This window comes from Streptomyces solicamelliae, from assembly GCF_045348655.1.
In the GTDB taxonomy this organism is placed as follows: Bacteria; Actinomycetota; Actinomycetes; order Streptomycetales; family Streptomycetaceae; genus Streptomyces; species Streptomyces solicamelliae.
Genome location: NZ_CP160404.1, coordinates 2,217,224 through 2,274,255, shown reverse-complemented (window position 1 = coordinate 2,274,255; position 57,032 = coordinate 2,217,224). Strand labels below are relative to the sequence as shown.

Sequence of the window (57,032 nt, the reverse complement as noted above, 5' to 3'; positions counted from 1 at the left end):
GGACCGCTATCTGATGACGGTCATCGCGACGGCGTCGAACCCGCAGTTCTCGGTCAGCCGCATCGACATCGACCGCGGCGGGCCGACGTACACCATCGACACCCTGCGGGATCTGCGCTCGCTCAACACCGACGCGGACCTGTTCTTCATCACCGGCGCGGACGCACTCTCCCAGATCCTCACCTGGCGGGACGCGGAGGAGCTGTTCGGGCTCGCCCACTTCATCGGCGTCACCCGTCCGGGCCACGACCTGACCGACGACGGCCTGCCGAAGGGCGGTGTCTCGCTGGTCGAGGTGCCGGCCCTCGCGATCTCGTCCACGGACTGCAGGGCGAGGGTCGCGCAGGGGGATCCGGTCTGGTATTTGGTGCCGGACGGTGTGGTGCGCTACATCGACAAGCGCCAGTTGTACCGCGGCGAGTGAGCCTCGGAGAGGGGCACCGGTGAACGATCAGCAGAGTCCGTACGACCCGTACTACCCGCAGCAGCCGCAGATCATCGGCTACGACGCGTACGGGCAGCCGGTGTACCAGCAGCCGCAGCAGTCGCAGCAGCAGAGCCAGGGGTACGACTACGACCCGTACGCCCAGCAGCCTCAGCAGTCCCAGCAGACGCAGGGCTACGGCTACGACCCCTACGCCCAGCAGCCGTACGACCCGTACGCCGACGGCCGGGCCCCGAGCCCGCAGCAGCGTCCGCAGCCGCAGGCCCCGCAGCAGTACGAGACCTACGGCCAGCCGTACCCGCCGCAGCAGCCCCAGCAGCCTCCTCAGCAGCCGCAGCAGCCCCCTCAGCCCCAGCGGCCCCCGCGGCCGCCCCAGGCCCCGGTCGCGGCGCCCGCCGGGGTCCCCGGCCAGCGCCGGCCCGGCCCCGGGGCCCCCGGCGGCGACGACCGCGACTACCGCACCGAGCAGTTCTCGTTCATCGACGAACCGGACGAGGACTCCGAGGACGTCATCGACTGGCTCAAGTTCACCGAGAGCCGCTCGGAGCGCCGCGAGGAGGCCCGCCGCCGCGGCAAGCGCCGCCTCGTCGCGCTGGTCGTCGTCCTCGCCCTGGTCGCCGTCGGCGGCGTCGGCTACCTGTGGTCGGCCGGCATGATCCCCGGTTTCGGTGACTCCGCCGAGCAGCAGCAGAACACCGCCACCGGACCGCAGAAGCGGGACGTGATCGTCGTCCACCTGCACAACACCAAGAAGGGCGGCACCTCCACCGCCCTGCTCGTCGACAACGTCACCACCAAGCAGGGCACCACCGTGCTGCTGCCCAACGAGCTCTCCGTCGCCGACGACGAGGGCTCGGCGACCACCCTCGGCAAGTCCGTCGAGGACGACGGCTCCACCGGCACCCGCGACGCCCTGGGCAACCTGCTCGGCACCAAGATCACCGGCACCTGGCGGCTGGACACCCCGTACCTGGAGAACCTGGTCGAACTGGTCGGCAACGTCGACCTGACCACCGACGCCGACGTGCCCGCCGAGAAGAAGGGCGAGGCGCCGCTGGTCAAGCGCGGCGAGAACCAGACCCTGAACGGCCGCGCGGCCGTCGCCTACGCCACGTTCCGCGGACCCGGCGAGGCCGAGGCCAAGCAGCTCCAGCGCTTCGGCCAGGTCATGCAGGGTGTGCTCCGCAAGATCTCGTCCGATCCGAAGAGCGCCACGATCACCGTCCAGACGCTCGCCCAGATCCTCGACCCCTCCCTTCCCGAGAAGGACCTCGGCGCCTCGCTCGCCAAGCTCGCCGAGCGGGCCAAGGGCGGCGACTACAAGACGGCGCTGCTGCCGGTCGGCCAGGACGGCACCCTGAAGGAGTCCGCGAACGGCGGCGTCGTCAAGGACGTGCTGGGCGGCAAGGTCAGCCCGCCGGAGCAGGGCGCCGCGGTCCGTGTCGCCATCCGGAACGGCAGCGGCAACGCCGACGCCACCGAGACGGCCCGGATCGTGCTGATCAACGGCGGCTACGCGTTCGTCGGCGGCGCCAAGGCCGACCGCGAGGCGAAGTCCCAGGTCGTCTACCGGGACGACCTGCAGAAGGCCGCCGCCGGAGAGGTGGCCAAGACCCTCGGCCTGCCGGCCGGTGCGGTCAAGAAGGGCCCCCCCGCCGGGAACGCCGACGTCATGGTCGTCCTGGGCAGGGACTACGAGGCCGAGAACGGGTCCTGAGCCCGGACGAAGACCGTACGGAGCCGCCACGGAGGCTCACCGCCTGGCCCGCCCGGCGCGGTGGGGCCGGTCCGCTCGGACCGGTCCCACCGCACCGTCGTGTAATCGCTTGCCGGGCGGTCCGCCGTCCGTGAGACCCTGGATGTGTTCCCGACCACCGACGAAAGCCTGCTTGTGACCGCCACGGACCGCTCCATCGAGCTCGTCAGCGCCGCCGCCCAGGCGGCGGCCGACCGCCTCGCGCACGACATCATCGCGTACGACGTCAGCGACGTGCTGTCGATCACCGACGCCTTCCTGCTCGCCTCCGCGCCCAACGACCGCCAGGTCAAGTCGATCGTCGACGAGATCGAGGAGCGCCTCCTCAAGGACCTGGGCGCGAAGCCGGTGCGCCGCGAGGGCGACCGCGACGCCCGCTGGATCCTGCTGGACTACGTCGACATCGTCGTCCACGTCCAGCACAGCGAGGAGCGGGTCTTCTACGCCCTCGAGCGGCTGTGGAAGGACTGCCCCGAGCTGCCGCTGCCCGAGGACGCCCTGAAGACCCGCGGCAAGATGGCCGAGCACGCCGCGCTGACCGGTGCCGACGAGACGGACGGTGAGCTGAGCTGAGCACCGCCAAGAGCGGCGCCGGCCGCCGGATCGTCCTCTGGCGCCACGGTCAGACCGCGTGGAACCTGGAGCGCCGCTTCCAGGGCAGCACGGACATCGAGCTGACCGAGACCGGTCTGGCCCAGGCGCGCCGCGCCGCCCGGCTGCTCGCCGCGCTGAAGCCGGACGCCATCGTCGCCTCCGACCTGAAGCGTGCGGCCGCCACGGCCGCCGAGCTGGCCGCCCTCACCGGGCACACCGTCGCCCACGACTCCGCGCTCCGCGAGACGTACGCGGGGGAGTGGCAGGGTCTCACGCACGACGAGATCACCGCCCGGTTCGGCGAGCAGTACGCCGCCTGGAAGCGCGGCGAGCCCGTGCGCCGCGGCGGCGGCGAGCTGGAGACCGAGGTCGCCGACCGCGCCGCCCCGGTGGTGCGGGAGCACGCCGAGAAGCTGCCCGAGGACGGCACGCTCGTCGTGGTCAGCCACGGCGGCACGATCCGGACGACGATCGGCCGGTTCCTCGGTCTGGAGCCCCGCCACTGGGAGAGCCTGGGCGGGCTCTCCAACTGCTGCTGGTCCGTCCTCGGCGAGGGCGCCCGCGGCTGGCGTCTGCTCGAGCACAACGCCGGCACCCTGCCGGAGCCGGTGCTCGGCGACGACGACTGACCCGGATTTCACTTTCCGGCAGGTCGCAGGCTAAAGTTCTTCTTGTTCGCAGCGCGGAGCGCGAAGAACACGAGGGGCTATAGCTCAGTTGGTAGAGCGCCTGCATGGCATGCAGGAGGTCAGGAGTTCAATTCTCCTTAGCTCCACAGTCACCGGATCCCGTCCCCGCAAGGGGGCGGGATCCTGCGTTTCCGGCCCGGTCGTCCGCTTCCGGTCCCGTCGTCGCCTGCCCCGTCAGTCCGTGCAGAGCACGTCCATCCCGCGGCGGCTCTCCTCGTCGTTCGGGGTGTAGGCCACGATCCGGCACTCCGGCATCCCGTTGATGCTCAGCGAGACGGACGTCATGCGCAGCTCGCCCACGGCCTCGTGGCGGAAGGTCTTCACCCGCGCCCCCGGCGGCACCACGTCCCCGCTCGCCCACAGCGCGGCGAACTCCGGGCTCGCCGCCGACAGCCGCCGTACGAACGACTCCCAGGCCGGCTCGCCCACGTGCCGCCCGTACGTGCCGCGCAGCTGGGCCACCATCAGCGGCAGCTCCTGCTCCCGGTGCGCCACCGGGCAGGACGACTCGGGCACCGTGAAGAGCGTCCACAGGACGTTGCGTATGCCGGTCAGCACGTGGTCCGGGCCCATGAAGAGCCTTCGGTAGGCCTCGTTGGTCGCCAGGACGTCGTACCGCCCGTTGTAGACCACCGCCGGATGCGGGTGCAGCGCGTCGAGGACGCCCTGGATCTCCGGGCTCACCGCCTGGGTGCCGTCCTCCGCCGCGGGCGCGTACGCCACCTCGGCCAGGTGGTAGAGGTGCTCGCGCTCCGGAGGGTCCAGCCGCAGGGTGCGCGCCACCGCGTCGAGCACCTGCGGCGAGGCGTTGATCGGTCTGCCCTGCTCCAGCCACGTGTACCAGGTCACGCCCACCCCGGAGAGCTGTGCGACCTCCTCGCGCCGCAGCCCCGGCGTACGCCTGCGCAGGCCCGGCGGGATGCCGGCGTCCTGCGGTGTCACCCGGGCCCGGCGGCTGCGCAGAAAGCTCGCGAGCTCCGGCCGCCGTCGCTGTGTCGGTACCGCCATCGTGGTCACGCCCCCCATGGTCGAGTTGCCGTGCCGCCGTTGCCAGGTGCTGTCACTACCAGTATCGGCGGGCTCTCGTTACCCGTATCCGCTCGCCGTCACGCTGACCGGCATGACGACGACCCTCCACCCACGTCCCACGACAAGTAAAGCCGGAGCCACTGACAGCCGCCCCCGACTGCTGCTCGCCGTCGTGCTCGCTGCCCAGTTCATGGCGCTGCTCGACGTGTTCATCGTCAACGTCGCCGCGCCCACGATCCGCGCCGAACTCGCCTCCTCCGGGGCGGGACTCCAGCTGATCGTCGCCGGCTACACCATCGCGTACGCGGTCCTCCTGATCACCGGCGCCCGGCTCGGCGAGCTGATCGGGCACCGCCGGATGTACCTGGGCGGTCTGGCGCTGTTCACCCTCGCCTCGCTGGCCTGCGGACTGGCCGCGCAGACCGGCCAGTTGATCGCCTTCCGGGTGGTCCAGGGCGCCGGCGCGGCCCTGATGATCCCTCAGGTGCTGAGCCTGATCCAGCGGAACTTCACCGGACCGGGCCGGGTGCGGGCCCTCAGCGCGTACTCCGCGGTGCTCGCCACCGGCGCGGCCGCCGGCCAGGTGCTCGGCGGAGTCCTCGTCAGCGCCGACCTGTTCGGCACGGGCTGGCGGCCGGTCTTCCTGGTGAACGTCCCCCTCGGCCTCGTACTGCTGGCGCTCGGCTCCCGGGTGCTGCCCCGCGACGAGCCCGCCGCCCCCGGCCGCCGCCGCACGCTCGACCTGCCCGGCCTGGTCCTGCTCGCCGCCTCCGTCTCGCTGCTGACCGTGCCGCTGGTCCTCGGCCAGGAGCAGGACTGGCCGCTGTGGTCCTGGCTGTCCCTGGCGGGCTCCGTGGCCGTCTTCGCGGTGTTCTTCGGGCACGAGTCCCGGCTCGCCCGCCGGGGCGGCGCGCCGCTGGTCGCGCCGCGGGTGCTGGGCCACCCCGGGATGGGCCGCGCGGTCCTGCGCATCGCGGTGGCGATGGCCGTCAACGCGGGGTTCCTGTTCACCCTGACCCTGCACATCCAGGGCGGGCTCGGGCACAGCGCGCTGCGCGCCGGGCTCACCTTCGCGCCGACCGCCGTGATCTTCGGTGTGGTCGGACTCACCTGGCGGCGCTGGCCGGACCGGCTGCAGCCGCTGCTGATCCCGTCCGGCTTCGCCCTGGCCGCGCTCGGCATGCTGTCCATGGGCTGGGCGCTGAAGGACGGATCCGACGGCGGCGCGGTGCTGTACGCGGCCTTCGCCGCCGTGGGCGCGGGCCTGGCGCTGGCCTTCAGTCCCGCGCTGACCGGCGCGCTCGCCACCGTACGGCCCGAGGACGCGGCCGACGCCAGCGGACTGCTGGCCACCGTGACGCAGCTGGGTCAGCTCGTCGGGGTCGCCGCCTTCGGGACACTGTTCCTGAACCGGCTGGAGGCTCCGGGGGCGCATGCCTCAGCCGATGCGCTCTGGGTGTGCGCCCTTGCGCTCTGCCTCGCGTCGATCTTGGGCGGATCGGCCGGTCTGGTGCGCCGAGCCCGCTGACCCCCTTGCGTGGCCATGGCAGAATCGGACCGCCGGAGGGGGAAGACGGTCCGGGGCGGGAGGGAATGTGCGATGGCCGCGAGCAGTTCCGAGCAGACTGATGATCTGCTCGCCGCCGCGGAGCCTCGTGCAGACCGTCCCGACAGTACGGACCGACCTGCTCCCCTCCACTGTCCGTCGTGCGGCTCGTCCCACGTCGCACAGGTTCTCGGAGACAACGGCGGAGTGTCCTACGTGTGCACGGCCTGCGGCCACAGCTGGAGCTGAGTGATGGGTGCCCACAGGCGGAAGTGCGACTGGTGCGGCAGCGGCACGCCCATTGTCCGGGACATGGATCCCGTCAACCCCGAGTACCAGTACTGGTGCGAGGAGTGCGCGCGGGCGCTGATCATAAAAGGCGACCCCATCGAGACCTACCGGGAACTCGAGGGGGAGCCGATCTACGGGCGGCTCCTCGACGAGCACTGCACGCTCAAGAGGTTCTACTCGTTCGCCACCGCGTGAGCGCGTAGCCCGCGAGCAGCCCCAGGGCCACCAGGGGGTACACCCCCGACAGCAGCATCTGGCCGGGGTTCTGGTCCAGTTCGGGCCGGCCCGGGTCGTGCGGCACCCACCAGAGCGCGAACGAGGCGAACGCCAGCGCCACCGCTACCACCGGCCGCACCGTGCGCGCCCGGTCGGCCAGCAGCACCAGGAGCGTCACGCACCACACCCAGTGGTGCGACCAGGAGATCGGGCTGATCATCAGCGCCGTCAGCGCGCAGACGACCACGGCCAGGGCCTTGTCGCCGCGCAGCGCCGCCCGCACCGCGAGCGTCATCGCGACCGCGCCCAGGACGGCGGCACTCACGGCCCACCACATGCCCGGGTCGTCGGTGTGCAGCAGCCGGGCCAGCACCCCGCGCAGCGACTGGTTCGCGGTCTCCTCCGCGAAGCCCACCCGGCCGGTCTCGAACAGCGTCCCGGTCCAGAAGCGCTTCGAGTCGTACGGCAGGATCATCGCGCTGACCAGCGTCGTTCCCAGGAACACGCCCGTGGCCGTCAGCGCCTGGCGCAGCCAGTGGTTCCAGCCCGCCTGCCGCAGCCGGAGCAGGCCGACGACGAAGAGCAGCACCGCGAACAGCCCGGGTGTGAGTTTGACCGCCGCGGCCAGACCGATGCCCAGGCCGGCCCACCGGTTGTCCTCGCGCCGGGTCAGGTCCCAGAGCACCGCGACCGCTATCAGCAGGTTGATCTGCCCGTACCGCATCGTCGTCCACACCGGCTCGCACCACACCAGCACGGCCGCCGCCCAGAAGGTCGCCTTCCACTGCGCGGTCCGCGGCCGGTCCGGCGTCACCAGGCGCAGCGAAAGATGGACCAGCGCCACGACGAGCAGCAGGTTCCCCGCCGTGGCCAGGGTCCGCATCAGGGGGACGTCGACCAGGGTGAGCGGGGTGAACAGCAGACCTGCGAACGGGGGGTACGTCATCGCCAGGTTCGCCGACGTGGCGCGCATCGCGTACAGATCGCCACCGGCCCGCACGGTCTCGCCCTCGGCCCGGTAGACCATCAGGTCGAGCATCGTCACGTTCGCGGTGCGCTGCGCCACCCAGAAGGCGACGAACGAGAACAGGCAGGCCGTCGCGGCGGTGGCCAGGGGCCACTGGCGGACGCGGGTTGCGGCGATCACGGACACGGTCACATCGGGCGACCCTACCCGCCGCCCTCCGGCCGCCCTCAGGGCCGCCGGACAATGGATTTGGTGATCCCAGGGGGAGCCGGTTAATGTTCTGTCTGTCGCCGCGAGGGAGACCGCAAGGGAAACCGAGATGGAGACGCAAAACAGCAAGGGGCTATAGCTCAGTTGGTAGAGCGCCTGCATGGCATGCAGGAGGTCAGGAGTTCAATTCTCCTTAGCTCCACAGAAGAAGAAGCGGGCCACCCGGATCGGGTGGCCCGCTTCTGTCAACCCCGGCCGCTGCCCAGTGCCTTGCGGTTCACCGCCGGAAGTGCCGGCATCGCCGGCCGCTCCTGAGGAGCCTGCTCCACCCGCAGCGCCAGCGCCGGGCAACGGCGTACGGCACGCTGCGCACGGCCCCGCAGATGCATCGGCACCGAGGCGTCGGCGAGCGCCGGGAAACCGTCCGGGCCCAGCCGGATCAGCTCCGGCACGATGTCCGCGCACAGCCCGTGGCCCTGGCACAGCGTCCAGTCGACCGCCAGCCGCTCGCCGCTCGGGATCGACTCCTCGGCGTCCTGGTAGCCCGGCGAGGGCAGCGGGAGCACGCCGGTCGTGGGCCGGCCGCAGCCGCCGTCCAGGACGTGCGCGGCCAGATCGTCGGTGAACGCCGACAGCGTCGAGGCGAAGAACCGGGCCGAGCCGTCGGGGTGCTTGCACGCGCCGCGGCCCTTCACGGCCTGGGTCACCTCGCGCAGCGCCTCCAGGGCGGCCGGACCGCCGCCGTTCAGCACGTCCGACAGTCCGCCGGCCGCGGCCGGCAGCCCGAGCCGGCAGGGGCCGCACTGCCCGGCCGTCTCCGCGGCCAGCCAGTTCGCCACCCGCAGCGCCTCGCCCAGCGGGCAGGTCTCCGGACCGATCGGCAGGATCGCGCCCGCGCCCAGGGAGCCGCCGACCGCCGCCATGGACTCACGCGACACCACGGCGTTGTGCACGGCCATGGAGTCGATCCAGTTGCCGTGGTAGCCACCGGTGAGCACGCCCTGCGGCATCGGCGGGGCTCCGGCGAGCTGGAGCACGTAGCGCAGCGGGACGCCGCTGGGGACCTCGACCACCATCGGACGGGCGACGGCCCCGGAGAGCGTCAGCATGACCGTCCCCGGCTCGCTCTCGAGGCCGGTGTTGCCGTAGCGGCGGGCGCCTATCCGGGCGGCCACGGCGAGCTGCGCGTACGTCTCCGCGTTGGACAGCAGCGTCGGCGCGCCGCCGACGCCGGACTCCGCTGCCCGCTCACGGCGCCCCGGCGGCAGGGCCGGGCCGCCGCCCGCCGCGCGGATCACGGCCGACGCCTCGCCGGACACCATCCGCTCCGGGGTGCGCACCACGCGGGCGCGCAGCGACTGGCCGCGCCGGTCGGACAGACCGCGCTCGGCGAGGGCGGCGCGGATCGAGATCTCTGTGGAGTTGCGGGTCACGGCCACGATCAGGGTGCGTGCGCCGAGCGCCTCGGCAGCGAGCAGGGCGCCGTCCAGGATCAGGTGCGGCGCCCGGTTGAGCATGACGGTGTCCTTGCGGCAGGCGGGCTCGCCCTCGCTGCCGTTGATCACCACGACGGGCCGCACACCGCGCCGGATGGCCGACTTCGCCACCGAGCGGAGCTTGCGGCCGAAGGGGAAGCCCGCGCCGCCGCGGCCGCGCAGGGATATGTCGTCCGCGAGCTGGGCGAGCCGCTCGCCGTTCATCGGTTCCAGCGGGCCGTGCACCTTCAGGTGCATGGCCAGGTCGAGCCGTTCCACCAGGTCGAAGCCCTGGGTGAGCTGGGGCAGGCCGACGACGCGGACCTCGGGGACGTCGGGGAGCGGGGCGTTCACGGGCGGTCTCCTGCGGGTGTGGTCCAGGGCTCGCCGGGCGCGGGGCCGCCGAGCGGGCCGGTCACGGTCTCTGCGGGGTTCGCGTAGGCCGGCGGCGGGGGTGAGGGGGCGGGCCAGTAGCCGGGCCTGGGGGCGGGGTCCGTGACGACCGGCAGCTCCTCGGTCATCGGCACCCGCTCGGCGAGCGGGATCTCGGACACCGCGCGGTACGCGGCGGAGAAGCCCCCTACGGGGGACGGGGACGGGGTCGCGGCCGGTGCCGGTGCGGGCGCGGCGGGCGACGGGGCGGCGGGTGAGGGGGCGGTCAGCCGGGGGCGGGTCCGGACGGTCGTGGTGTCGAGCGGCGGCGGCGGGGTGAGCGGGCCCCGGTCGAGGTCGGCGGCGTACGAGGTCGCGTACGCGTCCCTGCCGCCGGCCCCGTACCGCTCCGCGAAGCCCCTCAGGGGGCGGCGGCCGGCCGGCGGGGCGTACGGCTCCGGATCGGGCTCCCGGGGCGCCTCGGGGCGCTCCTCGGCGCGTCCGTCGAGGCGTTCCCCGACTCGGCCGGTCAGCTCCAGGATGCGGTCCGCGATCTGCTGCCGCACGGGGTCGGGCAGCAGCCGCAGGGCCACGACGGCGGCGACGCCGGCGAGGGACATGCAGTACATGACGACCACCCAGGTCGCCGCGGCACGTCCCGCGTACAGGCCGTGGACCAGTGCGAAGCACCAGGCCGGGTACGCCAGCATGTGCAGCGGCCGCCAGCGGGAGGCGACCGCGCCGCGCCCGGCCAGGGCACTGCGCAGCGCCCCGGTCGAGGCCGCGACGACCATCAGCAGGCCGGCGAGCGAGCCGAAGCCGATCAGGCCCGCGGTGCCGGTGAAGCCGAGCCCGAAGGGGATGAACGCGCCGATCGCCGCCACATGGTCCAGGGAGACCTTCACCGTGCCGTGCAGCAGCAGGAAGCAGAGGGAGGCGACGGCGGTGGTGCGGTGGACGGCCTGGGCGATGAGTCGCTGACGGGTGGTGAGGAGCAGTCTGTCGGTGGCTATCAGGCCCCAGGCCACGGACGCGGTGAGCGACAAGAGGGAGAACACACCGGCGCCGAAGTCGAGGAAGGCACGGAATCCGTCGCTGCCGCCGATGGCGAGCAGCGGAAGGATCACCAGCGCCGCGACCGAAAGTCCGCCCTGAACTTGCCGGCGCGTACCGGCATTCAGTGCGGGCGATGAACGGATCTTGCGATGAGGGTTCATGGGGGCGACTCCGAATGGTGCGGACAAGCGGTCCCGTTGCCGCATGCTAAGTCTCGGCATACTGGTGGGTACGAGCTTTGCGCGTTTACATCTCGCGCCCACGCAAACTGACTCTGGGGTTGCCCTGGATAGGGGCGATACGCGGAGTAACCCGGGCGGCCCGGACGCCCGGCCGTCAGCCTCCGTTGCTGCGCGTCGCCCTTCCGTGCCCATGGCGCGGAACATCGGTGCGGCCCGATCGGGCCCTGCGGTACCCTGACGCCATGCGTGCCGACCGCCTTCTGCTTATCGAGCCGCGCTGATCAGTGCCGACGGAAGAGTGATCCGTCGGAATCGGCGCGGCGTCCCCTCCTGTGCGAGGGGCTTTTTCATTTCGCGGCAGTGCAGTTTCGCGGGCAGTGGGCAGAGACGATCGATGGAGCTTCAGGGATCATGAGCGAGATGAATTCGGCTGCCGAGACGGCGGCCCCGCATCGTTACACGGCGGCGACGGCCGCCGACATCGAGGCACGCTGGCAGGACTTCTGGGACGCCGAGGGCACCTACGAGGCGCCCAACCCGACGGGCGACCTGGCCGGGGACGCGGCGGTCGTCGCCCGCCCCAAGAAGTTCATCATGGACATGTTCCCGTACCCCTCCGGTGCGGGCCTGCACGTCGGTCACCCGCTGGGCTACATCGCCACCGACGTCTTCGCACGGCACCAGCGCATGACCGGGCACAACGTGCTGCACACCCTGGGCTTCGACGCCTTCGGCCTGCCGGCGGAGCAGTACGCCGTGCAGACGGGCACGCACCCCCGCGTGTCCACCGAGGCCAACATGGAGAACATGAAGGCGCAGCTGCGCCGCCTGGGCCTGGGCCACGACAAGCGCCGGTCGTTCGCCACGATCGACCCGGGCTACTACAAGTGGACCCAGTGGATCTTCCTGCAGATCTTCAACGCCTGGTACGACGACCAGGCGAAGAAGGCCCGCCCGATCGCCGAGCTGGTCGAGCAGTTCGAGAGCGGCGCCCGTGAGGTCCCCGGCGGCCGGGACTGGGCGACCCTGAACGAGACCGAGCGCGCCGACGTCCTGGGCGAGTACCGCCTGGCGTACACCTCCGACGCCCCGGTCAACTGGTGCCCCGGCCTGGGCACCGTGCTGGCCAACGAGGAGGTCACCGCCGAGGGCCGCTCCGAGCGCGGCAACTACCCCGTCTTCAAGGCGAAGCTGCGCCAGTGGAACATGCGCATCACCGCCTACGCGGACCGCCTGCTGGAGGACCTGGACGCGCTGGACTGGCCCGAGGCCATCAAGCTGCAGCAGCGCAACTGGATCGGCCGCTCCGAGGGCGCCCGCGTCGACTTCGCCGTCGGCGACGACGCCATCACCGTCTTCACCACCCGCCAGGACACCCTGTTCGGCGCGACCTACATGGTGCTGGCCCCCGAGCACGACCTGGTCGAGAAGATCGTCCCGGCCGCCTGGCCCGAGGGCACCCACGAGGTGTGGACCGGTGGGCACGCCACCCCGGCCGAGGCCGTCGCCGCCTACCGCAAGCAGGCCGCCTCCAAGTCCGACGTCGAGCGCCAGGCCGAGGCCAAGGAGAAGACCGGCGTCTTCACCGGCGCGTACGCGACCAACCCGGTCAGCGGCGAGCAGGTCCCGGTCTTCATCGCCGACTACGTCCTGATGGGCTACGGCACCGGCGCGATCATGGCCGTCCCGGCGCACGACTCCCGTGACTTCGCCTTCGCCCGCGCCTTCGAGCTGCCGATGCGCTGCGTCGTCGAGCCGAGCGACGAGCGCGGCACCGACCCGTCGACCTGGGACGACGCCTTCGCCTCGTACGAGGCGAAGCTGGTCAACTCCGCCAACGACGAGATCTCCCTGGACGGCCTGGGCGTCGTCGACGCCAAGGCGAAGATCACCGCCTGGCTGGCCGACCGCGGCATCGGCGAGGGCACCGTCAACTTCCGCCTGCGCGACTGGCTGTTCAGCCGCCAGCGGTACTGGGGCGAGCCCTTCCCGATCGTCTACGACGAGGACGGCGTCGCCCACGCGCTGCCCGAGTCGATGCTGCCGCTGGAACTGCCCGAGGTCGACGACTACTCGCCGCGCACCTTCGACCCGGAGGACGCCGACAGCCGGCCCGAGCCGCCGCTGTCCCGCAACGCCGACTGGGTCAACGTCACCCTGGACCTGGGCGACGGCCCCAAGAAGTACCGCCGCGAGACCAACACCATGCCCAACTGGGCCGGTTCCTGCTGGTACGAGCTGCGCTACCTGGACCCGCACAACTCCGAGCGCCTGGTCGACCCGGAGATCGAGCAGTACTGGATGGGCCCGCGCGAGGGCATGCCGACCGGCGGCGTCGACCTGTACGTCGGCGGCGCCGAGCACGCCGTGCTGCACCTGCTGTACGCGCGCTTCTGGTCCAAGATGCTGTTCGACCTGGGCCACGTCTCGTCGGCCGAGCCGTTCCACAAGCTGTACAACCAGGGCATGATCCAGGCCTTCGTCTACCGGGACGCGCGCGGCATCGCGGTGCCCGCGACCGAGGTCGAGGAGCGCGACGGCGGCTACTACCACCAGGGCGAGAAGGTCAGCCGCGTCCTGGGCAAGATGGGCAAGTCCCTGAAGAACGCCGTCACGCCGGACGAGATCTGCACCGAGTACGGCGCCGACACCCTGCGTCTGTACGAGATGGCGATGGGCCCGCTGGACGTCTCCCGCCCCTGGGACACCCGCGCGGTGGTCGGCCAGTACCGGCTGCTGCAGCGCCTGTGGCGGAACATCGTCGACGAGGCGACCGGCGAGGTCACCGTCGTCGACACCGAGCCGGACGAGGACACGCTGCGCGCCCTGCACAAGGCGATCGACGGTGTCTCCCAGGACATGGCCGGGATGCGCTTCAACACGGCCATCGCCAAGGTGACCGAGCTGAACAACCACCTGACCAAGGTGGGCGGCCCGGTGTCCCGGCCGGTCGCCGAGAGCCTGGTGCTGCTGGTCGCGCCGCTGGCCCCGCACATCGCCGAGGAGCTGTGGCGCAAGCTGGGCCACAGCGAGTCCGTCGTCCACCAGGACTTCCCGGTGGCCGACCCGGCGTACGTCGTGGACGAGACCGTGACCTGCGTCGTCCAGATCAAGGGCAAGGTCAAGGCCCGCCTGGAGGTCTCGCCGTCGATCACCGACGCCGAGCTGGAGACGCTGGCGCTGGCCGAGCCCGCGGTCGTCGCGGCGCTGGGCGGCGCGCCGATCCGCAAGGTGATCGTCCGCGCGCCGAAGCTGGTCAACATCGTCGCCGGCTGACGGGGGCGACCCCTAGGGGCAGGTTCGGGGTTCCGATGGAACCACGGGCCTGCCCCCTCCGTTTACCGTGGAAGAACACAGACGACGCTGCCCGAGGAGCGACGCCCATGGAATTCGCGCTGACGATCATGGCGCTGCTGTTCTTCGCCTTCGTGGTGCTGGGGGTGTACGCGGCGGTGAAGGCCGGCCGAGCCGCCGCCCGCGGCATCGACCGCACCATCGACCAGGCCAAACGCACGGTCGAGGACACCACGCTGCGAGCCCGCAGCCTCGGCCAGGGCGGCGTCGCGGGCGAGCTGGCGCAGCTCAGACTCGCGCTGCGCAATTCGATGCGTGCCACGCAGACGGCGCTGGAGTCCGGCGTGGCGGAGGACGCCTCGCTGCACGAGTCCCTCGCCCTGTTCAAGCGGCTCAGCGGACACGCGCGCGAGCTGGACGACGATCTCAAGAGCCTGGAGCGGGAACCGGACCGCAGCGGGGTGGCGGCGCAGCTGCCGGGTCTGCGGGAGCGGACCGAGCAGATCACGAAGTCGGCGGAGTCGCTGCGGTGGGCGGCCCGGGACCGGGCGCGCAAGTTCGCGGACGACGACCTGGCGACGCTGAGCGCCCAGATCGACATGGAGGCCGGGGCGCTGCGGCACTGGTCGGAGGAGCCGGGATCGGAGCCCCAGCCGGAGCGGACGGCCACGAGACCCGCGTCGGCGTCCGCGTCCACGCCCGGGACGGGCGACGGGGCCGCGACCGGTGACAGGGTCGGGACCGGACGGCGGTCGGCCGCGTGGCCGGAGGCCGACGGCGCCTCGCCGGAGGCGGAGCAGGTGTGGCCCGACGGGGACGAGGCGGACGCCGCCCGGACCGCCGGGTCGGCGGACGAGGCGGGGCGGCCGCGCGAGCTCCCGGCCCCCGACCCGCGGCTCACCACCTACCCGTGGGAGAAGTCGGCCCGCCCCGAGACCACCAACTGACAAGCGATGTACGCCCCTTCGTGCCCGCAAGCGGAGCGGGCGGGACGCGCTGACGCGCCGGCCCGTGGACGGGTGCGGCGTCGGATCGAGGGCCGACGCGGCGTCGGATCGGGGGCCGGGCTGCCGCGAGGCGGCCCCGAGAGGTAACCTCCCGCTCATGTCCCGGCATGTCGCGATCGTCACCGATTCCACGGCCTACCTCCCACCCCAGGCGATGGAGCGGCACGGCATCACTGCGGTCCCGCTGACCGTCGTCATCGGCGACGAGGCGCTGGAGGAGGGCACCGAGATCTCGGCCCGCGCCCTCACCCAGGCGCTGCAGAAGCGGAAGCCGGTGACCACCTCGCGGCCGAGCCCCGAGGACTTCGCCGCCGCGTACCGCGCGGCCGCCGGAGCCGGTGCCACCGGGATCGTCTCGCTGCACCTGTCCGCCGAGGTCTCCGGCACGTACGACGCCGCCGTGCTCGCCGCGAAGGACGCCTCCGTGCCGGTGCGCGTCGTCGACACGGGGATGATGGGCATGGCGCTCGGCTTCTGCGCCCTGGCCGCGGCCGAGGCCGCCGAGGCAGGCGGCACGCCCGACGAGGCGGTGGCCGCGGCGGAGAAGCGGGCCACCGGGACGGCCGCGTACTTCTACGTCGACACCCTCGAGTATCTGCGCCGGGGAGGCAGGATCGGGGCCGCGCAGGCGCTGCTCGGCTCGGCGCTCGCGGTGAAGCCGCTGCTCGAACTGGACGGCGGGCGCATCGAGCTGCGGGAGAAGGTGCGCACCGCGTCGAAGGCGATCGCCCGGCTCGAGGAGCTCGCGGTCGAGCGGGCGGGCACGAGCCCTGTCGACATCGCCGTCCATCATCTCGCCGCGCCCGATCGGGCCGCCGCACTGGCCCAGCGGCTCTGCGAACGCGTGCCCGGCGTCGAGGAACTGCACGTCAGCGAGGTGGGCGCGGTCATCGGCGCGCACACCGGGCCGGGGCTGCTCGCGGTGGTCGTCTCGCCGCGCTAGCGGCTCGCCGTCCCCCACAAGGGTGACGAGTTTTTCCACAACTCACCGGTTTTCCACGGAAATCGAGGCTGCTCAGCGACTTCGGCCGTATGTGCCTACCGTCGCTTGCATGGGACTTCGCACGCATTCCTCGACGACGACCGTGCCGACGACAACGACAACGACAACGACGACAACGCCGACCGGGAACGAGTACGAGTACGCGCGTGAGCGCGAGCGCCCGGAAGTGACGCGGGTGCGGGGGGCGGCGACCAGCGGGCCGGGGCGGGCACGCGGGTCGGACGGCCGGGCGCGGCGGGGCGTCCGCGGCTCGCCGCCGGGGCGGGCGGGGCGACGGTTACGACGGCGCCGTGCGGCGGCTGCGGCGGGAGCGGTCGTACGGGGCCGGGGCGACGCGCTGTTCCGCGCGGGCTCCGTGGAGTGGAGCGAGCCGGAGGCCGTGGTGGCTCCGGAACAGGAGCCGGAGGAGGAGCCGGTACGCGACGCGTCGGCCGGGCGTCGGGACGGACGGGTCGGGCCGGCCGGGCGCCGGGTCGGGCTTCGGGAGCGGTTGCGGGAGGCGCTTCGGGAGCGGCTGCCGTTATGGGTGCAGGTGCGCTGCGGTATCGAGCCGCGGGCGCTGGTGGCGCTCACCGTGGTGCTGGTCGTGGCCGCGGGGCTGGCCGGACGGCACTTTCTGACCGGGCGGCCGGAGGAGGTCCGGGTGCCCGAGGTCGTACGGGCCGTCCCGCCGCCGGGGGCGGGCGGGACGGGCGGCACCGGACCGGTCGCGCCCGCCGGGGCCGGCGGGAGCGCGTCGCCGTCGCTGCGGCCCGCGGCCGTGGTGGTCGATGTGAGCGGCAAGGTGCGGCGGCCCGGGATCCTCAGCCTGCCGGCCGGTTCGCGGGTGGCGGACGCCTTGCGGGCGGCGGGCGGGGTGCGGCCGGGGACGGACGTGACGGGGCTGAACCGGGCGCGCGTCCTGATGGACGGGGAGCAGGTCGTGGTCGGGGTGCCCGGTGTGGCCGGCACGGCAGGAGGGGCGGCGGCCGGTCCGCCGGGCGGCGCCGCGCCGGGGGCGCCGGTCAGCCTCAACTCGGCGACGGCGGAGCAGCTGGACACGCTGCCGGGGGTCGGGCCGGTGCTCGCGCAGCACATCGTGAACTACCGCACGGAGCACGGCGGGTTCCGATCCGTGGCCGAACTGCGCGAGGTGAACGGCATCGGCGCACGGCGGTACGCCGAACTCGAACCGCTGGTCCGGCCGTGAACCGGCAGGACGCGGGCGCGGGTGCGGTCACGGACGCGGCTGCGGACTCGCACGCGAACCCGGACGGGCTCCGGGACGACGGCGGGCCGGGGCCGTGGCAGGAAGGGCCGCCGGATCTGCGGCTCGTGGTACCGGCGCTGGCCGCCTGGGCGGCTGCCGCGCTCGCCCTGGGCGCGGCCGGCGTGCACGTCGAGGTCGCCGTCGCCGTCTGTGTGGGGGGAGCCCTGATGCTCCTCGTCCCGCTGGGGGTGCGGGCATGGCGGCGTCGGCCCGTGCGGGGGCTGCGGGCGACGGCCTGCGCCACGGTGCTGCTGTGCGCGGCGGCCGGTGCGGCTTCGGCGGGGCTGCACGCGGCGGATCTGACACGCGGGCCGCTGCCCGGCCTGGCCAGGGAGCACAGGCGGCTGACCGCCGAGGTGACGGTGACCTCCGATCCGCGCCCGAGCCGGCCGGTGGTGCGGGGCGACCGGGCGTCCTCGGCGGCCGTGGTGCTGGCCGGTGAGGCGCGCCTCGTGGAGGCCCGGGGCGACCCCGCGGTCAGGACTCGGACGCTGGTGCTGGTCGTCGTACGGGCCGGGGAAGCGGACCGGGAATGGCTGCGGCTGCTGCCGTCGACCCGGGTGCGCGTGACGGCGCGGGCCGCACCGCCGATGCGGTCCGGCGATCCGTTCGCGGCCGTGCTCCGGGTCGACGGCACGGGGCCGCCGCGCATCACCGGACCGCCCAGCGGGGCGCAGCGGCTGGCGGGGGAGTTGCGCGCGGGGCTGCGGCGGGCGACGGAGGGGCTGGCCCCGGACGCCCGGGCACTGCTGCCCGGGCTGGTGGTGGGGGACACCTCGCGCATCCCGACGGACCTGCGGGACGCGTTCGAGGCCACCGATCTCACCCACCTGCTGGCCGTGAGCGGCAGCAATCTCACCGTGGTGCTGCTGTTGCTCATCGGGCAGCCGGGCCGGGCCGCGCGGGCCGAACGCGGCGGTCTCGCACCGCGGATCGGGCTGTCACTGCGGACGACCGCGCTGGCCGGCGGGGCGCTCACGCTCGCCTTCGTGGTCGTCTGCCGGCCCGATCCGAGCGTGCTGCGGGCGGCGGCCTGCGGACTGGTCACCCTGCTCGCGATCGGCACGGGCAGACGGCGCACGCTGATCCCCGCGCTCGCGGCGGCGGTGCTGGCGCTCGTGCTGTACGACCCCTGGCTGGCCCGCAGTTACGGATTCCTGCTGTCGGTGCTTGCGACCGGGGCGCTGCTCACGGTCGCGCCGGGGTGGAGCGAGGCGCTGCGCCGGCGCGGGGTGCCCGGCCGGCTCGCGGACGCGCTGGGGGCGGCGCTGGCGGCGCAGGCCGTGTGCGCGCCGGTCGTGGCGGTGTTCGCCGCGCGGGTCAGTCTGGTGGCGATCCCGTGCAACCTGCTGGCCGAGGCGGCGGTGGCGCCCGCGACGGTCCTCGGGTTCGCGGCGCTCGCCCTGGCCCCGGTGGCCCTGCCTCTGGCGGAGGGCCTGGCGTGGGTCGCGGGCTGGCCGGCCGGGTGGATCGCCGGGGTGGCGCGGAGCGGAGCGGCGCTGCCGGGTGCGCAGACGGGGTGGCCCGGTGGGTGGGCCGGTGGCCTGGTGCTGGCCGTGGGTTTCGGGCTGGTGGTGCTCGCGGTGCGCCGGCTGCCGTACCGGCGGTGGTGGTCGACCGGCTGCGTCCTGCTGCTCGTCGCCGCGGTGGTGCGTCCGCCGCCGCTGGCGCGGTGGGTCTCCGGATGGCCGCCGCCGGACTGGGAGTTCGTGATGTGCCAGGTGGGCCAGGGGGACGCGACGGTGCTGGCGGCCGGCGGGGACACAGCGGTCGTGGTGGACGCGGGACCCGACCCGGTCCTCGTGGACCGGTGCCTGCGCGAACTCGGGGTGCGCCGGGTGGCGTTGCTGGTGCTCACACACTTCCACGCGGACCATGTGGCCGGCCTGCCCGGGGTGCTGCGAGGCCGGTCGGTCGGGGCGATCCAGGTGACCGGCCTGGAGGAGCCGCCCGGGCAGGCGGCGTTCGTGAGAAGGACCGCGGCCGCCGCGGGTGTGCCGGTGGTGCCGGCGCTGCCCGGGGAACGGCGGCGCGTGGGCGTACTGGAGTGGGAGGTGCTGTGGCCGGCCGGGGGAGCCGGCGGAGTACGCGCGGGGGTGGCGGACGGGCCCAACGACGCCAGCGTGACCCTGCTGGCGCGGACCGGCAGCGGGCTGACGCTGCTGCTGCTCGGGGACCTCGAACCCCCGGCGCAGCAGGGTCTGCTGCGGGCGCGACCGGACCTTGCGCCGGTGGACGTCCTCAAGGTCGCCCACCACGGCTCGGCCCACCAGGACCCGGACCTGATACGCGCCGTCCGCCCGCGGCTCGCACTGGTGTCGGCGGGCGCGGACAACCCGTACGGTCACCCCTCGCCGCGCACGGTCGGTGCGCTGCAGGACGGTGGCGCGCGGGTGCTGCGCACGGACCGGGACGGGGCGATCGCGGTGGCCGGCGGTCTGCGGGTGTGGAGAGCCTCCCCGGAGGAGAATCGCGATGCCTCCGCGCTGCCGGCCGTCCTACGGTGAGGCGCGGAGGCGGAGGAGAGGGGTGTCGGTGGGGACGTCGGTGGACGTGGAGGACGTCATGAACTTCCTCGTCGAGAACAGGGCGCCGAACGTGGTCCCGGGCTATGTGTCCGAGCAGCTGCTCTCGATGGTGTGGATCATCGAGCCGGAGCACACCACGCGGATCTTCGAGGTGGCCGAGGACTGGCTCGGCTCGGACGACCCGTTCCGGGCGGCCGTCGCCGTGGGCCTGGGGCATGAGACCTACCTCCACGACTCCTGGCACGAACTGGCCGAGCAGGCCGAGGTGCTGAAGGAGCGCTTCCCCTCGATGGCGGGCGACGTGGACGTGTGGCTCGAGAGGTCCCGGCGCTCGTACGAGAGACGGGCGACGGGCTCGTACTTCGAGAGCTGAGCCCCCTCCGGGCGGTCGCCCTAGGGGGCCTCCAGCCAGCCCTCGTACTCCGCGGCGAAGCCGTCGAGGGCCGTGGGGTCGAGGCGGGATTCCGGGTCCTCGACGACCACCAGCCACTGGGCGTCCTCGGCGTCGTCCTCGCCGGCCAGGGCGTCACGGACGAGCTGCGGTTCGTCGGCGACGCCGAAGCGGTCCGCCAGCTCCTCGGCGACCTCCTCCGCGGTGTCGCGGTCGGGGAGGACCAGCACGTGTCTCACATCGCTCACGTGCACATTCTCCGGCATCGGAAGGAGTGTCCGTGGCGCGTGGGATGCTGGAGCGCGATGGCAAACCGAAAGACTTCGACCGACGACCTCCTCGCCCCCGTCACGCTCGCCGTGGGCCAGGAGGAACTGCTCCTCGACCGCGCGGTGCGGGAGGTGGTGGCGGCGGCCCGGGTCGCCGACGCGGACACCGACGTACGCGACCTCACCGCCGACCAGCTGCAGCCGGGGACGCTGGCGGAGCTGACCAGCCCCTCGCTCTTCGCCGAGCGCAAGGTGCTGGTCGTGCGGAACGCGCAGGACCTGTCCGCGGACACGGTCAAGGACGTCAAGGGGTACCTCGACGCGCCCCTGGAGGAGATCACTCTGGTGCTCCTCCACGCCGGCGGCGCCAAGGGCAAGGGCCTGCTGGACGCCGCGCGCAAGGCCGGGGCCCGGGAGGTCGCGTGCCCCAAGACCACGAAGCCGGCCGAGCGGCTGACGTTCGTACGGCAGGAGTTCCGGGCGCTCGGCCGGTCCGCGACGCCGGAGGCGTGCCAGACGCTGGTGGACGCGATCGGCAGTGACCTGCGGGAGCTGGCCTCCGCGGTGTCGCAGCTGACGGCGGACGTCGAGGGGACCATCGACGAGGCGGTCGTCGGGCGGTACTACACGGGCCGTGCGGAGGCCTCGTCGTTCACGGTCGCGGACCGGGCCGTGGAGGGGCGGGCCGCGGAGGCCCTGGAGGCGCTGCGCTGGTCGCTGTCGACGGGCGTCGCGCCCGTCCTGATCACGAGCGCCCTGGCGCAGGGGGTGCGGGCCATCGGCAAGCTCTCCTCCGCGCGGGGCGGCCGGCCGGCGGACCTGGCCCGGGAGCTGGGGATGCCGCCGTGGAAGATCGACCGGGTGCGTCAGCAGATGCGCGGCTGGACCCCCGACGGCGTCGCCCTCGCGCTGCGCGCGGTGGCGGAGGCGGACGCGGGAGTGAAGGGCGGCGGGGACGACCCGGAGTACGCCTTGGAGAAGGCGGTCGTGACGATCGCCCGTGCGGCCCGCATGCGGCGCTGAGGGACTACTCGGGGGCGGGCGTGGGCGCGGGCGTGGGCCGGTGGTCGGCTGCGGCGCCCGCGCCCGTACCGCCGTATCCGTCCCCGCACACGCCGAGGCCCCGCCTCCTGCCCTGGGGAAGGGCGGGGAGGCGGGGCCTCGGCGTGGTGCTTCGTTGTGGGTCGCACACGCGTGGCGAACGCGTCCGCGTGCGATCCGGGGGCCGGTCGGGAGCGGGTGAGAGGGACCGCTGTACCCCTTCCGGCGGTTACATCAGAGCTCAGCCCTGGAGGGCGGCAACCTTGGTGGCCAGCGCCGACTTCTTGTTGGCGGCGGCGTTCTTGTGGATGACGCCCTTCGAGACGGCCTTGTCGAGCTGACGGGACGCCTCGCGGACGGCCGTGGTGGCCTTCTCGACGTCACCGGCGGCAGCAGCCTCACGGGCCTTGCGGATCGCGGTCTTGAGCGAGGACTTGACGGCCTTGTTGCGCAGGCGCGCCTTCTCGTTCGTCTTGTTCCGCTTGATCTGGGACTTGATGTTCGCCACTGAAAGAGCCTTTGCAGGTTCGATGTTTCTTCAGGATGGGTCCCGCAGCTGAGAGGGCATGCGAGACACAGCTGTCCACGGTATCAGGGCGCCCCACGCCCGCCCAAACCGAGCGCCCGCCCGCAGGCGTGGGAGCATAGAGGCTACGTATCGATCCGAATCGTCCCGACGTCGAACCGAGCAGAGACGCCCGGCGCCTCAAGAATCAGGACCCTGCGTGCCCGCGACCCCTACCCACGTGCCCGAGCCGAGCCGTACCGACCCGGCGCTGATCCGCAATTTCTGCATCATCGCGCACATCGACCACGGCAAGTCGACCCTCGCCGACCGGATGCTCCAGCTGACCGGTGTGGTCGAGCAGCGGCAGATGCGCGCTCAGTACCTCGACCGCATGGACATCGAGCGCGAGCGCGGCATCACGATCAAGTCCCAGGCCGTCCGTCTGCCGTGGGCCCCCACCGAGGGGCCCGGCCAGGGCAGTACGCACATCCTGAACATGATCGACACCCCCGGGCACGTCGACTTCACCTACGAGGTGTCCCGCTCCCTCGCGGCCTGTGAGGGCACGGTCCTGCTGGTCGACGCCGCCCAGGGCATCGAGGCGCAGACGCTCGCGAACCTCTACCTGGCGATGGAGAACGACCTCACCATCGTCCCGGTGCTGAACAAGATCGACCTGCCGGCCGCCCAGCCGGAGAAGTTCGCCGAGGAGCTGGCGAACCTCATCGGCTGCCAGCCGGAGGACGTGCTGAAGGTCTCCGCCAAGACCGGCCTCGGCGTCGAGGCGCTCCTGGACCGCGTCGTCCGGGACGTGCCCGCCCCGGTGGGCGTCGCCGACGCACCCGCCCGCGCGATGATCTTCGACTCCGTCTACGACTCGTACCGTGGCGTCGTCACGTACGTCCGCGTGGTGGACGGCCAGCTCAACAAGCGCGAGCGCATCAAGATGATGTCGACCGGCGCCACCCACGAGCTCCTGGAGATCGGCACCAACTCGCCCGAGATGCTGGCGGCCGACGGCCTCGGCGTCGGCGAGGTGGGCTACCTGATCACCGGCGTGAAGGACGTCCGCCAGTCCAAGGTCGGTGACACCATCACCTCGCAGGCGAAGGGCGCCACCGAGGCGCTCGGCGGCTACAAGGACCCCAAGCCGATGGTGTTCTCCGGCCTCTACCCGCTGGACGGCTCGGACTACCCCGAGCTGCGCGACGCCCTCGACAAGCTCCAGCTCAACGACGCCGCCCTGGTGTACGAGCCGGAGACCTCCGCGGCGCTCGGCTTCGGCTTCCGCGTCGGCTTTCTCGGCCTGCTCCACCTGGACGTGATCCGCGAGCGTCTGGAGCGAGAGTTCGGCCTGGACCTCATCGCCACCGCGCCCAACGTGGTCTACCGCGTGATCATGGAGGACGGCTCGGAGCACACGGTCACGAACCCGAGCGAGTTCCCCGAGGGCAAGATCAACGACGTGTTCGAGCCCGTCGTGCGCGCGACGATCCTCGCCCCGAGCGAGTTCATCGGCTCGATCATGGAGCTCTGCCAGACCCGCCGCGGCACCCTGCTCGGCATGGACTACCTTTCCGAGGACCGGGTGGAGATCCGCTACACCCTGCCCCTCGCCGAGATCGTCTTCGACTTCTTCGACCAGCTGAAGTCCAAGACCCGCGGCTACGCCTCGCTCGACTACGAGCCCACCGGCGAGCAGGCGTCCAGCCTGGTCAAGGTGGACATCCTGCTGCACGGCGACAAGGTGGACGCCTTCTCGGCGATCACCCACAAGGACGCCGCGTACGCGTACGGCGTGCGGCTCGTCGCCAAGCTGCGCGAGCTCATCCCGCGGCAGGCCTTCGAGGTGCCCATCCAGGCCGCCATCGGCTCCCGGGTGATCGCCCGAGAGACCATCCGCGCCATCCGCAAGGACGTCCTCGCCAAGTGCTACGGCGGTGACATCTCCCGTAAGCGGAAGCTGCTGGAGAAGCAGAAGGAAGGCAAGAAGCGGATGAAGATGGTCGGCTCGGTGGAGGTCCCGCAGGAGGCCTTCATCGCCGTCCTGTCGAGCGACGACGCGGCCGGCGGCAAGAGCAAGAAGTGAGTAGGAAGTGAGCGGGAAGTGATCCGGCGGGCGACCGTCGGGTTTCGGCCATATAGCTGACGCATGACACGAACGGGCTCCCGCGCGACGGCGCGGGAGCCCGTTCGTGTGCGTGGGCGCGGGTCTCTTCGTTATGAACCGGGTATGAAGCGGCAGGGTGCAGGCTCTTACGCGGCGGTCTTCGGCCAACTAGTCTGAACCCGGCTCGTAGGTTACTCGCCAGTTAAATACGCACCGCCTGAAGGCACCGCCGCCGCCCGGAGGACGTCGTGAGCGACACACAGACCCTGATCGAGAACCGGCCGCCCTCCGTGGCGTCCCTCTTCCTTGAGCGCGTCGCGCAGACTCCCGACGGGGAGGCCTACCGGTATCCGGTGCCCTCTGCCTCGGGCCAGGGTCCGGACGAGTGGAAGTCGCTGACCTGGGGCCAGGCCGCCGAGCGGGTCTTCAACATCGCCGCCGGTCTGATCGATCTGGGCGTCCGCCCGGAGGAGCGCGTCGCGCTCGCCTCCGCCACGCGGGTCGAGTGGATCCTCGCCGACCTGGGCGTGATGTGCGCCGGCGCCGCGACGACGACGGTGTACCCGTCGACCAACGCGGAGGAGTCGTCCTTCATCCTCGCGGACTCCGAGTCCAGGGTGCTGATCGCGGAGGACGCCACGCAGCTGGCCAAGGCGCGCGAGCGCCGCGCCGACCTGCCCGAGCTGCACCACGTGGTCGTCCTGGACGCGGAGGGCATCGAGGAGGGCGCCGAAGGCGACCCGGAGGGCTGGGTCCTGACCCTGGCCGACCTCGAGACGCGCGGTGCGGCGTACCTGGAGAAGCACCCCGAGGTCGTCAAGGAGCGCGTCGCGGAGATCACCGCCGACAAGCTCGCCACGCTGATCTACACCTCCGGCACCACCGGCCGCCCCAAGGGTGTCCGCCTGCCGCACGACAACTGGTCGTACATGGCCAAGGCCATCGCCGCGACCGGCCTCGTCACCAAGGACGACGTCCAGTACCTGTGGCTGCCGCTCGCCCACGTCTTCGGCAAGGTGCTCACCTCCGGCCAGATCGAGGTCGGCCACGTCACCGCCGTCGACGGCCGCATCGACAAGATCATCGTGAACCTTCCGGTGGTCCAGCCGACCTACATGGCCGCCGTGCCCCGCATCTTCGAGAAGGTCTACAACGGCGTCGCGGCCAAGGCCCGCGAGGCCGGCGGGGCCAAGTACAAGATCTTCCAGTGGGCGGCCGGGGTCGCCCGCGAGTACGCCAAGGTCACCCAGGACAACTTCCGCCGCACCGGCACCGCCTCCGCGCCCTTCGCCCTCACCGCGAAGCACAAGGTCGCCGACGCGCTGGTCTACAAGAAGCTCCGCGACGCCTTCGGCGGCCGGCTGCGCGCCGCCGTCTCCGGCTCGGTCGCCCTGGCGCCCGACATCGGCTACTTCTTCTCCGGCGCCGGCATCCACATCCTGGAGGGCTACGGCCTGACGGAGTCCTCCGCCGCGTCCTTCGTCAACCCGGGCGAGGCGTACCGCACCGGCACCGTCGGCAAGCCGCTGCCCGGCACCGAGGTCCGGATCGCCGACGACGGCGAGATCCTGCTGCGCGGCCCCGGCATCATGGAGGGCTACCACGGCCTTCCGGAGAAGACCGCGGAGGTCCTGGAGGCCGACGGCTGGTTCCACACCGGCGACATCGGCGAGCTGTCCGCGGACGGCTACCTGCGGATCACCGACCGCAAGAAGGACCTGTTCAAGACCTCGGGCGGCAAGTACATCGCGCCGACCGAGATCGAGGGCCAGTTCAAGGCGGTCTGCCCGTTCGTCTCGAACATCGTGGTCCTCGGCGCCGACCGCAACTACTGCTCCGCCCTCATCGCCCTCGACGAGCCCGCGATCCAGGGCTGGGCGGCCGAGAACGGCCTGGCCGGCAAGACGTACGCCGAGGTCGTAGGCTCCCCGCAGGTCGAGAAGCTGATCCAGGGCTACATCGAGCGCCTCAACGAGGGCCTGCAGCGCTGGCAGACGATCAAGAAGTTCCGCCTGCTGCCGCGCGACCTCGACGTCGAGCACGGCGAGCTCACGCCGAGCCTGAAGATGAAGCGCCCGGTGGTCGAGCGCACCTACCAGCACCTCATCGACGAGATGTACGCGGGCGCGCGGGAGGCGTGACGGGTCCGGCGTGACGGCTCCGGCCTGACGGAGTCATCCACAGGCTCGGGGCTCACCTCGGGCGGTACGGGACAATGGGCTCATGCCTTCCGTACTGCCCGATGGTGAGCCCATGCCCGACGACGGGACGCTGCCCGCGCGTGCCCTTGAGGGGGCCGGGGAGCGTCCGCTCGGGTTCTATCTGCACGTGCCGTACTGCGCCACGCGGTGCGGCTACTGCGACTTCAACACGTACACCGCGAGCGAGCTGCGCGGCACCGGAGGCGTGCTCGCCTCGCGGGACAACTACGCCGAGCAGGTCGTCGAGGAGGTACGCCTCGCCCGCAAGGTGCTCGGGGACGACCCGCGGCCGGTGCGGACGGTGTTCGTCGGCGGCGGCACGCCGACGCTGCTCGCGGCCGGCGACCTCGTACGGATGCTGGGGGCGATCCGCGACGAGTTCGGGCTCGCGGACGATGCCGAGGTGACGACCGAGGCGAATCCGGAGTCCGTCGATCCGGCTTATCTGGCCGAGCTGCGGGCCGGGGGGTTCAACCGGATCTCGTTCGGCATGCAGAGCGCGCGGCAGCACGTCCTGAAGATCCTCGACCGCACCCACACGCCCGGGCGGCCCGAGGCGTGCGTGGGTGAGGCGCGGGCGGCGGGCTTCGAGCACGTCAACCTCGACCTCATCTACGGCACGCCCGGGGAGTCCGACGAGGACTGGCGGGCGTCGCTGGACGCGGCGATCGGGGCCGGTCCCGACCACGTCAGCGCCTACGCGCTGATCGTCGAGGAGGGCACCCAGCTGGCCCGGCGGATACGTCGCGGCGAGGTGCCGATGACCGACGACGACGTGCACGCGGACCGGTACCTGATGGCCGAGGAGGTGCTGTCGGGGGCGGGCTTCGACTGGTACGAGGTCTCCAACTGGGCGACCTCGGAGGCGGGCCGCTGCCTGCACAACGAGCTGTACTGGCGCGGTGCGGACTGGTGGGGCGCGGGTCCCGGTGCCCACAGCCACGTGGGCGGGGTGCGGTGGTGGAACGTCAAGCACCCGGGGGCGTATGCGGGGGCGCTGGCCGCCGGGAAGTCGCCGGGGGCGGGGCGTGAGGTCCTTGCCGATGAGGATCGGCGGGTGGAGCGGATTCTGTTGGAGCTGAGGCTTCGGGAGGGGTGCCCGCTGAGCCTGCTGCGTCCGGAGGGGCTTGCCGCGGCGCGGCGGGCCTTGGCCGACGGCCTCCTCGCGGCGGAGGCGTTCGCCGCGGGGCGGGCGGTGCTTACGCTGCGGGGGCGGTTGTTGGCGGATGCCGTCGTTCGGGATCTGGTGGACTAGTCCTCCCCAGCCCTCCCCAGCCCGCCCCTTCCCGAACCGGGGCCAGCCCGTGGACCCCGGTGGGCGGGAAGGGGTGGGGCGCTTCGGCCGCGGCTATGGGGCTGTGACGAAGTCGATCAGTTCTTCGACCCTGCCCAGCAGGGACGGTTCCAGGTCCTTGTAGGTCGTTACCCGGGACAGGATGTGCTGCCAGGCCGCGCCGGTGTTGTCCGGCCAGCCCAGGGCTTGGCAGACGCCGGTTTTCCAGTCCTGGCCCCGGGGGATCCTCGGCCAGGAGTCGATGCCGAGGGACGTGGGCTTCACGGCTTCCCAGACGTCCACGTACGGGTGTCCCACCACCAGGACGTGGTCGCCCGTGACCTGCGCCGCCAGGCGGGACTCCTTCGAGCCGGGGACCAGGTGGTCGACCAGGACGCCCAGGCGGGCGTCCGGGCCCGGGGCGAAGTCGGCGACGATCGACGGGAGGTCGTCGACGCCCTCCAGGTACTCCACGACCACGCCCTCGATCCGCAGGTCGTCGCCCCAGACCTTCTCGACCAGCTCCGCGTCGTGCCGGCCCTCCACGTAGATGCGCCCCGCCCGGGCCACCCGCGCCCGCGCGCCGGGCACCGCGACCGAGCCGGACGCCGTACGGGTCGGGCGGACCGGGGCGGCCGACGAGGGGCGGACCAGGGTGACCACCCGGCCCTCCAGGAGGAAGCCCCGCGGGTCCATCGGGAACACGCGGTGCTTGCCGAAGCGGTCCTCCAGCGTGACCGTGCCCGCCTCGCAGCGGATCACCGCCCCGCAGAAGCCCGTGGACACCTCCTCCACCACCAGGTCGGGCTCCGCCGGAACCTCAGGCACCGGGGCGAACCGTTTCCAAGGGGGCGTCAGGTCCGGGTTGTAGCTGCGCATGGGGTTCGGTTCCGTCCTTGGTGGGGCGGCGGTGGTGGGTCTGCCGGGGGGTCCGGGGGTCGTCCCCCGGGAAGGCGCAGTCAAGGGGGTGTCAGGTCCGGGTCGTAGGCGCGCACTTGGGGGACGTTAGGGCACGTCGACGCGTCGTGCCAGTTCATCGCGCTGTGCCCGCACGAACGCCGCGTCCACCACCGCGCCGTGTCCCGGGACGTAGTGCGCGTCCTCCCCGCCCAGGGCCAGCAGGCGGTCCAGGGCGGCGGGCCACTGCGACAGGACCGCGTCCGGGCCCGCCTGCGGCTCGCCCGACTCCTCGACCAGGTCGCCGCAGAACACCACCTCCCGCGCCCCCGGCACCAGCAGCACCAGGTCGTGGCCCGAGTGGGCGGGTCCCACGTTGGCCAGCAGGACCTGCCGGCCGCCCAGGTCCAGCGTCCACTCGCCGGACACCACGTGCTCCGGCGCCACCAGCACGTCCGCCGCCTCCGCCGCCTCGGCCGCGTCGAGCCCCTGCCGGACCGCGTCCGACCGCAGCGCCTCCCGCTCCCGGGCGTTCCGCAGCAGCGTGTCCGTGCCGACCGCCCCGTACACCTGGACCCCGGCGAACGCCGCCGTGCCGAGCACATGATCGAAGTGCGGGTGGCTGAGTGCGATGTGCGTCACTTTCCGGCCGGTCAGCGCCTCCGCCTGGGAGCGCAGCTCCGCGCCCTCCCGCAGCGAGGAACCCGTGTCGTACAGAAGAACCGCCCGATCGCCCAGAACGAGCCCCACAGTGGCGTCCCAGCCCGGCAGCCGCCGCCGTCCGACCCCGTCCGCGAGCCGCTCCCAGCCGTACTCTTCCCAAGCGATGTCCATACCGTGGTCCATACCGTGACGCTATCGGTCCGGGGTACCGCCTCCTTGCCAGGAGCGATGTCCGCCGCCGTACACTGGCCGGGGGATTCCTGGCACTCGGAGAGGGCGAGTGCCAAACACGGAGCAAACCGGAACGACCGGATCGACCCGAACGACAGCTGGAGGTGTGCGCCATGCTCAGCGAACGCAGACTCGAGGTGCTGCGCGCCATCGTCCAGGACTACGTCGGGACGGAGGAGCCGGTCGGCTCGAAGGCGCTCACCGAGCGGCACAACCTGGGCGTCTCCCCGGCCACCGTGCGCAACGACATGGCCGCGCTGGAGGAGGAGGGCTTCATCGCCCAGCCGCACACCAGCGCCGGGCGCATCCCCACCGACAAGGGCTACCGCCTGTTCGTCGACAAGCTGGCGTCCGTCAAGCCGCTGTCGACGCCCGAGCGGCGCGCGATCCACAGCTTCCTCGACAGCGCGGTCGACCTCGACGACGTCGTGGCCCGCACGGTCCGGCTGCTCGCGCAGCTGACCCGGCAGGTCGCGATCGTGCAGTACCCGTCGCTGACCCGTTCGACGGTGCGGCACGTGGAGCTGCTGTCGCTGTCGCCCGCCCGGCTGATGCTCGTGCTGATCACGGACACCGGCCGGGTCGAGCAGCGGATGATCGACTGCCCGGCGCCGTTCGGCGAGACCTCCCTCGCCGATCTGCGGGCCCGGCTGAACAGCCGGGTCGCCGGCAAGCGCTTCGCGGACGTCCCGCGCCTGGTGCAGGACCTCGCGGAGTCGTTCGAGGCGGAGGACCGCGGTACGGTCTCGGCCGTGCTCGCGACGCTCCTGGAGACCCTGGCGGAAGAGCACGAGGAACGGCTGATGATCGGCGGCACCGCCAATCTCACCCGCTTCGGGCACGACTTCCCGCTGGTGATCCGGCCGGTGCTGGAGGCTCTCGAGGAGCAGGTCGTGCTCCTCAAACTGCTCGGCGAGGCCAACGACTCGGGCATGACCGTACGGATCGGGCACGAGAACACCCATGAGGGGCTCACGTCCACATCCGTCGTCACGGTCGGCTACGGTTCGGGCGGCGAGGCCGTCGCAAAACTCGGCGTGGTCGGACCGACCCGCATGGACTACCCCGGAACGATGGGAGCGGTACGCGCAGTGGCACGTTACGTCGGACAGATCCTGGCGGAGTCGTAAGTGGCCACGGACTACTACGCCGTACTCGGCGTACGCCGCGACGCGTCCCAGGACGAGATCAAGAAGGCCTTCCGTCGCCTGGCGCGCGAGCTTCACCCGGACGTGAATCCGGACCCGAAGACGCAGGAGCGCTTCAAGGAGATCAACGCCGCCTACGAGGTTCTCTCGGACCCGCAGAAGAAGCAGGTCTACGACCTCGGCGGCGACCCGCTGTCCGCCTCGGGCGGCGGGGGCGGCGCCGGTGGCTTCGGCGCCGGAGGCTTCGGCAACTTCTCCGACATCATGGACGCGTTCTTCGGCACGGCCTCGCAGCGCGGGCCGCGGTCGCGGACCCGGCGCGGCCAGGACGCGATGATCCGGCTGGAGGTCGAGCTCAACGAGGCGGCCTTCGGCACGACGAAGGACATCCAGGTCGACACGGCGGTCGTGTGCACGACGTGTTCCGGAGAGGGCGCCGCGCCCGGCACCTCCGCGCAGACCTGTGACATGTGTCGCGGCCGCGGTGAGGTCTCGCAGGTCACCCGGTCCTTCCTGGGCCAGGTCATGACCTCGCGGCCGTGCCCGCAGTGCCAGGGCTTCGGGACCGTCGTCCCGACCCCGTGCCCGGAGTGCGCGGGCGACGGGCGGGTGCGTTCCCGCCGGACGCTCACGGTCAAGATCCCGGCCGGTGTCGACAACGGCACGCGGATCCAGCTCGCGGGCGAGGGCGAGGTCGGCCCCGGCGGCGGTCCCGCCGGCGACCTGTACGTGGAGATCCACGAGCTGCCGCACCCGACCTTCCAGCGGCGGGGCGACGACCTGCACTGCACGGTCACCATCCCGATGACGGCGGGAGCCCTCGGCACGAAGGTGCCGCTGGACACCCTCGACGGCCGCGAGGAGGTCGACATCCGCCCGGGTACGCAGTCCGGCCAGTCGATCCCGCTGCACGGCCGCGGCGTCACGCATCTGCGCGGCGGCGGCCGGGGCGACCTGATCGTCCACGTCGAGGTGCAGACCCCGTCGAAGCTGGACCCGGAGCAGGAGCGCCTGCTGCGCGAACTGGCCAAGCTGCGCGGCGAGGAACGGCCGACGGGGCAGTTCCAGCCGGGGCAGCAGGGGTTGTTCTCGCGGCTGAAGGACGCCTTCAACGGTCGGTAGGCGCCTCTGCCGGGGGTCCGGGGGTCGTCCCCGGGGAACGCAGTCGGCCGGGGCAGCAGGGGTTGTTCTCGCGATTGAAGGACGCCTTCAACGGTCGGTAGGTGTCGGAGTTCGTGTGTGACAGAGGGGGTGCCGCCTTGTGCGGCGCCCCCTCTGCCGCATGACACGATGGCCGCATGTCCTCCGCGCTGAACGATCTCTGCCGATATCCCATCGTGCAGGCCCCCATGGCGGGCGGCGGCTCCTGTCCGCAGTTGGCGGGCGCCGTGAGCGAGGCCGGGGGGCTGGGGTTCCTGGCCGCGGGGTACAAGACCGCCGGGAGCATGTACCAGGAGATCAAGCAGCTCCGCGGGCTCACCGGGCAGCCGTTCGGCGTCAACCTGTTCCTGCCGCAGACCGGGCAGACCGCCGACCCCGCCGCCATCGAGGTATACCGGCACCAGCTCGCCGGTGAGGCCGACTGGTACGACACCGCGCTCGGCGACGCCGACAACGGGCGCGACGACGGGTTCGACGGCAAGCTGGCCGTCCTCGTCGACGACCCCGTCCCCGTCGTCTCTTTCACCTTCGGCTGCCCCACCCGCGACACCCTCGACGCCCTCGCGCGCGTCGGCACGTACACCGTCGTCACCGTCACCTCCGCCGAGGAGGCCCGGGCCGCGCAGTGGGCCGGGGCGGACGCGGTCTGCGTCCAGGGCGTGGAGGCCGGCGGACACCAGGGCACGCACAAGGACGAGGCGGGCGCCGACGGCGCGGGCCTCGGGCTGCTCGCCCTCGTCACCCAGGTCCGGGAGAACGTCCAGCTGCCGATCATCGCCGCCGGCGGGCTGATGCGCGGCGCGCAGATAGCGGCCGTGCTCGCCGCCGGCGCGGACGCGGCGCAGCTCGGCACCGCGTTCCTGGTCTGTCCGGAGTCCGGCGCGCATCTGCTGCACAAGCAGGCCCTGACCGACCCGTTGTTCGTCCGGACCGAGCTGACCCGCGCGTTCTCCGGGCGGCCGGCCCGTGGCCTGGTCAACCGGTTCATGCGCGAGCACGGCCCGTACGCCCCCGCCGCGTACCCCGAGATCCACCACCTCACCGCGCCGCTGCGCAAGGCCGCGGCCACCGCCGGGGACCCTCAGGGCATGGCCCTGTGGGCCGGCCAGGGCCATCGGCTGGCCCGCGAGCTGCCCGCCGGGCAGCTCGTCGAGGTGCTGGCCGCCGAACTCGACACCGCACTGTCCGCGCTGGCCCACAGGAGCGCCTCATGACCGCACCCGTCTTCGTCGTCGACGCCGTTCCGCACGTCGGGACCTTCCTCCTCGACGGGCCCGAGGGCCGGCACGCGGTCGCCGTGAAGCGGCTGCGGGCGGGCGAGGAGCTGGTCCTGACCGACGGGCACGGCGCGTACGCGGAGTGCACGGTGGTCGCCGCCGAGGGCAAGGACCAGCTGACGGTCACCGTCGACGTACGGCACGAGGAGCCCGCGCCCGCGCCCCGGATCACCGTCGTCCAGGCGCTGCCGAAGGGTGACCGGGGCGAACTCGCCGTCGAGATCATGACGGAGACCGGTGTCGACGCGATCGTGCCCTGGGCCGCGTCGCGTTGCATCACCCAGTGGAAGGGCGACCGCGGGCTCAAGGCCCTCGGCAAGTGGCGGGCCACCGCCCGCGAGGCCGGGAAGCAGTCGCGCCGGACCCGGTTCCCCCAGGTCGCCGAGCTGATGACGACCAAGCAGGTCGCCGCGCTGCTCGCGGACGCCGACTTCGCGGCCGTGCTGCACGAGGACCGGGAGCACCCGAGCGCCACGCTGGCCACCGCCGCGTTCCCGGCGGAGGGCGAGATCGTGCTGGTCGTCGGGCCCGAAGGGGGCGTCGCGCCGGAGGAGTTGGCGGCCTTCGAGGAGGCGGGTGCCAAGCCGTACCGGCTCGGCCCGAGCGTCCTGCGCACGTCGACGGCGGGGACGGCGGCGGTCGCGCTCGTACTGGGCCGCACGGGACGCTGGTCCTGACCCGAGGCGGAGACCTGCCGGTCCTGACGGGGCGGCGGGCCGCGGGCGGCGGCCGCGGCCGGCCGGGGCCCGGCCGGTGGAGCCTTGCGTGGGTCGTGTCGGTCGGCGTCTTGTGGCGGGGTGCGCGGGGCGCTGGTCTTGACCGGCGGCAGCGTGCGGCCTGTCGGTCCTGACGTGGGGCTGACCGGCCGGGTGTCATCGGCAGGCTCCGTCTGTCGGTGGCCGTCGCCGCCGTGACGGGCGGCCTCCGGTGCGGAATCCCGATGGGCCGTGCGCACCCGCTGGACGGGGTACCCCGTTCCCTCCCTAGGGTGGTGGCATGTCCGACGAGTCATCCGAGTCTCCTCTGATCCACAGCCTGCGTGCCGCCGTGGCGGCCGCGCCCGCCGACGTGCCCCTGCGGCTGCACTTCGCCGAACTGCTGCTGGCCGAGGGGCGGAACGACGAGGCCGTCGCGGAGGCCGCCGTCGCCCTGCAGCACGCGCCGGGCGACCCGGCCGCCCGGGCGCTGATGGTGCGCGCCATGGGGATGCCACCGGCCGCCCCTGCCACCCCCGCGCCCCCGGCGCCGCCCGCCGCCCCCGCACCCCCTGCGGCGCCCGCCGACCCCGAAGTCCCCGCCCCCGCCCCCACCTTCGACTGGGCAGCCGCCGAGCAGCAGGTCGGTGATCTTGTCGGGCCCCGGTTCGCGGACGAGCCGCTCGCCGCCGACGGGGCCGGCAACGATCCCGGGGACGTGTCCGCGTGGGACGTCGACGCGCCCGGGGCCGTACGTCTCGCCGACGTCGGCGGCATGCAGGACGTCAAGGAGCGACTGGAGGCCGCCTTCCTCGCCCCCATGCGCAACCCCGAACTGCGCAAGCTGTACGGCAAGTCGCTCCGCGGCGGCCTGCTCCTGTACGGCCCGCCCGGCTGCGGCAAGACCTTCATCGCCCGCGCCGTCGCCGGCGAACTCGGCGCCAACTTCCTGTCGATCTCCCTCTCGGACATCCTCGACATGTGGATCGGCACCTCCGAGAAGAACGTCCACGACATCTTCCAGACGGCCCGCCGCAAAGCCCCCTGCGTGGTCTTCCTCGACGAGCTGGACGCCTTGGGCGCGAAGCGCTCCCGTACCCACCACAGCGGGCTGCGCAACGTCGTCAACCAGCTGCTCACCGAGCTCGACGGCATCGACAGCGGCGGTAACGAGGGTGTGTTCGTGCTCGCCGCCACCAACGTCCCCTGGGACGTGGACCTCGCGCTGCGCCGCCCCGGCCGCCTCGACCGCACCCTGCTCGTGCTGCCGCCGGACGCGCCCGCCCGCGAGGCGATCCTCCGCTACCACCTGCGCGAGCGGCCCATCGAGTCGGTCGACGTCGGCAAGCTCGTCAAGGTCACGGAGGACTTCTCCGGCGCCGACCTGGCGCACCTGTGCGAGACCGCCGCCGAGGCCGCGCTCCTCGACTCGGCGCGCAGCGGACAGGTCCGCATGATCGGCACCAAGGATCTGATGGACGCGGCGCGGCAGATCCGCCCGTCGACCGACCCCTGGTTCGCCTCGGCACGCAACGTCGCCATGTTCGCCAACGACGGCGGCACGTACGACGACCTCCTCGCGTACCTCAAGAAGAAGCGCAAGCTGTGACCGCCCTGCTGCGCGCCGACGCGCTGTACGACGCGGGGCGGTACGAGGGGGCCGCAGCCCTCGCCGCCCAGCACCTGGCGACCGAACCGGACGACGCGGCCGCCCTCGTGCTCCTCGCCCGCTGCCGGCACCGGCTCGGCAAGGACGCCGACGCGCTGGCCACCGTGGACGAGGCGCTGCGGGCCGCACCGGACTCCCTGACGGCCCTGATGGTGCGTACGGACGTGCTGCTCGCGCTGGAGGCGTACCCCGAGGCCGAGCTGACCGCCCGGCGGGCCGTCGAACTCGCCCCGCAGCACTGGGGCAGCCACTACGCGCTCGGCGCGGCCCTCGACCGGACCGTGGCCGCGGCCGCGCGCCGCCCCGTCGACTGGTCCGGCGCCAGGAACCGCAGGGCCGAGGCGTACGAGGCGGCGCGCCGGGCCGTCGCGCTCGCCCCCGAGGAGGACGCGGCGCACTTCCTCGTCGGGATCACCGCACAGCGCCTCGGCGACCACAGGACCGCGCAGCGGGCGTACGAGACGGCGCTGCGGCTCAACCCGGAGAGCAGCGAGGCGCACAACAACCTCTCGCTGATCCATATGCGCCGCCGGTGGTTCAAACGCGGCGCCTGGACCAAGGCGGCGGTGGGCTTCGTCGAGTCCGCTGCGCTCGACCGGGACGACAAGGAGGCCCGGTACAACCTGGAGACCATGGCATGGGGGACCGCCGCCGGGGCGCGCTGGGTGGCCCTGATCGGCTTCCTCGCCGCCGCGCTCGGCTCCGCGCCGTTGCGCACCGGTGGCTCGGGCGCCGACGCGGTGGTGCCACTGCTGGTCGGCGCGGCGGTGCTCGTCGGGGCCTGGGGCGGCTGGGCGCTGTGGGTGGTGCGCCGGGTGCCGCCGCGGGTGCGGCGGCCGCTGCTGCTGGTGGCGCGGAGCTGCCGGCCGGTGCTGGCGATGGCGGCCGCGGTGGGGCTGTTGGGCCTGTACTCGGTCCTCTCGATGGCGCTGTGGGGGGTGGACTCGGCGTTCGTCGGGGCGCTCGGCTCCCTGCTGTTCTGGGGCATGGTGATCACGTACTGGGTCAGCCGGGGGGCGCTGCGGCGACGCGAGCCGGGGCGGGCGTAGGCCGGGGGGTCCGAACCGGCCGATAGCATGCCGGAGTACTGATCAGTGGATCACTGGATCACTGGACCGCTGATCGTCGTCACTGATCGAGGGAGGCCCGGTCCATGGCCGGAGAGCCGCAGAGCGACTGCCTGTTCTGCAAGATCGTCGGCGGAGAGGTGCCCGCGACCATCGTGCGGGAGACCGAGACCACCGTCGCGTTCCGGGACATCAACCCGCAGGCGCCCACGCACGTCCTGGTCATCCCGCGGGTGCACTACCCCGACGCCGCCGCGCTGGCCGCCGCCGAGCCGCAGATCGCGGCGGACATCCTGCGCGAGGCCCGCGAGGTCGCCGAGCTCGACAAGGTCGACGAGACCGGCTACCGGATCGTGTTCAACACCGGCAGCGGCGCGGGGCAGACCGTGTGGCACGCCCATGCGCACGTGCTGGGCGGCCGCGGTCTGAACTGGCCGCCCGGATAGTCCGGAGCTCCCTTGTCCGTACGCGAATTCGTCGTCCTCGGCACCGCCAGCCAGGTGCCGACGCGGCACCGCAACCACAACGGCTATCTGCTCCGCTGGGACGGCGAGGGCATCCTCTTCGATCCCGGCGAGGGCACGCAGCGGCAGATGCTGCGGGCGGGGGTGGCGGCCCATGACATCGACCGGATCTGTGTCACGCATTTCCACGGGGACCACTCCCTGGGGCTGGCCGGGGTGATCCAGCGGATCAACCTCGACCAGGTGCCGCACCCGGTCACCGCGCACTACCCGGCGAGCGGGCAGCACTTCTTCGAACGGCTGCGGTACGCCACGGCGTACCGGGAGACCGTGCGGCTGACGGAGGCGCCCGTCGCGGCGGACGGGGTGCTCGCGGAGACGCCCGCGTACACACTGGACGCGCGGCGGCTGTCCCACCCCGTGGAGTCCTTCGGCTACCGGCTCGTCGAGCCCGACGGGCGGCGGATGCTGCCCGAGAAGCTCGCCGAGCACGGCATCAAGGGCCCCGACGTGGGCCGGCTCCAGCGCGAGGGCGTGCTCGACGGGGTCACCCTCGACGACGTGAGCGAGGTGCGGCGCGGGCAGCGGTTCGCGTTCGTCATGGACACGCGGCTGTGCGACGGGGTGTACGCGCTCGCGGAGGGGTGCGACCTGCTGGTCATCGAGTCCACGTTCCTCGACGAGGACGTGGCGCTCGCGACCGACCACGGCCATCTGACCGCAGGTCAGGCGGCCGCGGTGGCGCGGGACGGCGGGGTGCGGCACCTCGTGCTCACGCACTTCTCGCAGCGGTACGGCGACCCGGCGGAGTTCGAGCGGCAGGCGCGGGCGGCCGGGTTCGAGGGGGAGTTGACGATCGCGCAGGACCTGGCGCGGGTGCCGGTCCCGAAACGGTAAGAGCGGCGAAGAGCTGCGCAGCACGGCGAACAGCGGCGAGAACGGCGAGGAGCACGCGGAAACGCGGATCGCGGAATCGCGGAAACGTAGGAACGATGAACGACCGGACCACCCCCCGTCCCGTCCCCAAGGCCGAGCTGCACCTCCACATCGAGGGCACGCTCGAACCCGAGCTGGCGTTCGCGCTCGCCGAGCGCAACGGCGTCGAGCTGCCGTACCGCGACACGGAGGAGCTGCGGGCGGCGTACCGCTTCGGCGATCTGCAGTCGTTCCTGGATCTGTACTACGGCCTCATGGCGGTGCTGCGGACCGCGGAGGACTTCACGGAGCTGGCCGACGCGTACCTCGCGCGTGCGGCCGCGCAGGGGGTCCGGCACGCCGAGATCTTCTTCGACCCGCAGGCGCATATGGCGCGGGGCGTGCCGATGGGCACGGTCGTGGAGGGCCTGGCCGCGGCGCTCGACCGGAGCGAGGAGCGGCACGGCGTCTCGACGCGGCTGATCATGTGCTTCCTGCGGGACGAGTCGGCGGAGTCGGCGCTGGAGACGCTGGAGGCGGCGAAGCCGTATCTGCACCGGATCACCGGGGTCGGGCTCGACTCGGCGGAGGTCGGACATCCGCCGGCGAAGTTCCGCGAGGTGTACGAGGCGGCCGCGGCGCTCGGGCTGCGGCGGGTCGCGCACGCGGGCGAGGAGGGGCCGGCGGAGTACGTCCGCGAGGCGCTGGACGTGCTCGGGGTGGAGCGGGTCGACCACGGGCTGCGGTCGATGGAGGACCCGGAGCTGGTGGAGCGGCTGGTGCGGGAGCGGGTGCCGCTGACGTTGTGCCCGCTGTCCAATGTGCGGCTGCGGGCCGTCGACACACTGGCCGACCACCCCCTGCCGGCCATGCTGGCCGCGGGTCTTGTGGTCACGGTCAACTCGGACGACCCGGCGTACTTCGGCGGCTACGTGGGCGACAACTTCGACGCGGTGCGTGCGGAGCTGGGCCTGGACGCCGAGCAGCTGCGCGTCCTGGCGCGGAACTCGTTCGAGGCGTCCTTCCTGGACGACGACGAGGACCGGCGCCGCCGGTACCTGGCAGAGGTGGAGGGGCACGACTTCGGGTAGGACGGGGCAGCAGACGGGGTTCCGCCCCGGCCCTCTCCCACCGCGCCCTGTCCCACCGCGCCCTGTCCCACCCCGCCCGTCACAGACCGCCCGTGCTCGGCTGCGCCAGCGTGTACGCGGGCTGGGACTCGTGGGTCTTCGGGTGGGGGAGGTCCAGTTCGGTCAGAGGCTGCGGGGCGGGAGCGCGGAGGGCCGTCCTGCGGGCTACTGCCGTCAGGGGGACGGCTGTTGCCAGGAGGAGGGCGGCCAGGGTCGCGCCCATCGCCGGGTAGCCCAGAGCTTCGGACAGGGCCGTGCCGACCGCCGGGCCGCAGGCCACGCCCAGGGACGATGCCGCTCCTGCCAGGATCGTCCAGCGGCCGCCCGGGTCCAGGGTCGCGGACAGGGCGATGACGTACGACAGGACCAGCGGGTACATCGCGTTCCACGCCATCTCGCCGGCGGCGAAGGACGGCAGGTCCCTCGCCCCCGCGCTCACCGCCACGCAGGCGGCGATGAGGGCCGTTCCCGCGCCGATCGGCAGCGCCTTGCCCAGGCGTTCGCCCAGGGCTCTCGCCGCCGTCACGCCCGCCAGGCCCGCGCCCAGGGCCGCCGCGAACACCGCGCCGACCGTCACCTCGCTCAGGCCCGCCTGCGTGACCCCGATCCGGCCGCTCACGCCCCACAGGGCGTTCTGGGCCAGGGACCAGAGGACGAGGGTGGCGGTCAGGATCGTGCCGGGGAGAAGGTGGGGGAGGCGTCGGCGGGGGGTGTCTCCCGGGGATTCCGGCTCCTGCCGCCTCGTCGCGGACGACAGACTCCTCGTGCCCGGCCACGCCGCCGCCGCCACCGTCGCGATCGCCGCGAACGCCAGGCCGTGGCCGGTGCCCAGCCGCGGCAGCGTCAGGTACAGCGCGCCCGCCGTCGCCGAGACCGACAGCAGGCCCAGCGCCGAGGCGCGGTGCGGATCGTGGCGGGCGGCGATGCCCGACGCGGCCACCGCCGTCACCGTGCCCGAGCCGAAGCCGCCGAGCACCGCGCCCGCCAGGACCAGTGGGACGAGCCCCGTCGCCGCTGCCGTGCCGTAGCCGCAGATCATCGCCAGCAGGCCCGCCCGCGCCGCTGTGCGCGGCCCGATGCGGTCCACGCGGCCGGCCAGGGCGAAGCCCGCGCAGGCCGAGGCGAGGAGCAGGGCGGAGCCCGCCAGGCCCGCCTGTGTCGGGGTGAGGCCCAGGCCCGTGGCGAGACGTCCGACGACGGTGGGCAGGAGGTACGGGGCGGTGTAGCCGGCCGTGAAAAGGGCGACGAGGGACCGGAGCGGCTGCGGGCGCGACGACATGGGCGTTCCTGGAACAAGGGGCGAGAAGGGGTGGAGCGCCCGGTGTTCCACGGGATCGCGGGACCACTTGTATCAAGCGCTGGAGCGCGGGGTGAAGGTGTTCCGGTCACCCTGTTGGTGTGGTGTGGGTCACTATGGGGTTTGGGGTGGAAGGGTCGGGGTAGACGACTCGGCTTTCGCGTCGCGTCCCGGTCTTCCCGTCGCCCCCTTCAGGCACACTGACCTGATCCGCACCATCACCGGGAGCCTGCCGTGAGCACCAGGGGAGCCGAGAGCGAACGCACCGCCGGGGTCGACCCGTTGGACGCCCTGCGTGGTCCCTCCGACCCGCCCTGCGACGTGTTCCTGACCGGCATGGTCTTCCTGGACATCATCTTCACCGGGCTCGACAGCGCCCCCGTCCGCGGCACCGAGTCCTGGGCCCGCGGCATGGGGTCCAGCCCCGGCGGCGTCGCCAACATGGCCACCGCCCTCGCCCGGCTCGGGCTGCGGACCTCGCTCGCCGCGGCCTTCGGCGACGACCACTACGGCGAGTACTGCTGGGACGCCCTGGAGCAGGGGGAGGGGATCGACCTCTCCCTGTCCCGGACCGTTCCCGGCTGGCATTCCCCCGTCACCGTCTCCATGGCCTACGAGGGCGAGCGGACCATGGTGTCGCACGGGCACGACGCCCCGCCCCTGGCCGGCGCCGCCCCGCCCCCGTACCCGCCGCACGCCCGGGCCGCCGTCGCCTCCCTCGCGCCGGGGCGCAGCGAGGAGTGGATCGCCCGCGCCCACCACTCCGGGGCCCGGATCTTCGCCGACGTCGGCTGGGACGACACCGGCCGCTGGGACCTCGCCTCGCTGCCCGACCTCGCCCACTGCGAGGCGTTCCTGCCGAACGCCGAGGAGGCCATGCGGTACACCCGGTCCGACTGCCCCCGCGCCGCCGCCCGCGCGCTGGCCGACAAGGTGCGGTACGCGGTCGTCACGCTGGGCGCGGAGGGCGCGTACGCCGTCGACGGCGGGAGCGGCGAGACCGCAGAGGTGCCGGCGATCCAGGTGTCCGCGCTCGATCCGACCGGCGCCGGGGACGTCTTCGTGGCCGGGTTCGTCACGGGGACCCTCGCCGGCTGGCCGCTCGCCGACCGGCTCGCCTTCGCCGGGCTGATCGCGGCCCTGTCGGTGCAGGAGTTCGGCGGGTCCTTGTCCGCGCCCGGCTGGGGCGAGGTCGCGGGCTGGTGGCACACCGTCCGGGAGCACGCCGGCCAGGACCCGGCGGCGCTGCGCGACCGGTACGCCTTCCTGGAGCCGCTGCTGCCCGCCGAGGCCCGTCCCTGGCCGCTGCGCCGGGCCGTGCCCACCATCGGCTTCCGGGCCGCCCCCGCCTAGAGGCCTGCCCCCGCCCGCAGCCGGCCCCGCCCGGGAACGGGTCCCCCGCCCAGAGGCCCGCGGAAAACGCTTCGGCCTTGTCAGCGGCAAGTCGTAGGCTTGGTACTCGAGAGGTTGTCGAGCAGCGAGAACCCTGCAACGGGAGGTATGTGCAGGCCACAGTGCCGGCCCATGACTCAGACATCCACAGCCCACGAGGGAGTGCCGGGGCAGGCGCAGGCGCGGTTCACCGTGCCCGCCAAGCACCCGATGGTGACCGTTCTCGGCTCCGGCGACGCCCTGCTCCGCGTGATCGAGAAGGCGTTCCCGGCCGCCGACATACATGTCCGGGGCAACGAGGTCCGGGCGACCGGTGACGCGGCGGAAGTCGCCCTGATCCAGCGCCTGTTCGACGAGATGATGCTGGTGCTCCGCACCGGTCAGCCGATGACGGAGGACGCAGTGGAACGCTCGATCGCCATGCTCAAGGCGAGCGAGGACGGGGGCGGCCCGAGCGAGACGCCCGCCGAGGTCCTCACCCAGAACATCCTCTCCAGCCGCGGGCGCACGATCCGGCCCAAGACCCTGAACCAGAAGCGCTATGTCGACGCCATCGACAAGCACACCATCGTGTTCGGCATCGGCCCCGCCGGCACCGGCAAGACGTACCTGGCCATGGCCAAGGCGGTCCAGGCCCTGCAGTCCAAGCAGGTCACCCGGATCATCCTGACCCGGCCGGCCGTCGAGGCGGGCGAGCGGCTCGGCTTCCTGCCCGGCACGCTCTACGAGAAGATCGACCCGTACCTGCGGCCGCTCTACGACGCGCTGCACGACATGCTCGACCCCGACTCGATCCCCAAGCTGATGGCGAACGGGACGATCGAGGTCGCGCCGCTGGCGTACATGCGAGGCCGGACGCTCAACGACGCGTTCATCATCCTCGACGAGGCGCAGAACACGAACCCCGAGCAGATGAAGATGTTCCTCACCCGTCTCGGCTTCGACTCGAAGATCGTCATCACCGGTGACATCACCCAGGTCGACCTGCCGGGCGGCACGAAGAGCGGTCTGCGCCAGGTGCGGGACATCCTCGACGGCGTCCAGGACGTCCACTTCTCGATGCTCACGTCGCAGGATGTCGTACGGCACAAGCTCGTCGGCCGTATCGTCGACGCGTACGAGAAGTACGACAGCCGGAACGGCTCCGGCGGCTCAAACGGGAAGTAGTCACAGCGCGACATGTCGATCGACGTCAACAACGAGTCCGGAACCGAGGTCGACGAGCAGGCGATCCTCGACATCGCCCGCTACGCGCTGGCACGGATGCGCATCCACCCGCTCTCCGAGCTGTCGGTGATCGTGGTGGACGCCGAGGCGATGGAGCAGCTCCACATCCAGTGGATGGATCTGCCGGGCCCGACGGACGTCATGTCCTTCCCGATGGACGAGCTGCGCCCGCCGGCCAAGGACGACGAGGAGCCCCCGCAGGGGCTCCTCGGCGACATCGTGCTCTGCCCCGAGGTCGCCAAGAAGCAGGGCGAGGACGCCCCGACGCGGCACTCCATGGACGAGGAGCTCCAGCTGCTCACCGTGCACGGAGTGCTGCACCTGCTCGGCTACGACCACGAGGAGCCGGACGAGAAGGCCGAGATGTTCGGCCTGCAGGCGGCGATCGTCGACGGCTGGCGCGCGGACAAGGGCCTGACCGGCCCGTCGCCGGCGCCGACCGTCTCCTGACCCGGGGTCACGGCTCCCCGATGGACGCTTCACTCATCTTCGGCGCGGTCGCCCTGATCGTGGTGGCCTGGCTGGCGGCCTGCGCCGAGGCCGGAATCGCCCGCGTCTCCAGCTTCCGCGCCGCCGAGGCCGTACGGTCCGGCCGACGCGGCGCCGACAAGCTGGCGCAGATCGCCTCCGACCCCACCCGCTACCTCAACGTGGCCCTGCTCGTCCGGGTCGCCTGCGAGATGGCGGCCGGGGTCCTCGTCACGTACGCCTGCCTGGAGGCCTTCGAGGAGACCTGGGAGGCGCTGCTCGTCGCGATCGTGGTGATGGTGCTCGTCTCGTACGTCGCCGTCGGCGTCTCGCCGCGCACGATCGGACGCCAGCACCCGCTGAACACGGCGACGGCCGCCGCCTACGTGCTGCTGCCGCTCGCCAGGGTCATGGGGCCGATCCCGCAGCTGCTGATCCTCATCGGCAACGCGCTCACCCCCGGCAAGGGCTTCCGCAAGGGCCCCTTCGCCTCCGAGGCCGAGCTGCGGGCCATGGTCGACCTGGCCGAGCAGGAGCAGCTGATCGAGGACGAGGAGCGCCGGATGGTGCACTCGGTCTTCGAGCTCGGCGACACGCTGGTGCGCGAGGTGATGGTGCCGCGCACGGACCTGGTCTGCATCGAGCGGTACAAGACGATCCGGCAGGCGCTGACGCTGGCGCTGCGCTCCGGTTTCTCGCGCATCCCGGTGACCGGGGAGAACGAGGACGACATCGTCGGCATCGTGTACCTCAAGGACCTGGTCCGCAAGACGCACATCAACCGCGAGGCCGAGGCGGACGTCGTGTCGACGGCGATGCGTTCGGCGGCGTTCGTGCCCGACACGAAGAACGCCGGCGATCTGCTGCGCGAGATGCAGCAGGAGCGCAACCACGTGGCCGTGGTGATCGACGAGTACGGCGGCACGGCCGGCATCGTCACCATCGAGGACATCCTCGAGGAGATCGTCGGCGAGATCACCGACGAGTACGACCGTGAGCTGCCGCCGGTCCAGGAGCTGGGCGACGACCGCTACCGGGTCACGGCCCGGCTCGACATCGGTGACCTCGGCGAGCTGTACGGCTTCGGCGCGGACGAGTACGACGACGAGGACGTGGAGACGGTCGGCGGGCTGCTCGCCAAGGCGCTCGGGCGCGTCCCGATCGCGGGTGCCTCCGCCGTCGTCGAGCTGCCCGACGCGCGCACGCTGCGGCTGACGGCCGAGTCGCCGGCCGGTCGCCGGAACAAGATCGTGACCGTCCTTGTCGAGCCCGTGGGCGGGACGGAGGGGGAGCCGGCGTGACACCCGAGGAGCTTCGGGGCTTCTGCCTCGATTTCAACGCCGCCACCGAGGAGTTCCCGTTCCGCCCGGAGATCTCCGTCTTCAAGGTGCGGGGCAAGATGTTCGCCCTCAGCCACCTGGACGCGGAGCCGCTGACGGTCAACCTCAAGTGCGATCCGGACGACGCGGTACGGCTCCGGGAGGAGTATCCGGCGGTCGCGCCCGGCTACCACATGAACAAGCGGCACTGGAACACGGTGACCGTCGGCGAGCTGCCGGAGCAGCTGGTCAAGGAGCTGATCGAGGACTCGTACGACATCGTCGTCGCGGGTCTGCCGCGGGCGGAGCGACTGAAGCTCGACCGCCCGTAGGGCGCGCCGCCCGCGCGCCTATGCTCGGGGCATGACACTCAACCGCGAGCACGGCGACCTCGGCGCCGAGGACCTCAAGATCATCACGCTGGCGCGCAGCGCCCGCGCCCGCAACGGGGTGCCGGAGGGCGCGGCGGTCCGCGACGAGACCGGCCGTACGTACGTCGCCGGGACCGTCGCCCTGGAGTCGCTGAAGCTGAGCGCGCTGCAGACCGCGGTGGCCATGGCCGTCGCCAGCGGCGCGCAGTCGCTGGAGGCCGCGGCCGTGGTCTCCAGCGCCGAGGCCGCGTCGGACGAGGACCGTGCCGCGGTGCGCGACCTGGGCGGCCCGGAGACCCCGGTACTGCTGGCCGGCCCGGACGGCGTGCTGCGCGCCGCGGTCACCGCGGGCTGACCGTCACGCGAACCGAGAAGTCCAGCGGGGTCCGGCGGAATGCCGGGCCCCGTTTCGTATACGCCCCCACCTGCGGAAAGGGCGATCTTGCCGGATCCCGATGTCCGATCTTGACAGTATCTGATGGGTCATCAGTCGGTGCATTTCGATTCCATTGACTTCTCTCGCGGCCCGGCCGTCAATGGCGCCCTCTCATCCCAGAGGAGGGGCACACATGGCACTGCTCAGGACCAGGACCCGAAGACGGCGCTGGACCGCCGCCCTCGGCGTCACCGCTCTCGTGCTCGCCGGCGGCGGCACCCTCGCCGCGCCCGCCGGCGCCGCGGCGCTCGCGTCGGCCCCGGTCGACTTCGCGACGCACTGCGTGCCGCCGCCGATCGCCGGCATCCCGCCCATCGACGGCACCACCACCGCCGAGATCACCGTCGACAACCCGACGCCCAAGGTCGGCGACACGGTCACCGTCACCTACAAGGTGACCAAGCCCGCCGCGTCCAACCCCGTCGACCTGGCCCTGCCGGCCGACATCATGACCCCGACCGGCAAGGTGACCCTCGGCGGCGCCCAGTCCGGCGCGGTCACCGTCGCCGGGCCCAAGAAGAACGACCCGGTCCCCGGCAAGGGCGCCTTCCCGCCGTTCTCCATGACCGGCACCTTCACGGTCACCCAGCCCGGCTCGATCACCCTGTCGCCCGGCGACTACAACATCCACACCAGCTACCTCATGGAGCTGGACACCCCCTGTACGGTCACGAACCCGCCCGCACCGGTCTCCGAGACCGTCGTGGCCACGGAGCAGCCCGGCGCCAACGAGCGGAACATCTCCCTCGGCACCGCCTCCGGCGCACCCGGCGACCGGGTCACCGTGACCGGCGCCAAGTTCACCCCGCTCGCCGAGGTCACCGTCACCGGCCGGGCCGGCGCGGCCGCGACCGCCGACACGATGACGGTCACCACCGACAGCGAGGGCGGCTTCGTCGCCCGCCTGACGGTGAACGACAAGGCGACCAGCGGGATCGTGGCGTACGAGGGCGCGGCCTGGGACCCCGAGAAGGGCGCCGGACCCGTCACGTACACCGTCATCGACGACACCCCGCCCCCGCCCGGCAGCCAGAGGATCGACGCGGCGGTCACCGCGGGCGAGCTGTCGATGACCCAGGCCGGCGACACCGTCGCGCTGTCCTCGGTGGACTTCGGCCAGGGCGGCGCGGCCACCGGCGACCTCAGGACGGTCACCGTCAAGGACTTCCGCGGCGGCCCCGCGGGCTGGTCCCTGACCGGCAAGGTCACCGACTTCACCGGACCCGGCGGCGCCATCGGCGCCGGGAAGCTGAGCTGGACCCCGGCCTGCACCACCAAGGCCGGCAGCCCCAGCACCTGCGTCCCGGGCACGGCCGGACCGTTGGGCGGCGGCGGCGCGACCCTCGCGTCGACGCCGAACGGTGCGGTCACCGGCGGCGAGTTCACCGTCGACGCCGGACTCTCCCTGGACGTCCCGGCGTTCACGGCACCCGGCGCGTACTCCGGTCTGCTCACGCTGACCCTCACGTGACCGACGCACACCCAGCGGGCCGGGCGCGCACCCGGTCGGCCCGCCTTCGACCCCGGGAGTCCCGCACCGTGCGCACGCTCTACGCGATCCTCGTCGGCGCCCTCCTCGTCCTCCTCGGCGCGCCGACCGCCCACGCGGCCGAGAACGGCGAATGGGCGGTCTTCCCCGCCGCCTCCGAGCTCGGCAGCCGGCCGTACTTCTACCTCTCCGCCGATGCCGGCGGCACGGTCACCGACCGGGTGACCGTCAGCAACAAGACCGCCGCCCCGCTGACCTTCCGCCTCTACGGCGCCGACGCCTACAACACCGCGCGCGACGGAGGCTTCGCCGTCCGCACCCGCGAGGAGAAGCAGACTGGCGCCGGGGCCTGGATCAGGCTCTCCCACGACCGCGTCACCGTCCCCGCCCGCAGCTGGGTGACCGTGCCCTTCACCCTCGCCGTCCCCGCCGACGCCGAGCCCGGCGACCACCCCGGGGCCGTCGTCGCCCTCGACGAGCGCATCGCCTCCGGCGGCGGCTCCGTCGCGGTCGGCGTGCAGCGCGCCGTCGGCGCCCGCGTGTACCTGCGGGTCAACGGGCCCACCGTCCCCGCGCTCAGCGTCGAGGACGTCACCCTCGACCAGGACCGGCCCGTCGTCCCCGGCACCCGCGAGAGCAGCGCGCTCGTCTCGTACACGCTGCACAACCGTGGCAACGTCACCCTCAACCCGCGGGTCGCGCTGCGTGCCGAGGGCGTCTTCGGGCGGACCCTGCTCGACCGGGACCTCGCGCGGATCCCGGCCGAACTGCTGCCCCGGCAGAAGATCCGGCTCACCGAGCGCTGGACGGACGCGCCCCAGTTCGACTGGGGGCAGGTCACCCTCACGGCCACCGCCAAGGACGTGCGGGAGTCGGCGCACGCGTCGTTCCTGGCGCTGCCGTGGCTGGTCGGCGTCGTGCTGCTCGTCCTCGGCACCGGAGCGGGCGGCTGGGCACTGCTGCGCCGGCGCAGGGCGGCCGCCGGGCACTGAGTACGTCCCGGCCCCGCGCATCGGGGACAATGGCCCCCATGAGCGCTCGCACTCCTGAAACCGAAGCCGTCCACCGGGCCGGCTTCGCCTGCTTCGTCGGCCGCCCCAACGCGGGCAAGTCCACCCTCACGAACGCTCTGGTCGGTCAGAAGGTGGCCATCACCTCGAACCGGCCGCAGACCACCCGGCACACCGTGCGCGGCATCGTGCACCGGCCGGACGCGCAGCTGATCCTGGTCGACACGCCGGGGCTCCACAAGCCGCGCACGCTGCTCGGCGAGCGGCTCAACGACGTCGTGCGCACGACGTGGGCCGAGGTCGACGTGATCGGCTTCTGCCTGCCCGCCGACCAGAAGCTCGGCCCCGGCGACCGGTACATCGCCAAGGAGCTCGCCGGGATCAAGAAGACCCCCAAGGTCGCGATCGTCACCAAGACCGACCTGGTCGACTCCAAGACCCTCGCCGAGCAGCTCATCGCGATCGACCAGCTCGGCAGGGAGCTGGGCATCGAGTGGGCGCAGATCGTGCCGGTCTCGGCCGTCGGCGACAAGCAGGTGCAGCTCGTCGCGGATCTGCTGGTCCCGCTGCTGCCGGAGTCCCCGCCGCTGTACCCGGAGGGCGACCTCACCGACGAGCCCGAGCAGGTCATGGTCGCGGAGCTGATCCGCGAGGCCGCGCTCGAGGGCGTACGGGACGAGCTGCCGCACTCGATCGCCGTGGTCGTCGAGGAGATGCTGCCCCGCGAGGGCCGTCCGGCGGACCGGCCGCTGCTCGACATCCACGCGAACGTCTACATCGAGCGCCCCAGCCAGAAGGGGATCATCATCGGCCCGAAGGGCAGCCGCCTGAAGGAGGTCGGGATGAAGTCCCGCAAGCACATCGAGGCGCTGCTCGGCACCCCGGTCTTCCTCGACCTCCATGTGAAGGTCGCCAAGGACTGGCAGCGCGACCCGAAGCAGCTGCGGAGGCTCGGCTTCTAGCCCGGCGTCGAGAAGGGGTCCCCGAAGCAGCTGCGACGGCCGGGGGGCCGAGGCCCCTGGCCCTCAGGCCCCCTCTTTGAGGATCAGCCGGATCAGCTCGCGCTGGTCGTCCGTGAGGTGGGGGTCCTGGAGGCTCACCGAGCGGCCGTCGACCGTGATCTCGTAGGCGAAGCCGTCCGGGACCACGCGGGGCGGGTTCGCCTCGGCGTGCGGGGTCAGGGCCCGGTGGGCCAGGGCCTCGACGTGCGTGGCGTCGGGCCGGTCCGCGGTGTCGAGCTCGGCGTACCGCTCGATCCCCGCGAACCCGCCCGTCCGACGTACCTGGATGCGCATGGGTTACTGGGTACCCACACCCACCTGGGACCACGCCTTCACCACGGCCTCGTGCTCCTCGCCCAGGCCGTACCGGTCCGCGGCCGCCTTCACCGTGGCCTTCGCGAAGTCCTTGAACTTCGCGTCGGGCTCCAGGACGCCGGCCGTCATCACGTCGTACCAGATCTGCCCGGCCCGCTCCCAGGCGTGGCCGCCCAGCGCGGTGGCCGCCAGGTAGAAGGCGTGGTTCGGGATGCCGGAGTTGATGTGCACCCCGCCGTTGTCGCGGCCGGTGTTCACGTACTCGTCCATCGTCGCCGGCTGCGGGTCCTTGCCGAGGACGTCGTCGTCGTACGCGGTGCCCGGGGCCTTCATCGAGCGCAGCGCCTCGCCCTGCACGTTCTCGTGCAGCAGACCGGCGCCGATCAGCCAGTCCGCCTGGTCGGCGGTCTGCCCGAGGGCGTACTGCTTGACCAGGGAGCCGAAGACGTCCGAGACGGACTCGTTGAGCGCGCCCGGCTGGCCGTAGTAGGTGAGGTTGACGGTGTACTGGGTGAAGCCGTGGGCCAGCTCGTGGCCGATGACGTCGACCGGCAGGGTGAAGTCGAGGAAGATCTCCCCGTCCCCGTCGCCGAACACCATCTGCTGCCCGTCCCAGAAGGCGTTGCCGTAGTCGCGGTCGTAGTGGACGGTCGCGACCAGGGGCAGCCCGGAGCCGTCGATCGAGTCGCGTCCGTACGCGGCGTGGAAGAGTTCGAACGTGGCACCGAGACCGCCGTACGCGCGGTTGACGGTGGCGTCCTGGGTGGCGTCGGCGCCCTCGGCGCGGACCAGCCGGCCCGGCAGCTCGGTGCCGTTCTCCGCGTCGTGCACGCTGCGGTTCGGGCCGCCGGCCTCCGCTCCGGCGGCCACGGACGGAGCGCCCAGGGCGGTGAGCAGGCCACGCGCCTGGCGCAGCGAGGCGTCGGCGACGAGGGTGCGGCGCGCGGCCGCCGAGACCGCCGGGTTCTCGGCCCGGGCGAGCCGGTCGAGCAGATGCGGCGGCACGATCGTGCAGAACACGGGAGGCACGGCGCGCACGGGGTGTGTGGGGTGAAGGGAATCCATGCCGCGAGAGTGGCACTGTGTCACTCCAGTGTCACTACCTGCGACCATGATTGCCGAAATGGAGTGATGAGCCACATTTCAGCCTTGACTCCGGCACTGTCCCGCATACTGAAACGGGACGTCCGCCTCCGCCGGGCCTGGGCTATGGTTCAGCACATCATGCGTTTCGGGCTGCTTCTTCTTAGTTGCCGCGGCGAGGGCCTGTAGTCGTAGGCCGACCCCCTCCCCGCGGGACCTGGTGTTGCGTTCGACAGTCGGCCTCCCCCAAGTGCTCGGCTTCGCTCGAGCAGGGGGGACCCCCACTCCCGCAGCACCCCGAGGAGCCCAACGCAATGTCCCAGTCTCCGTTCGTCAGCCGGCCGACGCCCGTCACCAACGCGACGCACCTGCAGCAGCCGTCCGGGATGCCCGTTCACAAGTACGGGCAGTACGAGGCCGTCGAGATCCCCGACCGCACCTGGCCGGAGCAGCGCATCACCAAGGCGCCCCGCTGGCTCTCCACGGACCTGCGTGACGGCAACCAGGCGCTGATCGACCCCATGAGCCCCGCGCGCAAGCGCGAGATGTTCGATCTGCTGGTCCGGATGGGCTACAAGGAGATCGAGGTCGGCTTCCCGTCCTCCGGCGAGACCGACTTCGCGTTCGTCCGCTCCATCATCGAAGAGGGCGCGATCCCGGACGACGTCACCATCTCCGTACTGACCCAGGCGCGCGAGGACCTGATCGAGCGGACCGTGGAGTCCGTGGTCGGCGCCAAGCGCGCCACCGTCCACCTGTACAACGCCACCGCGCCGACCTTCCGCCGGGTGGTGTTCCGCGGCTCCAAGGACGACATCAAGCAGATCGCCGTCGACGGCACCCGCCTGGTGATGGAGTACGCCGAGAAGCTGCTGGGCCCGGAGACGACCTTCGGCTACCAGTACAGCCCGGAGATCTTCACCGACACCGAGCTGGACTTCGCGCTGGAGGTCTGCGAGGCGGTCTGCGACGTGTGGCAGCCCGGCCCCGGCCGCGAGATCATCCTGAACCTGCCCGCCACCGTGGAGCGTTCGACGCCGTCCACGCACGCGGACCGCTTCGAGTGGATGTCCCGCAACCTGACCCGCCGCGCGCACGTGTGTCTGTCCGTGCACCCGCACAACGACCGCGGCACCGCCGTGGCCGCCGCCGAGCTGGCGATCATGGCCGGCGCGGACCGTATCGAGGGCTGCCTGTTCGGCCAGGGCGAGCGCACCGGCAACGTCGACCTGGTGACCCTGGGCATGAACCTGTTCAGCCAGGGCGTCGACCCGCAGATCGACTTCTCGCAGATCGACGAGATCCGCCGGACCAGCGAGTACTGCAACCAGATGGAGGTCCACCCGCGCCACCCCTACGCGGGCGACCTGGTCTACACGGCCTTCTCCGGCTCCCACCAGGACGCCATCAAGAAGGGCTTCGACGCCATGGAGGCCGACGCGGCCGCCCAGGGCAAGACGGTGGACGACATCGAGTGGGCGGTGCCCTACCTGCCGATCGACCCGAAGGACGTCGGCCGCTCCTACGAGGCCGTCATCCGGGTCAACTCGCAGTCCGGCAAGGGCGGTATCGCGTACGTCCTGAAGAACGACCACAAGCTGGACCTGCCGCGCCGGATGCAGATCGAGTTCTCGCGGATCATCCAGGCCAAGACCGACGCCGAGGGCGGCGAGGTCACGCCGAAGGAGATCTGGACCGTCTTCCAGGACGAGTACCTGCCGAACCCGGACAACGCGTGGGGGCGCATCCAGCTGCGCTCCGGCCAGTCCACCTCCGACACCGACGGCACCGACACCCTGAAGGTGGAGGCGGTCGTGGACGGCGTCGAGACGGTGCTGAGCGGTTCCGGCAACGGTCCGATCTCGGCCTTCTTCGCCGCGCTGCAGGCGATCGGCGTGGACGCCCGCCTGCTGGACTACCAGGAGCACACGATGAGCGAGGGCGCGTCCGCGCAGGCCGCCTCGTACATCGAGTGCGCCATCGACGGCAAGGTCCTGTGGGGCATCGGCATCGACGCCAACACCACGCGCGCCTCGCTGAAGGCCGTGGTCTCGGCGGTGAACCGCTCCGCGCGCTGACGTCCGCTTACGCCGCGCCGGGCGCCCCGGGTCCTTCGTACGAGGGATCCGGGGCGCTGGCGTTTCGCTCCGCTTCGTTCCGTGTTCTCCTCGTGGCGGGTCTCGGCCATCTCGGTGGCGAACTGGTGACGAGGTGCTGACGTCGCATCACGGATGTGGCTAACATCACGCCCACGCGGCAATGTTGCTGAAACACGACGGAGGTGCCGGCGTGCGCTCACTTCGAGATGGTCAGGGGCGAAAAGTGCGCGTCTGCGGCATTCGCACCTCGTGGAACACGGTGGGGGACGGCGAGTTCTTCTGTCCCGAATGCGGCGGTGACCGCAACTACCGCCGCCGTACCGGCCGTCGGCGCTTCGCGGTCCTCGGTGTGCCGCTGCTGCCGCGCGGCTTCGCCGGGCCGGTCGTCGAATGCGCGGCCTGTCAGGGCCACTTCGGCACGGACGTCCTCGACCATCCGACGACCTCCCGCTTCTCCGCGATGCTGCGGGACGCGGTGCACACGGTCGCCCTGGCGGTCCTCGCGGCCGGCGGCACCTCCTCGCGCACGGCCGTGGACACGGCGGTCTCGGCGGTCCGGGCGGCCGGCTTCGACGGCTGTACGGGCGTCCAGCTGACCGACCTCGTCGAGGCGCTGGCCGCCGACACCGGGCGCTTCATCCCGGCGGACTCCAGCGCCTGCGGGGCCGCGCTCGCGATCGAGCTGCACGAGGCGCTGGAGCCGCTCTCCCCGCACCTGGCCCCGGCCGGACGCGAGTCGATCCTGCTGCAGGGCGCGCGGATCGCGCTCGCGGACGGCCCGTACACCGCGTCCGAGCGGGACGTGCTGGCCACGGTCGGCATGGCGCTCTCGCTGGAGTCGGACGACGTGACCCGGCTGATGACGGAGGCGCGCACCCCGCTGTAGGCGGGAGCGGGCGGAAACGACCGGACGCCGGGCAGGTGCCCGGCGTCTGCGGTGTCTCGGTGGTGGTGCTCAGTCGACCTCGTCCAGGAACGTGACCTGGTTCGTTCCCTCGATGACGCCGCCCTGCCGCCAGGCGGCCTCCAGCTGCGGTGACGGGAAGTGCCTGCGGACCTGCTCGACGTCCTCGAAGCGGAACAGGATGACGGCCTCGTCGGGGTCGGCGGTGTTCCGGGTGACGAGGACCGTCTCCAGGCCGAGGCCCTTGCGCTGCTCGGCGAGGGACTCGAACGCCTCGCGCCAGCGGCTGTAGTCGGCGAACTTCTGACGGATCAGTAAATAGGCCATGCGGCGGATGATAGGGGCGGGACGGGACCCCCGACACCCCGCATGCCGGAAACGGCGGGGCCGGGCGTCGTACGTACGACGCCCGGCCCCGCCCCCGCGACTACTGCTGCGGCGTGACCGCGTTGCTGGCGCGGAGCATGTCCTCGCGCTCCACGATCTTCACGCGCTCGCGGCCCTGCGGCTCGCCCAGGGCCTTCTCGGCGGCGTCCAGGGCGTACCAGCCCTCCCATGTCGTGTACGTGAGGCCCTTCTCGGCCAGGAACGCGGGGACCGCGTCCGGCTCCGGCGAGGCGGGCGCGAGCAGCCGGCCGTTCGCGTGGTCGTCGAGCAGGTTCGCCACGGTCTCGTTGGCGTCGCCCTTGGTGTGGCCGATCAGGCCGACCGGGCCGCGGCGGATCCAGCCGGTGACGTACGTGGACGCCATGTGCTCGCCGCTCTCCAGCATCACGCGGCCGCCGGCGTCCGGGACGGTGCCGGTGGCGGTGTCCCAGGGCAGCTTCGGCAGCTCGTCGGAGAGGTAGCCGACGGCGCGGTACACGGCCTGGACGTCCCAGTCGGTGGTCGCGCCTGTGCCCTTCACGTTGCCGGTGCCGTCGAGCTCGGTGCGCTCGGTGCGCAGACCGACGACCTTGCCGTCCTCGCCGAGGATCTCGACGGGGGACTCGAAGAAGTGCAGGAAGAGCTTGTGCGGGCGGTCGCCGACGTCGCGGATCGCCCAGTTCTCCAGGGTCTTGGCGACCATGTCGGTCTGCTTGTTCTTGCGCCGCTCGGCGATCGAGCCCTCGTCGTAGTCGATGTCCTCGGGGTTGACGATGACCTCGATGTTGGGGGAGTGGTCGAGCTCGCGCAGCTCCATCGGCGAGAACTTCGCCTGCGCCGGGCCGCGGCGGCCGAAGACGTGGATCTCCACGGCCTTGTTCGCCTTCAGGCCGTCGTGGACGTTCGCCGGGATCTCGGTCGGCAGCAGCTCGTCGGCCGTCTTGGCGAGGATCCGGGCGATGTCCAGGGCCACGTTGCCGACGCCGAGGACGGCGACCTTCTCGGCCTCCAGCTCCCAGGTGCGCGGCACGTCCGGGTGGCCGTCGTACCAGGACGCGAAGTCGGCCGCGCCGAAGGAGCCGTCCAGCTCGACGCCGGGGATCTTCAGCTCGCGGTCGAACATCGCGCCGGTCGAGAAGACCACCGCGTCGTAGAACGTGCGCAGGTCGTCGAGCTGCACGTCCTTGCCGTAGTCGACGTTGCCGAAGAGCCGCACCTGCGGCTTGTCGAGCACCTGGTGCAGGGCGGTGATGATGCCCTTGATGCGCGGGTGGTCCGGCGCCACGCCGTACCGGATCAGACCGAAGGGGGCCGGCATCCGCTCGAAGATGTCGATCGACACGCCCGGCTCGGCGGCGGCCTCGGACTTCAGCAGCGCATCAGCGGCGTAGATGCCGGCAGGACCGGCACCGACGATCGCGACCCGGAGAGGTCGGGGCATGTCAGGTTCCCTTCGCAAAACGAAATGTCGGAGAGATCACCGACGCTTAGGTCACCCTAATTAATCCGCCGAACGGGTGGGTACCCGCCCCCGGTCTATGACCTCATAAGGCGGACTTATGGGTTCCATAAGTGGATGCGAGGGAGGGGTCGCAGAAACCTAACCCGTGAAGGCGTCGAGCGCGTAGCCGCCGGCGCCGACGAGGCAGGCGATGCCGAAGGCGGCGACGGCCAGGCTCAGGACGCCCTGGACGGCCGTGGCGGCGGCCGGCTGGTGGACGACCGCGCTGCCGGGGTTTCGGGGGTCGTACGAGACCCGGACGGTCGGCTTCGGCTTGCTGCGGACGGGGTGGGTCGCGCCGGTGGAGTCCGTGTAGGCGTACGTGGTCCGGCCGTCGAGGACGACCTCCCGCGCGGTGGCGGCCATCCCGTGGCGCCGGAGGTGCAGGTGCGTCCGGGTCAGGTACAGCCCGACTCCGCCGAACGCGGTCAGCACCGCGCCGAGCGCGCCGAGGAACAGGATCGCGAGGCCGACCGCCACTCCGCCGGCGATCCCCGCGGCCACGGCCGGCGCGAGGAGGGCGAGGCCGAGGCCGGCGGACCACCGCTTGAAGCGGGTGAGGGCCGTGCCCGGCTCCCCGCCCGGCCGCGGCAGGGCGGCGTTCACCGTGTCCGCGAAGACGGTGGCGGCGGCCGCGTCCACGCCCACGACCCGGTAGACCGACGGTTCGACCTCCGCCGGCGCCGTCAGCTCGACGGCGATGCCGCGCTGTTCGGCGTGGACGCGCGCGACGGCGCCGAAGGGTATGCGGAGTTCGCGGTCGGGGTGAGTGAGGACCAGTTCCCGGCCTTCGGCGCGGAGTTCGGCGCCGTCGGTGCCGCGGAGGTGGGGGAGGGGGGACGTGAGGGGCATGCGGGTCAGCCTAGAAGGCGGGCAGCACGAGCTGGTACGTCCCGTAGTCGAGGAGACCCGCGAAGGCGGCGACGACCACACACACGATCACCGTGAGGACCCGGTCGCCCGTCCCGGAGCAGATGATGGCGTATGCGGGGTCGCGCGGGTGGTAGGCGATCCGGACGGTCTTGCCCTTGTTGTGACCGAGGATGCGGCGGGTCACGCCGTCGGTGCTGGTGAAGGCGTGGGCGGTGTCACCGTGGTCCTCCCGGAAGATCTGCCGCCCGTCCACGGTGATGCCGTAGCGGGGCAGGTACCACTCCCGCCACACCATCAGCGCCGTCATCACGGCGAAGTGGGTGAGCCGCACGCCGGCCGCCCCCAGCAGCAGCGTGGCGATGGCCCGGCCCCAGTCCCCGTCGATCAGCCCGACGACGACGGCGAGGACCGCGACGGCGGCGAAGCCGGTGTACATCAGCCACGCGCCCTTGGACGGCATTCCGACCCGTACGTCGTTCTCGTCCGCGTCCTCCTCCTCGTCGTCATCGATGACCAGACTGCGGGTGACGACGAGTGCCGAGCCGTCGGCCGGCTCCCCGTCCGCGGCGCGTTCGGGCAGGGCGGCGTTCACCGCGTCGGCGAAGACGCCTGCGGCGGCCGCGCTGACGTCGGTGACGCGGTACACCGTCGGCTCGGCCCCGACCGGAGCGGTCAGCTCCACCGCGAGTTCGCGCCGCTCGGCGTGGACGCGCGCGATCGCGGTGAGCGGTATGCGCAGCTCGGCGTCCGGGCGCCGGAGCAGCAGCTCCTCGCCGACGGAGCGGAGTTCGGTGCCCTGGTCTCCCCGGAGGACGGGGACGGACGAAGAGATCGACATGCGCGTGATCGTAAGGCGCGAAGT

At 72.4% G+C, this 57,032-nt stretch carries 52 protein-coding genes and 2 tRNA genes (1 of these 54 cut by a window edge); 39 read left to right on the top strand and 15 right to left on the bottom strand.

Annotation, left to right across the window (positions count from 1 at the left end; genetic code table 11):
* The 5 genes from nadD to ABZO31_RS10540 all read left to right on the top strand — a co-directional run.
* On the top strand, positions 1-424 hold the 3' portion of the coding sequence (gene nadD, locus ABZO31_RS10560; protein ID WP_406860872.1) for a nicotinate-nucleotide adenylyltransferase. 194 nt of this gene lie to the left of the window's left edge; only the last 424 of its 618 coding nucleotides appear in the window; the start codon falls outside the window, past its left edge; the stop codon is at positions 422-424.
* A 19-nt stretch (positions 425-443) separates the two neighbouring features.
* A complete protein-coding gene (locus ABZO31_RS10555; RefSeq protein WP_406860871.1) occupies positions 444-2,162 on the top strand; it encodes an LCP family protein in 1,719 nt (572 codons plus the stop codon).
* Between the two features lie 174 nt (positions 2,163-2,336).
* Positions 2,337-2,774, top strand: a complete 438-nt coding sequence (gene rsfS / locus ABZO31_RS10550; RefSeq protein ID WP_406860870.1) for a ribosome silencing factor — start codon at positions 2,337-2,339, stop codon at positions 2,772-2,774.
* Positions 2,771-3,424 (top strand): histidine phosphatase family protein, encoded by a 654-nt coding sequence (locus tag ABZO31_RS10545; protein ID WP_406865311.1) that lies wholly within the window; start codon positions 2,771-2,773, stop codon positions 3,422-3,424. Before rsfS ends, ABZO31_RS10545 begins: the two co-directional genes overlap by 4 nt.
* Positions 3,425-3,497: 73 nt before the next feature.
* Positions 3,498-3,570 (top strand) — tRNA-Ala (locus tag ABZO31_RS10540).
* Positions 3,571-3,658: 88 nt separating this feature from the next.
* Here the strand turns inward: ABZO31_RS10540 and ABZO31_RS10535 are convergent.
* Complete coding sequence (locus ABZO31_RS10535; RefSeq protein ID WP_406860869.1) at positions 3,659-4,510, bottom strand: helix-turn-helix transcriptional regulator; 852 nt, start codon at positions 4,508-4,510, stop codon at positions 3,659-3,661.
* A 175-nt stretch (positions 4,511-4,685) separates the two neighbouring features.
* Here ABZO31_RS10535 and ABZO31_RS10530 point away from each other — a divergent pair, with 175 nt between their 5' ends.
* From ABZO31_RS10530 to ABZO31_RS10520, 3 genes are all read left to right on the top strand, one after another.
* Entirely contained in the window at positions 4,686-6,041 is a 1,356-nt protein-coding gene (locus tag ABZO31_RS10530) for an MFS transporter (protein ID WP_406865310.1), read from the top strand.
* A 72-nt stretch (positions 6,042-6,113) separates the two neighbouring features.
* Positions 6,114-6,308, top strand: a complete 195-nt coding sequence (locus ABZO31_RS10525; RefSeq protein ID WP_406860868.1) for a hypothetical protein — start codon at positions 6,114-6,116, stop codon at positions 6,306-6,308.
* 3 nt (positions 6,309-6,311) lie between these two features.
* Positions 6,312-6,545, top strand: a complete 234-nt coding sequence (locus tag ABZO31_RS10520; RefSeq protein WP_026277450.1) for a hypothetical protein — start codon at positions 6,312-6,314, stop codon at positions 6,543-6,545.
* Here the strand turns inward: ABZO31_RS10520 and ABZO31_RS10515 are convergent.
* The gene (locus tag ABZO31_RS10515; RefSeq protein ID WP_406860867.1) at positions 6,514-7,725 is read right to left on the bottom strand and encodes a glycosyltransferase 87 family protein; all 1,212 of its coding nucleotides are present in this window, start codon (positions 7,723-7,725) and stop codon (positions 6,514-6,516) included. The two genes, ABZO31_RS10520 and ABZO31_RS10515, sit on opposite strands and share 32 nt — an antisense overlap.
* A 147-nt stretch (positions 7,726-7,872) precedes the next feature.
* Here ABZO31_RS10515 and ABZO31_RS10510 point away from each other — a divergent pair.
* Positions 7,873-7,945, top strand: a tRNA-Ala gene (locus ABZO31_RS10510).
* A 43-nt stretch (positions 7,946-7,988) separates the two neighbouring features.
* On the opposite strand, the gene ABZO31_RS10505 is transcribed toward ABZO31_RS10510, so the two are convergent.
* Both ABZO31_RS10505 and ABZO31_RS10500 read right to left on the bottom strand, forming a co-directional pair.
* Positions 7,989-9,572 (bottom strand): NADH-ubiquinone oxidoreductase-F iron-sulfur binding region domain-containing protein, encoded by a 1,584-nt coding sequence (locus ABZO31_RS10505; RefSeq protein WP_406860866.1) that lies wholly within the window; start codon positions 9,570-9,572, stop codon positions 7,989-7,991.
* Positions 9,569-10,807 (bottom strand): hypothetical protein, encoded by a 1,239-nt coding sequence (locus tag ABZO31_RS10500; protein ID WP_406860865.1) that lies wholly within the window; start codon positions 10,805-10,807, stop codon positions 9,569-9,571. The genes ABZO31_RS10505 and ABZO31_RS10500 overlap by 4 nt, the downstream gene beginning before the upstream one ends.
* Before the next feature lie 432 nt (positions 10,808-11,239).
* Here ABZO31_RS10500 and leuS point away from each other — a divergent pair, with 432 nt between their 5' ends.
* From leuS to ABZO31_RS10470, 6 genes are all read left to right on the top strand, one after another.
* On the top strand, positions 11,240-14,104 hold the full coding sequence (gene leuS / locus ABZO31_RS10495) for a leucine--tRNA ligase (protein ID WP_406860864.1): 2,865 nt from the start codon (positions 11,240-11,242) through the stop codon (positions 14,102-14,104).
* 107 nt (positions 14,105-14,211) lie between these two features.
* Positions 14,212-15,069, top strand: coding sequence for a hypothetical protein (locus tag ABZO31_RS10490; protein WP_406860863.1), 858 nt, complete (start codon positions 14,212-14,214; stop codon positions 15,067-15,069).
* Between the two features lie 157 nt (positions 15,070-15,226).
* The gene (locus tag ABZO31_RS10485; RefSeq protein WP_406860862.1) at positions 15,227-16,072 is read left to right on the top strand and encodes a DegV family protein; all 846 of its coding nucleotides are present in this window, start codon (positions 15,227-15,229) and stop codon (positions 16,070-16,072) included.
* A 109-nt stretch (positions 16,073-16,181) separates the two neighbouring features.
* Positions 16,182-17,321 (top strand): helix-hairpin-helix domain-containing protein, encoded by a 1,140-nt coding sequence (locus ABZO31_RS10480; protein WP_406860861.1) that lies wholly within the window; start codon positions 16,182-16,184, stop codon positions 17,319-17,321.
* On the top strand, positions 17,318-19,888 hold the full coding sequence (locus tag ABZO31_RS10475; protein ID WP_406860860.1) for a ComEC/Rec2 family competence protein: 2,571 nt from the start codon (positions 17,318-17,320) through the stop codon (positions 19,886-19,888). Before ABZO31_RS10480 ends, ABZO31_RS10475 begins: the two co-directional genes overlap by 4 nt.
* A gap of 28 nt (positions 19,889-19,916) precedes the next feature.
* On the top strand, positions 19,917-20,282 hold the full coding sequence (locus ABZO31_RS10470; protein ID WP_406860859.1) for a hypothetical protein: 366 nt from the start codon (positions 19,917-19,919) through the stop codon (positions 20,280-20,282).
* Positions 20,283-20,302: 20 nt separating this feature from the next.
* Here ABZO31_RS10470 and ABZO31_RS10465 read toward each other — a convergent pair whose 3' ends face one another.
* A complete protein-coding gene (locus tag ABZO31_RS10465) occupies positions 20,303-20,548 on the bottom strand; it encodes a hypothetical protein (protein ID WP_406860858.1) in 246 nt (81 codons plus the stop codon).
* Between the two features lie 57 nt (positions 20,549-20,605).
* Between ABZO31_RS10465 and holA the strand changes: the two genes are divergently transcribed.
* Positions 20,606-21,592, top strand: a complete 987-nt coding sequence (gene holA / locus ABZO31_RS10460; RefSeq protein WP_406860857.1) for a DNA polymerase III subunit delta — start codon at positions 20,606-20,608, stop codon at positions 21,590-21,592.
* A 259-nt stretch (positions 21,593-21,851) separates the two neighbouring features.
* On the opposite strand, the gene rpsT is transcribed toward holA, so the two are convergent.
* Positions 21,852-22,118 carry a 30S ribosomal protein S20 gene (rpsT, locus tag ABZO31_RS10455; RefSeq protein ID WP_406860856.1) on the bottom strand — a complete coding sequence of 89 codons (267 nt, stop codon included), beginning with the start codon at positions 22,116-22,118 and terminating at the stop codon, positions 21,852-21,854.
* 217 nt (positions 22,119-22,335) lie between these two features.
* On the opposite strand from rpsT, the gene lepA reads away from it, so the two are divergent.
* The 3 genes from lepA (at position 22,336) to hemW (ending at position 27,684) form a co-directional block, all read left to right on the top strand.
* The gene (lepA, locus tag ABZO31_RS10450) at positions 22,336-24,207 is read left to right on the top strand and encodes a translation elongation factor 4 (protein WP_406860855.1); all 1,872 of its coding nucleotides are present in this window, start codon (positions 22,336-22,338) and stop codon (positions 24,205-24,207) included.
* A 269-nt stretch (positions 24,208-24,476) separates the two neighbouring features.
* Complete coding sequence (locus ABZO31_RS10445) at positions 24,477-26,369, top strand: AMP-dependent synthetase/ligase (protein ID WP_406860854.1); 1,893 nt, start codon at positions 24,477-24,479, stop codon at positions 26,367-26,369.
* 82 nt (positions 26,370-26,451) lie between these two features.
* Positions 26,452-27,684, top strand: coding sequence for a radical SAM family heme chaperone HemW (gene hemW / locus ABZO31_RS10440; protein WP_406860853.1), 1,233 nt, complete (start codon positions 26,452-26,454; stop codon positions 27,682-27,684).
* A gap of 93 nt (positions 27,685-27,777) precedes the next feature.
* On the opposite strand, the gene ABZO31_RS10435 is transcribed toward hemW, so the two are convergent.
* The gene (locus ABZO31_RS10435) at positions 27,778-28,581 is read right to left on the bottom strand and encodes a DUF3097 domain-containing protein (RefSeq protein WP_406860851.1); all 804 of its coding nucleotides are present in this window, start codon (positions 28,579-28,581) and stop codon (positions 27,778-27,780) included.
* A 126-nt stretch (positions 28,582-28,707) separates the two neighbouring features.
* Positions 28,708-29,433 carry an MBL fold metallo-hydrolase gene (locus ABZO31_RS10430; protein WP_406860850.1) on the bottom strand — a complete coding sequence of 242 codons (726 nt, stop codon included), beginning with the start codon at positions 29,431-29,433 and terminating at the stop codon, positions 28,708-28,710.
* Positions 29,434-29,606: 173 nt separating this feature from the next.
* Between ABZO31_RS10430 and hrcA the strand changes: the two genes are divergently transcribed.
* From hrcA to ABZO31_RS10385, 9 genes are all read left to right on the top strand, one after another.
* A complete protein-coding gene (gene hrcA, locus ABZO31_RS10425; RefSeq protein ID WP_406860849.1) occupies positions 29,607-30,623 on the top strand; it encodes a heat-inducible transcriptional repressor HrcA in 1,017 nt (338 codons plus the stop codon).
* Positions 30,624-31,763, top strand: a complete 1,140-nt coding sequence (dnaJ, locus tag ABZO31_RS10420) for a molecular chaperone DnaJ (RefSeq protein ID WP_406860848.1) — start codon at positions 30,624-30,626, stop codon at positions 31,761-31,763.
* A gap of 176 nt (positions 31,764-31,939) precedes the next feature.
* Positions 31,940-33,016: a nitronate monooxygenase gene (locus tag ABZO31_RS10415; protein WP_406860847.1), complete on the top strand. Its 1,077-nt coding sequence runs from the start codon at positions 31,940-31,942 to the stop codon at positions 33,014-33,016.
* The gene (locus ABZO31_RS10410; RefSeq protein ID WP_406860846.1) at positions 33,013-33,756 is read left to right on the top strand and encodes a 16S rRNA (uracil(1498)-N(3))-methyltransferase; all 744 of its coding nucleotides are present in this window, start codon (positions 33,013-33,015) and stop codon (positions 33,754-33,756) included. The genes ABZO31_RS10415 and ABZO31_RS10410 overlap by 4 nt, the downstream gene beginning before the upstream one ends.
* A 319-nt stretch (positions 33,757-34,075) precedes the next feature.
* The gene (locus tag ABZO31_RS10405; RefSeq protein ID WP_406860845.1) at positions 34,076-35,383 is read left to right on the top strand and encodes an ATP-binding protein; all 1,308 of its coding nucleotides are present in this window, start codon (positions 34,076-34,078) and stop codon (positions 35,381-35,383) included.
* The gene (locus tag ABZO31_RS10400; RefSeq protein ID WP_406860844.1) at positions 35,380-36,492 is read left to right on the top strand and encodes a tetratricopeptide repeat protein; all 1,113 of its coding nucleotides are present in this window, start codon (positions 35,380-35,382) and stop codon (positions 36,490-36,492) included. The genes ABZO31_RS10405 and ABZO31_RS10400 overlap by 4 nt, the downstream gene beginning before the upstream one ends.
* Before the next feature lie 104 nt (positions 36,493-36,596).
* Complete coding sequence (locus ABZO31_RS10395) at positions 36,597-36,956, top strand: histidine triad nucleotide-binding protein (protein ID WP_406860843.1); 360 nt, start codon at positions 36,597-36,599, stop codon at positions 36,954-36,956.
* Positions 36,957-36,968: 12 nt separating this feature from the next.
* The gene (locus ABZO31_RS10390; protein ID WP_406860842.1) at positions 36,969-37,871 is read left to right on the top strand and encodes a ribonuclease Z; all 903 of its coding nucleotides are present in this window, start codon (positions 36,969-36,971) and stop codon (positions 37,869-37,871) included.
* Positions 37,872-37,966: 95 nt separating this feature from the next.
* Complete coding sequence (locus tag ABZO31_RS10385) at positions 37,967-38,980, top strand: adenosine deaminase (RefSeq protein ID WP_406860841.1); 1,014 nt, start codon at positions 37,967-37,969, stop codon at positions 38,978-38,980.
* Positions 38,981-39,059: 79 nt separating this feature from the next.
* On the opposite strand, the gene ABZO31_RS10380 is transcribed toward ABZO31_RS10385, so the two are convergent.
* Entirely contained in the window at positions 39,060-40,298 is a 1,239-nt protein-coding gene (locus ABZO31_RS10380; RefSeq protein WP_406860840.1) for an MFS transporter, read from the bottom strand.
* Between the two features lie 300 nt (positions 40,299-40,598).
* On the opposite strand from ABZO31_RS10380, the gene ABZO31_RS10375 reads away from it, so the two are divergent.
* The 9 genes from ABZO31_RS10375 to era all read left to right on the top strand — a co-directional run bounded on the left by ABZO31_RS10375 (position 40,599) and on the right by era (position 48,990).
* Positions 40,599-41,669, top strand: a complete 1,071-nt coding sequence (locus tag ABZO31_RS10375; protein ID WP_406865309.1) for a carbohydrate kinase family protein — start codon at positions 40,599-40,601, stop codon at positions 41,667-41,669.
* A gap of 171 nt (positions 41,670-41,840) precedes the next feature.
* Entirely contained in the window at positions 41,841-42,875 is a 1,035-nt protein-coding gene (locus tag ABZO31_RS10370; RefSeq protein WP_406860839.1) for a PhoH family protein, read from the top strand.
* Between the two features lie 12 nt (positions 42,876-42,887).
* Positions 42,888-43,385 (top strand): rRNA maturation RNase YbeY, encoded by a 498-nt coding sequence (gene ybeY / locus ABZO31_RS10365; RefSeq protein ID WP_406860838.1) that lies wholly within the window; start codon positions 42,888-42,890, stop codon positions 43,383-43,385.
* Positions 43,386-43,405: 20 nt separating this feature from the next.
* Positions 43,406-44,704, top strand: a complete 1,299-nt coding sequence (locus ABZO31_RS10360; protein ID WP_406860837.1) for a hemolysin family protein — start codon at positions 43,406-43,408, stop codon at positions 44,702-44,704.
* Positions 44,701-45,054 carry an MmcQ/YjbR family DNA-binding protein gene (locus ABZO31_RS10355; RefSeq protein ID WP_406860836.1) on the top strand — a complete coding sequence of 118 codons (354 nt, stop codon included), beginning with the start codon at positions 44,701-44,703 and terminating at the stop codon, positions 45,052-45,054. Before ABZO31_RS10360 ends, ABZO31_RS10355 begins: the two co-directional genes overlap by 4 nt.
* A 31-nt stretch (positions 45,055-45,085) precedes the next feature.
* Positions 45,086-45,448, top strand: a complete 363-nt coding sequence (locus tag ABZO31_RS10350) for a cytidine deaminase (RefSeq protein ID WP_406860835.1) — start codon at positions 45,086-45,088, stop codon at positions 45,446-45,448.
* Positions 45,449-45,662: 214 nt separating this feature from the next.
* On the top strand, positions 45,663-47,000 hold the full coding sequence (locus ABZO31_RS10345; protein WP_406860834.1) for a beta-xylosidase: 1,338 nt from the start codon (positions 45,663-45,665) through the stop codon (positions 46,998-47,000).
* Between the two features lie 68 nt (positions 47,001-47,068).
* Positions 47,069-48,010 carry a DUF916 domain-containing protein gene (locus ABZO31_RS10340; protein WP_406860833.1) on the top strand — a complete coding sequence of 314 codons (942 nt, stop codon included), beginning with the start codon at positions 47,069-47,071 and terminating at the stop codon, positions 48,008-48,010.
* 38 nt (positions 48,011-48,048) lie between these two features.
* The gene (gene era / locus ABZO31_RS10335) at positions 48,049-48,990 is read left to right on the top strand and encodes a GTPase Era (protein WP_406860832.1); all 942 of its coding nucleotides are present in this window, start codon (positions 48,049-48,051) and stop codon (positions 48,988-48,990) included.
* 63 nt (positions 48,991-49,053) lie between these two features.
* Here the strand turns inward: era and ABZO31_RS10330 are convergent, their stop codons facing one another.
* A complete protein-coding gene (locus tag ABZO31_RS10330) occupies positions 49,054-49,323 on the bottom strand; it encodes a protealysin inhibitor emfourin (protein WP_406860831.1) in 270 nt (89 codons plus the stop codon).
* 3 nt (positions 49,324-49,326) lie between these two features.
* Positions 49,327-50,409 carry a M4 family metallopeptidase gene (locus ABZO31_RS10325; RefSeq protein ID WP_406860830.1) on the bottom strand — a complete coding sequence of 361 codons (1,083 nt, stop codon included), beginning with the start codon at positions 50,407-50,409 and terminating at the stop codon, positions 49,327-49,329.
* A 332-nt stretch (positions 50,410-50,741) separates the two neighbouring features.
* Between ABZO31_RS10325 and leuA the strand changes: the two genes are divergently transcribed.
* Both leuA and ABZO31_RS10315 read left to right on the top strand, forming a co-directional pair.
* The gene (leuA, locus tag ABZO31_RS10320) at positions 50,742-52,505 is read left to right on the top strand and encodes a 2-isopropylmalate synthase (protein ID WP_406860829.1); all 1,764 of its coding nucleotides are present in this window, start codon (positions 50,742-50,744) and stop codon (positions 52,503-52,505) included.
* Between the two features lie 181 nt (positions 52,506-52,686).
* On the top strand, positions 52,687-53,412 hold the full coding sequence (locus ABZO31_RS10315) for a TerB family tellurite resistance protein (protein WP_406860828.1): 726 nt from the start codon (positions 52,687-52,689) through the stop codon (positions 53,410-53,412).
* 69 nt (positions 53,413-53,481) lie between these two features.
* On the opposite strand, the gene ABZO31_RS10310 is transcribed toward ABZO31_RS10315, so the two are convergent.
* From ABZO31_RS10310 to ABZO31_RS10295, 4 genes are all read right to left on the bottom strand, one after another.
* Positions 53,482-53,757: a hypothetical protein gene (locus ABZO31_RS10310; protein ID WP_406860827.1), complete on the bottom strand. Its 276-nt coding sequence runs from the start codon at positions 53,755-53,757 to the stop codon at positions 53,482-53,484.
* 100 nt (positions 53,758-53,857) lie between these two features.
* The gene (locus ABZO31_RS10305) at positions 53,858-55,237 is read right to left on the bottom strand and encodes an FAD-dependent oxidoreductase (protein WP_406860826.1); all 1,380 of its coding nucleotides are present in this window, start codon (positions 55,235-55,237) and stop codon (positions 53,858-53,860) included.
* A gap of 159 nt (positions 55,238-55,396) precedes the next feature.
* Positions 55,397-56,149 (bottom strand): hypothetical protein, encoded by a 753-nt coding sequence (locus ABZO31_RS10300; protein WP_406860825.1) that lies wholly within the window; start codon positions 56,147-56,149, stop codon positions 55,397-55,399.
* Between the two features lie 10 nt (positions 56,150-56,159).
* Positions 56,160-57,008 (bottom strand): DUF3592 domain-containing protein, encoded by an 849-nt coding sequence (locus ABZO31_RS10295; RefSeq protein WP_406860824.1) that lies wholly within the window; start codon positions 57,006-57,008, stop codon positions 56,160-56,162.
* Between the last annotated feature and the right edge of the window lie 24 nt (positions 57,009-57,032).

Coding starts and splice junctions, on each gene's coding strand:
- ABZO31_RS10535 (WP_406860869.1), bottom strand. CDS start 4,510: ATGGGGGGCGTGACCACGATGGCGGTACCGACACAGCGACGGCGGCCG.
- ABZO31_RS10525 (WP_406860868.1), top strand. CDS start 6,114: ATGGCCGCGAGCAGTTCCGAGCAGACTGATGATCTGCTCGCCGCCGCG.
- ABZO31_RS10520 (WP_026277450.1), top strand. CDS start 6,312: ATGGGTGCCCACAGGCGGAAGTGCGACTGGTGCGGCAGCGGCACGCCC.
- ABZO31_RS10500 (WP_406860865.1), bottom strand. CDS start 10,807: ATGAACCCTCATCGCAAGATCCGTTCATCGCCCGCACTGAATGCCGGT.
- leuS (WP_406860864.1), top strand. CDS start 11,240: ATGAGCGAGATGAATTCGGCTGCCGAGACGGCGGCCCCGCATCGTTAC.
- ABZO31_RS10490 (WP_406860863.1), top strand. CDS start 14,212: ATGGAATTCGCGCTGACGATCATGGCGCTGCTGTTCTTCGCCTTCGTG.
- ABZO31_RS10485 (WP_406860862.1), top strand. CDS start 15,227: ATGTCCCGGCATGTCGCGATCGTCACCGATTCCACGGCCTACCTCCCA.
- ABZO31_RS10480 (WP_406860861.1), top strand. CDS start 16,182: ATGGGACTTCGCACGCATTCCTCGACGACGACCGTGCCGACGACAACG.
- holA (WP_406860857.1), top strand. CDS start 20,606: ATGGCAAACCGAAAGACTTCGACCGACGACCTCCTCGCCCCCGTCACG.
- hemW (WP_406860853.1), top strand. CDS start 26,452: ATGCCTTCCGTACTGCCCGATGGTGAGCCCATGCCCGACGACGGGACG.
- ABZO31_RS10435 (WP_406860851.1), bottom strand. CDS start 28,581: ATGCGCAGCTACAACCCGGACCTGACGCCCCCTTGGAAACGGTTCGCC.
- ABZO31_RS10430 (WP_406860850.1), bottom strand. CDS start 29,433: ATGGACATCGCTTGGGAAGAGTACGGCTGGGAGCGGCTCGCGGACGGG.
- hrcA (WP_406860849.1), top strand. CDS start 29,607: ATGCTCAGCGAACGCAGACTCGAGGTGCTGCGCGCCATCGTCCAGGAC.
- ABZO31_RS10415 (WP_406860847.1), top strand. CDS start 31,940: ATGTCCTCCGCGCTGAACGATCTCTGCCGATATCCCATCGTGCAGGCC.
- ABZO31_RS10410 (WP_406860846.1), top strand. CDS start 33,013: ATGACCGCACCCGTCTTCGTCGTCGACGCCGTTCCGCACGTCGGGACC.
- ABZO31_RS10405 (WP_406860845.1), top strand. CDS start 34,076: ATGTCCGACGAGTCATCCGAGTCTCCTCTGATCCACAGCCTGCGTGCC.
- ABZO31_RS10395 (WP_406860843.1), top strand. CDS start 36,597: ATGGCCGGAGAGCCGCAGAGCGACTGCCTGTTCTGCAAGATCGTCGGC.
- ABZO31_RS10385 (WP_406860841.1), top strand. CDS start 37,967: ATGAACGACCGGACCACCCCCCGTCCCGTCCCCAAGGCCGAGCTGCAC.
- ABZO31_RS10380 (WP_406860840.1), bottom strand. CDS start 40,298: ATGTCGTCGCGCCCGCAGCCGCTCCGGTCCCTCGTCGCCCTTTTCACG.
- ABZO31_RS10370 (WP_406860839.1), top strand. CDS start 41,841: ATGACTCAGACATCCACAGCCCACGAGGGAGTGCCGGGGCAGGCGCAG.
- ybeY (WP_406860838.1), top strand. CDS start 42,888: ATGTCGATCGACGTCAACAACGAGTCCGGAACCGAGGTCGACGAGCAG.
- ABZO31_RS10360 (WP_406860837.1), top strand. CDS start 43,406: ATGGACGCTTCACTCATCTTCGGCGCGGTCGCCCTGATCGTGGTGGCC.
- ABZO31_RS10350 (WP_406860835.1), top strand. CDS start 45,086: ATGACACTCAACCGCGAGCACGGCGACCTCGGCGCCGAGGACCTCAAG.
- ABZO31_RS10345 (WP_406860834.1), top strand. CDS start 45,663: ATGGCACTGCTCAGGACCAGGACCCGAAGACGGCGCTGGACCGCCGCC.
- era (WP_406860832.1), top strand. CDS start 48,049: ATGAGCGCTCGCACTCCTGAAACCGAAGCCGTCCACCGGGCCGGCTTC.
- ABZO31_RS10330 (WP_406860831.1), bottom strand. CDS start 49,323: ATGCGCATCCAGGTACGTCGGACGGGCGGGTTCGCGGGGATCGAGCGG.
- ABZO31_RS10325 (WP_406860830.1), bottom strand. CDS start 50,409: ATGGATTCCCTTCACCCCACACACCCCGTGCGCGCCGTGCCTCCCGTG.
- leuA (WP_406860829.1), top strand. CDS start 50,742: ATGTCCCAGTCTCCGTTCGTCAGCCGGCCGACGCCCGTCACCAACGCG.
- ABZO31_RS10315 (WP_406860828.1), top strand. CDS start 52,687: ATGTTGCTGAAACACGACGGAGGTGCCGGCGTGCGCTCACTTCGAGAT.
- ABZO31_RS10310 (WP_406860827.1), bottom strand. CDS start 53,757: ATGGCCTATTTACTGATCCGTCAGAAGTTCGCCGACTACAGCCGCTGG.
- ABZO31_RS10305 (WP_406860826.1), bottom strand. CDS start 55,237: ATGCCCCGACCTCTCCGGGTCGCGATCGTCGGTGCCGGTCCTGCCGGC.
- ABZO31_RS10300 (WP_406860825.1), bottom strand. CDS start 56,149: ATGCCCCTCACGTCCCCCCTCCCCCACCTCCGCGGCACCGACGGCGCC.
- ABZO31_RS10295 (WP_406860824.1), bottom strand. CDS start 57,008: ATGTCGATCTCTTCGTCCGTCCCCGTCCTCCGGGGAGACCAGGGCACC.